Below are 50,141 nucleotides of genomic sequence, written 5' to 3' on the forward strand. Positions count from 1 at the left end.
CGTACTGGGCAGAGAAGCGGGAGACCACGACAGCGGGGGAGGAAGTGAGCCCACATGACCCGGGCGTCAGGGCTCGTTCGGTCGCTCTCGAGCTGATTCGCTGTGAGCCGTAACCTAGATCGATCAGTTGCTGCCATGGCTGCAGCCGTGGCAACGACGACGAGATGGGTCTTACGACTCTGTGGTGGCGCGCGTTAGACGAGTTCGGCTTGGCGTTGACGCAGTATTCTGGGCTCGAGCAGGTCTCTCCGTATGTGTTGAACCCGCGGCTGGTCGGCAATAAGCGCGGCAGGCATGGTCACTGCGGTATGCCTGCTGTGACCGTCCCAGGCGGTCGGGCGGCCTACTGAATCGTTCAAGGAGGAGCGTTGGGGCGGCGATGACCGTTATGGCTCGCGAGCACGTATTACGTCGCGGAGCTGCACTTGCGGCTCGCCCGGGTAGGCGACCCTCTCCCTGCGGGGGCAGTCGCGGTACGCCGGTGTCCGATTGAGCTCGCTGTGATGCGAGTACTCGATCCGACGCTCGCTCGGAACCAGGCCCTAGATCGCTGGTTGTAGCTGATGCGGTCTTCCTTGTGTGAGGCGTGTAGATAGTGAGCAAGATCGTCCTCGGACACACGCACTATCTACACCCGGGCTGGTCGTCGCATAGACGGCCAGCTCTTTTGGTTCGTAGCGTAGCTCCAGGTTCAGCTGCAGCGGCCCTTTGGTGAGACCGAACTCGCTGCCGTCCTGCCGTGGCCGGTAGCCGTCGACGAAGTCTTCGTAGGAGTAGGTCGGGTGGAACTGCACCAGCCGTACCCGGTCAGCGGATTTCGCGATCCACTCCGCCAGCTTCCGGGCGATGTAGGTCTTGCCGGTGCCCGGCGAGCCTTGGAAGATCACCTGCTTCTTCTCGTCGAGCAGTTGGATCACGCGCTCGAGGAACGGCTCGTCCAGATAGAGCTCGTCGGCGAGGTCGCTGAGGGACCGGTCGTCGGTCTCGGGCGGCCGGGCTGGCCGTCGTGTTTTTGGGAATCTCTGTTGGCGGCTGTACGGGCAGTGCTCCGCTGCCGCGGCGCCAGCCTCGGAGGGCGTCGGCTTCGGTCTCGGGCCACTCAGTGGGCGGATCGTAGGTCATGAGTGCCCAGAGCAGCGACTGCGCGTCGAGGCGATCGGCCAGGGGCTTGCCGTGCCGGCGGAAGGCGTCGATGACCTGGTCGAGGAAGACCAGGAAGACTTCGTAGCGTTCGCCCTCGGTCGCGGACGGCTCTGGCTTGGTGTGGCCGGTCAGCCGGTACGCGAGCTCGACGGGGTTTGCCCGCCACGGCGGGTAGGCGAACACGTCGACGGCACCGAGTAACACGGAGGCGCGACTGAGACCTGCGCAGAAACGTAGTCCGGCCATTACGGTGAGACACGAGAGCCTCCGATTGGCGTGGGTCCTAGACAAGCCACACCTCAACCGGAGGCTCTCCCCACGTCAACCACGACCTGCCGCCACCAACGTCCTGGCCAAGTACACCTAGGACGTCCTCTGGCTCTGCAGCTCCGGCGCGGTTTCGTCGTCGGCGTGGCCCTGCCGGTCGACGGCGGCTATTTCGCCCGCCGAGGTGGCCAGGCGACGACGAATTCGCCCGTCAGGCGAGCACGCCGGATGTAACCGGCCGACGACCACGACGCCCGGCGAGCAGGATATGCCGGTTAGCCCGGCGGCCGCCTTCAATAGCGAAGCTGTGACGAACGCGCGAAGCCCCTTACCTGGTGGCAGGGGCCAGTTCGCGGTCGCCCGCCGCCTGTCCGCGCCGGGAAGCGGCGGGAATGAACGCCGCGATCGCGAGCGCGGCCAGCGCCATGACGCTGCCCGTGCCGAGAATCAGGCGGAAGCCGCCCTGGGAAGGGACGGTCGCCGAGCCGAGCGAGACGGTCAATTGGGCCAGGATTACCCCGGCGACGGCGCTGGAAATCGACGTGCCGATCGAGCGCATCAGCGTGTTGAGGCTGTTGGCGGCCGCGGTCTCGGACACCGGAACCGCGCCCATGATTAGCGCGGGCATGGCGCCGTAGGCGAGGCCGATGCCGGCGCTGATCGTCGCGGAAACGAGCACCAGTTGCCACACGCTTGCCATGAGTACGACCCCGAGGCCGTAGCCCGCGGCGACCACGAGGGCGCCGGTCATTAGCGTCACCTTGGGTCCTCTGGTCGCCGTGATCCGCGCGGACACCGGTGCCGTCGCCATCATCAGCAGCCCGGACGGCATGAGCACCAGGCCGGTGACGAGCATGGTCTGGCCGAGGCCGTAGCCGGTGGCTGTGGGCAACTGCAGGATCTGGGGCAGCACCAGCGACATCGCGAACATGGCGAACGCGAACACCAGCGACGAGAGGTTCGTGAGCAGTACCTGCGGCCGCGCAGTGGTGCGCAGGTCGACCAGGGGCTGTCCGGCGCACAGTTCCCACCAGCCCCACACCAGCAGAAGGACCGCCGCCGCGCCGAACAGTCCCAGCGTCGTGCCGCTGCCCCAGCCCCACGCTGCGCCCTTGGAGATCGCGAGCAGCAGGCAGACCAGCGCGGCTGAGAGGCCGGCCGCGCCGACGACGTCGAAGCGCCCGCCGGTGCGCACGCTCGACTCCGGGACGCAGGCCAGCACGAGCGCGGTGACGATGACACCGAGGCCGGCCGAGGTCCAGAACAGCACGTGCCAGTCGGTGTTTTCGGCGAGGAAGGCCGCCGCGGGCAGGCCGAGGGCACCACCGACGCCGAGGGACGCGCTCATCATCGCGGTCGCCGAACCGAGGCGTTCGGCGGGCAGTTCGTCGCGCATGATGCTGATCCCCAGTGGGATGACGCCGGCGGCGAGGCCCTGCAGCGCGCGGGCCACGACCATCGGCACGAGTGTGTCGCTGAGGGCGGCGACGACCGAGCCCGCGACGAGCAGGCCCAGGCTGAGCAGCAGCATGCGCCGCTTGCCGTACATGTCGCCCAGCCGGCCCACCACCGGCGTCGCGACGGCGGCAGCGAGCAGCGTCGCCGTGATCACCCAGGCGGTGTCGGCCGGTGCGGCGCCCAGGAGCCCGGGGAGCTTCGGGAGCAGCGGGGTGACCAGGGTCTGCATCAGCGAGACCACGATGCCGCCGAACGCGAGCACCGGCACGACGAGGCTGGGGCGGGCGTGCGCCGGTGACGGCGGGGTGGACTGGGACATGAAGGGGCCTCCGGTCTCGGGAGAGCGGTCTGCCCGCAAATTAATTCAATCAGTTGACTTAAAGCAAGTCCTTGGTCATGCTGTGCGGCAGGAAACATTCACCGACGAGGAGTCGTTGATGACACCAAGCAACGCCACGCGGGAGCTGCCTCGCTTCCCGTTCGTCTCGGACGCTCCGCTCGAGCCGCCCACCAAGTGGGCCGAATACCGGGCGAAGTGCCCGGTCGCGCACGTGCAGCTGGCCAGCGGGGACGAGGCGGTCCTGATCACCCGCTACGACGACGTCCGGAGCGTGCTGTCCGATCCGCGGTTCACGCGGCCGAAGCCGGGGGACGGCGGGGCCAGGGTGGCGGACACCGAGTCGGGCGGCGTGTTCAACAGCGAGATGGCCGAGGTCATCCCGCAGCACGGCGAGGGCCACCTGAAGTGGCGCCGCATGATCGGCAAGTGGTTCACCGCCAAGCGGATGAACGCGCTGCGGCCCGGGATGGCGGCGATGGCCGAGCAGCTCGTCGACGAGATGGTGGCGAAGGGGACGCCCGGTGATCTCAAGGCCGGGGTCGCCTTTCCGCTGCCGGTGTGGGTGATCTGTGACATGCTCGGCGTGCCGGACACCGACCGGGACCGGTTCGCGCACTGGTCGGACGTCATGCTCAGCATGACCCGGTACACCCAGGCCGAGTTCGACGCCGCCCAGCGGGAATTCGGGCAGTACATGGGCGGGCACATCGCGCGCAAGCGGGCCGAGCCGGGCGAGGACATCCTCAGCGCCCTGATCGCCGACGCGGACGCCGAGGGCGAGGTCTGGTCCGACAAGCTGCTCATCGCCACCGGCATCGGCCTGCTCATCGCCGGGCACGAGACCACCGCGAACATGATCGCCAAGATGGTGGCGATGCTGCTCGCCGACCGCGGCCGGTGGGAGGCGCTGCTGGCCGACCCGGCGCTGGTGCGCACCGCGGTGGAGGAGTCGCTGCGGCTGGACGCCAACGCCGGCATCGGCATGCTGCGCTACCTCAGCGAGGATTTCGAGGTCGCCGGCACCGTGCTGCCCGCCGGGACGAGCGCGATGTGCAGCATGGCCTCGGCCAACCGTGACGAGAGCGCGTTCGAAAACGCGTCCGACATGGACCTGAGCCGCAGCCCGAACCCGCACCTGGCCTTCGGCGCCGGCGCGCACGCGTGCCTCGGGCAGCCGCTGGCCCGCACCGAGCTGCAGGTGGTCCTGGAAGTGCTGCTGCGCAAGCTGCCGTCGCTCGAACTGGCCGTACCGGCCGGCGAGCTGCGCCGCGTCGAAGGGCTCGCCGTCGGCGGCCTGCGAGAACTCCCCGTGCGCTGGTGACACCGTGATGACGAACAGGGCCGAGGGCAAGGCAGAACGGGCGCACGCGACGCGGGAGCTGATCTTGACCGTCGCGGAACGGCTCTTCGCCGAGCACGGCGTGCTGGCGGTGTCCAACCGGCAGATCAGCGAAGCCGCCGGGCAGGGCAACAACGCCGCCGTCGGTTACCACTTCGGCACCAAGGCCGATCTGGTGCGGGCGATCGCCCGCCGGCGTTCAGCGCAGGTCGAGGAGGTGCGCCAGCGCATGCTGGCCAGGCTCGGTGATGACGCGGACCTGCGGGACTGGATCGGGTGTCTGGTGCACCCGTCCGCCGAACACCTGGCCGCACTGGGCAGCCCCACGTGGTTCGCCCGGTTCATCGCGCAGGTGATGACCGAGCCGTCGCTGCGCGAGGTCGTCGCCGAGGAGACCCTGTCGTCGCCGTCGCTGATGCGGACCGTGGAAGGGCTCCTCCGCTGCCTGCCCGACCTGCCCGCCGAGGTCCGCGCCGAACGCAATGCCATGACCCGCCAGCTGGTGCTCCACACGATGGCCGAGCGTGAACGCGCGCTCGCCGAGGACGGCTTCACCCCGCGGGCCAGCTGGCAGGACGCCGCTTCCGGCCTCACCGACGCGCTCGTCGGGCTCTGGCTGGCGCCCGTCACGACACCGCAGAACGAAGGAAAGGCAGAACGATGAAGATCACCGTGGACGAGGACAAGTGTTGCGGCGCCGGCACCTGCGTGCTGATCGCGCCGGACGTGTTCGACCAGCGCGACGAGGACGGGATCGTGGTGCTGCTCGACGAAAGCCCCGGCGCGGAGCTCCACGCGATCGTCCGGGAAGCGGCCAGCGTGTGCCCGGGTGTCGCGATCGCGGTAAGCGAGGATGCGTGAACGCTCCTGGCGGCGTCTTGGTCGTCGGGGCGTCGGCCGCGGGGCTGGCGACCGTGGAAGCTCTGCGTCGCAAGGGGTATGAGGGTCGGGTGACCGTGCTGGGTGCCGAGGCGCACCTGCCGTACGACCGGCCGCCGCTGTCCAAGCAGGTCCTCGCCGGGAGCTGGGCGCCGGAGCAGGCGCAGTTGCGCACGCCGGAGGCACTGTCCGCGTTGGCCGCCGAGTTCCTGCTCGGCGACCCGGCGGCCGGGCTGGACGCGGCGGCCCGGACCGTCCACACCGCGGCGGGCCGGGAACTGACCGCGGAGGCGATCGTGCTGGCCACCGGCCTGCGGCCACGCACCCTGCCGGGGCAGGACACGCTCACGGGCGTGCACGTCGTGCGGACCCTCGACGACACCCTCGCCCTGCGCGCGGACCTGGCCCCGGGCAAGCGGACCGTGGTCGTCGGCGACGGCGTCCTCGGTGCGGAGATTGCGGCCACGCTTTGCGGCATGGGCGTGCCGGTCACCCTGGCCGGCCCGCAACCCGCTCCTCTGGCCTGCCAGTTCGGTCCGCTGGCCGCGGAACTGCTCGCCAAGCTGCATGCCGGCCGAGGTGTCCAGTTGCGGCTCGGCGCCGCCGTCACCGGCCTGGCCGACGAGGCGGGGCGGGTCGCGGGGGTGTGCCTGGACTCGGGCGAGGTGCTGCCGGCCGACGTGGTCGTTGTCGCGTTCGGCGCCGCGCCGGTGACGGAATGGCTCTCGGGCAGCGGGGTGCTGTGCGACAACGGCGTCGTGTGCGACTCCCGGTGCCGTGCCGCGGACGGGATCTACGCCGCGGGCGATGTCGCCCGCTGGCACCACGAAGGTCTCGACGTGTTGCTGCGCCTGGAGAACCGGACCAACGCGACCGAGCAGGCGGTCGCCGTCGCCGGGAACATCCTCGGCGAGGACCGGCCGTACACGCCCGTGCCGTACTTCTGGACCAACCAGTTCGACGCCCGGATCCATGTCCACGGCACGCTTGCCGCGGACGCCGAGGTGTCCGTTGTAGACGGTGATGTGTCCGCTGGCCGGTTCGTCGCGCAGTACCGCCGGGACGGCGAAGTCACCGGCGTGCTCGGCTGGAACATGCCCAAGCAGGCGCGTCATCGCCGCCAGGAAATCACCGGGATGCCGGCACTCGCGGGAGGAAAGCCGTGACCACCACCGAAACACCGATGTTCCCCGGGACCCGGGCGGCGTGCTGTCCGTTCGACCCTCCGCCCGCGATCCAGGCGCTGCAGGAACAGACCCCGCTGGCTCGGGTCCGGCTGCCGAACGGCATGACCCCGTGGCTGGTGACCCGGTACGCCGACCAGAAGGCGCTGCTGGCCGATCCTCGCGTCAGCTCCGACCCCCGCCGGCCGGGCTTTCCGAGCCCGCTGCCGAGCGGTCACCCGCGCGGAGAGGGCACCCCGATCAGCTTCATCCTCATGGATGACCCCGAGCACGCGCGGCTGCGGCGGATGGTGACCGCGCCGTTCACCATCAAGCGGGTTGAGGCCATGCGGGCGGGCGTGCAGCAGGTCGTCGACGAGCTGATCGACGCGATGCTGGCCGGGCCGAACCCGGTCGACCTGGTGACCGCGTTCGCGCTGCCGGTGCCGTCGCTGGTGATCTGCCGGCTGCTGGGCGTGCCGTACGACGACCACGGCTTCTTCCAGGACAACAGCAACGTTCTCATCAACCGCGAGACGACCCCGGAGGAGAAGGCGGCGGCGAGCAAGGCGCTGTTCGGCTACCTCGACGACCTGATCGGGGAGAAGCTCGTCCATCCGGGCGACGACCTGCTCTCCGGTCTGGTCGGGCGGATCGAGGCCGGCGAGCTGAGCCGGCACGACGCGGCCCAAATGGGCGTGCTCATGCTCATCGCCGGACACGAGACGACCGCGAACATGATCGCGCTCGGCACCCTCGCCCTGCTGGAGCACCCGGACCAGCTCGCTCTCCTGCGCGAGTCGGACGATCCGGCGCTGGTGGCGTCCGCGGTCGAGGAACTGCTGCGGTACCTGCACATCACCCACAACGGCCGCCGCCGCACCGCGCTGGAGGACATCGAGGTCGCCGGCCAGCTTATCCGCGCGGGCGAAGGCATCATCATGCCCAACGACATCGCGAACCGGGACCCCTCGGTGTTCTCCGACCCGGACACCCTAGCCCTCGCGCGCGACGACCGTCGGCACCTCGCGTTCGGCTTCGGCGTGCACCAGTGCCTCGGCCAGCCGCTGGCCCGGATGGAACTGCAGGTCGTCTACGGCACGCTCTACCGGCGCATCCCGACCCTGCGATTGGCGGCCGACCTGGCGGACATCCCGTTCAAGCACGACGGTTCCGTCTATGGGGTCTACGAACTGCCCGTCACCTGGTGACTCCTCGCCGCGGCTGGTCGTGAGTGAGAAGCAGCGTTCCAACACACGGGGTGGCGACGAGGGCGCCCTGAGCGTTGGGGATGCCGACGTGGTCGGACTGGCAGGTGCTCATGAACTCGCGGTACAGGCAGGAGGACTACCAGCCGTTGCGGCAGTTGGCGCAGGTGTTGTCCGAGGTGGCGAAGGAGCCGACGACGAACTGGCCGGGCTTGACGGCGGTCACCTCGCTGCTGATGCGGCGCAGTGCCTTGTGGTTGTTCATCAACGGTCTTTCCGGACCTGCACGGGCAGGGATGTCCAGGAGCGCAGGGTGTTGTTGGAATGGCGGTGTGGTTCGCCGACCGGCTCGATCCGTTCGACGCGGCCGGCCAGGGCGGTGAGCAGGGTCTCGGCTTCCAGGCCGGCCACGTGCTGGCCGACGCATCGGTGGATGCCCATGCCGAAGCCGACGTGGCCGGGGGGGGGGCGGGTGAGGTCGAAGCGGTCAGCGCCGTGCCAGCGGTCCGGGTCGCGGTTGGCCGCGGCGAGGAACATGAGGATCTTCGTGTCGGCCGGGATGGTGGTGCCGGCGATGGTGACGTCGGTGGTGGCGGTGCGGAAGAAGGTCTGCACCGGTGACTGCCAGCGGACGGCCTCGTCGAAGGCCGTCCGCGCCAATGCCGGGCTCTCCCGGAGGCGGTTCCAATCGCCGGGGTGGGCGGCGAAGGCGTACAGGCAGGCTGCCAGGCCGTGCACGGTGGTGTCGACGCCGGCGGTGAGCAGCGACCGCACCACCAGCGGGGCCTGTTCGCGGGTCAGCCGGTCAGTGTTGCTCCTCCATTGTGGGCGGAGGAGACCGCTGTTCGTCCTGTGCCTGGCGGTCCGCTGCCGGTGCGCACTCAAAAGTTGGAGCTCGACGCGCTGTTGCCCGATCCGGCGAGCGAGCCTGGCAGGCCGAGGGCGGGCGATGGAAGCAGCGCTGCCAGCGCCGATAGCTGGGAAACGGTTACTCGGAGCCTTGGAGCCGGCTGATCGCCTGCGGCGGACACCGAGATTTCTGAGTGGGGTAGAGATCAAAATTCTCGGTTCGGGACTGGATATGTGGCACGGCGAGCGTCGTCGCAGTGTCATCGGTGTGTATTCAGGGGTATCGGGTTGTCATCGACTCAAGATGCTCAGCCACTCACGCAGCAGTGCTGCTTCGGTGGTTCTGAATCCGGCGTCTACGACCGGGTCGGCGTCGCCGCCGTCGCCGATTGCGGCCAACAGCGCCACGGCCCGGTCGGCGATCATCGTTCGAGCATCGGCGGCCGGTTCAGTGCTGACGATCGAGTCAATGACGGTGTCACGCAGCGCGGTCAGCGGGGCCGGGTCGCGCTCGTCCTCGGGTAGCGCCAGCAGTTGCAGCACGGCGCCGGTCGTCGACGCTTCGATGGCACGCGCGGCTGTCTCGACCGGAATCCGCAGCCGGCCCTGCTCGCGGGCCCGCTCGAGCATGCGGCGCAGGATCACGCCGTTCTCCTGCACGGCGGCCGGACGACGGCCCGGGCGCAGGTTGCCGTACATGAGGGCGTAGAACGCGGGATTGCGCAGCCCGAACTCGACGTGGGTGATCCAGCCGCGTCGGACGTCCTCGATCGGGTCCTCGCTCGGTTCCAGTCCCCGTTTTTCGGCCAGGTAGCTCTCGAACCCGTAGCTGCCGAGGGCGTCGAGCAGGCCGTCCTTGTCTGCGAACAAGCGATACAGCGCCGGGGTCTGCACCCCGGCGGCGGTCGCGACCGCGCGCATCGAAATGGCGGCCGGACCGTGCTCAGTCAACAGTTCGGCCGCTGCCTTCAATATCGCCTGCTGCTGGTCGCGGCGTTCCCCACCTGCTTCGGGCGCGTCCCGGTCGCTGCGCATGTGTCAATGGTAACACCTAGTCGTTGACAGCGTCACTGACAGCGTTACTCTGTAACTGTTGACGCTGTCACTTCACCTCGGAACGGACTACGAACCATGTCCAGCATCACTGTCGGCATCGCCTACACCTCCGGCTACGGCCACACCCGCGAACTGGCAGACGCCGTCGCCCAGGGAGCCGCATCAGTACCCGGCACGCTCGTCGAGATGATCGACGTCGCCGCCGTCACCGACGACGACTGGCACACCCTCGACCGGTGCGACGCGATCATCTTCGGCAGCCCGACCTACATGGGCAGCGCCTCCGCTGCCTTCCACGCCTTCGCCGAAGCGACCTCCCACCGATGGATGACCCGCGCCTGGCAAGACAAGATCGCCGCCGGATTCACCAACTCCGGCTCGATGAGCGGCGACAAACTGCACACCCTGCAGTACTTCTCGATGCTCGCCGCCCAACACGGCATGCACTGGATCAGCCTCGGCCTCCTGCCCGGCTGGAACACCACCACCGCCAGCGAACACGACCACAACCGACTCGGGTTCTACCTCGGCGCCGGCGCCCAGACCTGGAACGACCAGGGCCCCGAGGCCGTCCACGGCGCCGACCTGTCCACCGCCCGCCACCTCGGCCGGCGAGTAGCCGCCCACACCAGCCGGTTCGCAGGTGCGCTCGACCTCAACGACCTCCCCGCCACCGCAGCCGGCTGAGGCCAGTCCAGGCGTATCACGGATTTCCGGCTGGCGTCGGCTGCGGCACGAGGGTCGAGCTTGGCGTAGATCTTTTGCAGGTGGAACTCGACGGTCTTGACCGAGAGCGTGAGCTGGGCGGCGAGCTGCTTGTTGGTCAGGCCCGTGGCGACCGGTTCGGCCACGCGCCGCTCCTGGGCAGTGAGCTGGGGTGACAACCTCGCGGAGCGGCGGCGGCCGCCGGCGACGGACAGTTCCGCGGGAGCCTGCTCGGCGAGGCGGCCGGCCTGGTGGGCTTCGGCGAGCCGCAGAGCCTCGGCCAGCGGCGCGCGAGCCGCCGCGGGCCGGCCGCGCCTGCGCAGGTGAGCGCCGCGGACGAGGAGCGTCTCCACCTTCTCCAGCGGCATGTCCAGCCCGTCGTGCAGGGCGAGTGCGGCGTCCAGGTGCCGGCCGGCTTGCTCGTGGTCGCCGCCGCGCTCGGTCAGCCAGGCGCGCCCGCTGGCCGCGGCGATGCGCGGCCAGCGGCAGGGCAGGGACGTCGCCGACCTGTCCAGCCAGCCGATCACCGCCTCCACTGCCTCGGCGCGGTCGGCCGCCAGATAGGCGGCGATCGCGTGCCGGGCCCACACCCCGGCGCAGCGGGTGGTACAGGCATCCGGGTCGGGGGGTGCGGTGGGATCACGCTGGACGGATGTCGCGGCCGTTGGGTCATGACGGCGGGTGCATCGGCATGCGGGACCGCTATCTCAAGACCGGCTTGGGCCCCAGCACACCGGACTGGGACTTCTCCCTCTACCAGGTCAGCGACGTGGTGATCAACCTCGGCACCAACGACAAGGGGCACAACGTGTCCGGCGCGCAGTTCCAGAGCGCGTATTTCACGCTGCTGCAGCGGATCCGCGCGAAGTATCCCAACGCGACCATCCACGCGATGGAGACGTTCAAGAGGTGGTATGTCACCGAGACGAAGTCGGCGGTGGCCGCCCGGAACACCGCCGGGGACAGCAAGGTGAAGTTCGTCGGCACCGAAGGCTGGCTCACCGCGGGTGACACCCCCGACGGCACCCACCCCAGCGACGCCGGGCACCGGAAGATCGCGGCCCGGCTCGCCGCGATCCTCGGCTGAACCGGGGCCGGCACCACAAACAGATTGACCATGCCTACGTTTGTCCACAAAGAGGGGGGCTGGTTGTGGACGCCGCGGTGTGGTTGGCCGGGCTCCGCGACCCGGTCAGCGGGGCGGACGAGCTTCCGGTGAGCCGACGCGGGATCATGCCTGGGCCCGCCAGGCGGGAGGGTGGCGGAGGCGGCGGCCGCGTGTCGCCTCCACCACCCGCCTGGTGCAGATCAGCTGACGTCGGACGCCGGGCTTCCCGCCTCACTGATCTCTTCCGCTGAACTGCTTTTGTAACGCAGGCCGTGTCCGAAGCGGAACAGGGGATCGGCCGTGTCGAACGGGACGTCGGTGCGGCTGGCTTCCACCGCGGCCATCGAGCGCGGCAGGTCCACCGGCAGTGATCCTTCCGGCCCGGCTTCGCCGAACAGGACTTCGACGAACGGGCGGTCGTCCGTGCCGAAGGAAGCGAAGACCGCGGCCGGCGCCAAGACGTCGGTGAGGACGGCGGGACGGTCGAGGTAGACGTCGAGGACGGTGGGGACCTGCCCGGCGATGGCCTGGATCCGCTGCTGGTCTTCCGGGCGGAATTCGAGGCTGCCCTTGTGCATGGACCCGATGAAGTGGCGGGCCGGGTCGGCGTAGTCGGGGGTGCGGGTACGCAGGACGGCGACGTCGGCCTCCGCGGGATCGGTCACCACCGTGGCGAAGCCCTCGAACACGCTCGGGTCGACGTCAGGAGCATAGACGCGGATTCCCCGCGACAACGGCAGCAGGGAAGCGTCGTTCTTCAGCAGCACCAGTGACTGCTGCTGGGCCCGCACGGCGAGCGTCTGATGGGCGGCGCTGCCGATGACAGTGTTCGCCCGCTCCGGGTCGGCCATCCGGGCGCCGTCGAACAGGCCGAGCCGGAACTTCTCCCGCAGCAGGCGTCGCACCGGCTGCTCGAGCTGCGCCTCGGTCAGCAACCCCGACGACAGCGCGTCGAGCAGGACGCTCACGTCCTTTTCGCCGCCGAACTGGTCCACACCCGAGTCGATCAGCCGGGCCGCGCGCTGTTCGTGGGTCAGGTGCTCGACACCCCACGCCTTCGCCGGGAACGTCTCGCCCATGCCGGTGATCACGCCGAAGTCGGTGCACACCACGCCGTCGAAGCCGAGGCGCTGCCGGAGCAGGCCGGTGATGATGCCCTTGTTGTAGGCGAAGCCGACTTCTTCCCACTCGGTCCCGACCGGCATCCCGTAGTAGGGCATGACCTGCGGCAGGCCGGCCTCGATGAGCGCGACGAAGGGGGCGAGGTGGTAGTCGAACCGGCCACCGGGGTAGATCTGCTCGCGGCCGTCGGAGAAGTGCGGGTCCAGGCCGTCCTTCTGCGGGCCGCCGCCGGGGAAGTGCTTGGCCATGGCGGCCACCGACTCGGCGCCGCCGTCTCCGTGCAGGCCTTGGCAGTAGGCGACGGCCACGCGGGTGGTGAGGTCGGCGTCTTCCCCGAAGGTCTGCGCGATGCGGGCCCAGCGGTATTCGGTCGAGAGGTCGACCTGCGGGTGCAGCGCGACGCGGATCCCGGCCGCCCGGTATTCGCGCCCCACCACCTCACCGAACTCGTAGGCGGTCTTCTCCGACCCGATCGCGGCGATCCCGAGCGCCTCGGGCCAGCGGGAAAAGGCACCGGCGGCCTGGGACGTAAGGGGGTTGTCGGTCGCGGAGTGCCGCGGGTCGCTGGCCAGCGTCACCGGGATGCGCAACGGGGACTCCAGCGCGATCTCCTGCAGGCGGTTGTGCCACTGGGCGATGTCGCGGCCGTCCCGGGGCGTGCCCTGGGCCAGGAAGTGGGTGATGCCGCGTTCCCGCAAGAGGGTGCCCGCGGCGGGCCGGCCCCAGCCGTCGGTGCCGTCCACGTGGCCGACCGAGATGTCGGCGTGGAAGATCAGCGCGGCCTTGTCCTTGCGGGTCATCCGGCCGAACAGGTCGTCGATCCGGTGCTCGACCGGGAGGCGCGGGTTTTCGTAGGGATAACGCGGTTCGATGTCCACGGGTTGCGTCTTTCGTGTCGCGGGTGGATGGCCTCAGTGGCTGCGCAGGTTCAGGCGCCAGCTCCAGGCGTAGGAGGTACCGGTCAGGCGGTGTTCGGGGCGGGTGTCTGGGCCCAGCAGGGCGGTGCCGACGCCGCGGTGGGCGATGTCCAGGTGCACGACGGTCCGGCCGCTGGGGGCGAGCTTCCACCAGTGATCCGCCTGTTCCAGCTCGTCGAGGCCGTAGCGGCTGACGTTGATGTGCAGGGGAGTGGTGTGGGTGGTCCGTACTGTTCCGGCTGGTCCGGTGAGGACAAGTTCGGTGGTGTCGCCGCGGGTGCCGTTCTCCTGGGGAACCAGGTAGGGGACGGCGAGGTCGTCGATGCTGCTCTTCCAGGCGCCGAGCAGGGCGCCGGTCCGCCGGTCGGGGTAGTTCTCCCACGGGCCGAGCCCGATCCAGCCCGCGTGGTCGAAGCCCTCGGCGAGTTCGAACTCGACGCCGACGCGCAGCCCGTCGGTGGTGCCCTCGGGGAGGGTGACTTCCTCGTCGATGGTCCAGTCGCCCTCACCGAGGACGGTGATGGTGCGACGATGCAAGACTTCGTCGCCGAACGCGGTCTCGTAGCGGACGATCGTGACGTCCTGTTCGGTCTTCGTCTCGGTGGGCGTGAGGCGGAAGAAGCCGGAGCGCACGAACCGCTGGTCGAGGGCGAAGGAGCTGTCGTTCTCGGTGAGCGCCCGCCACAGGCACAGCTTCGGCGGCACGCGCAGCAGCGGATGCCGCAGATCCCGGCTCCCGGTGCCCGCGGTGCGCGGCAACGCCGGGAGCCGCCGGGGAACGACGACCTGTTCGACGGCGACCTCGGTGCCCGCGGGCGCCCACACGGTGTCGTGCGCGGTCCGCACGGTGAGGGTCAGCGCCAGGGCCGTGCTGAGCGTTTCCCGCACGGCAGCGGGTATCTCGACGGTGGTCTCCTGGCCCGGCGGCAGCGAAGGGGTCGGGATCGGCACTTCCGAGAGCGGGCCGTCCGCCGTTTCCGCACGCAGGTGGAGGCGGAAGCCGCCGAGGTCGGCGAAGGTCTGCCGGTTGCGCAGCGTCAGGTGCCCCTCGGCGGCGGCGGCCGCGTCGGAGACGATCCGGACGGGGCTGAACACCGCGCGCGCTTCGAACAACGCCGGTTTGGGGGTGAGGTCGGCCAGGACGAGGCCGTTGAGCAAGGTCGCGCCGTCGTTGGGGTGGTCGCCGAAGTCGCCGCCGTAACGGAGCCGGCCGTCGCCGTCCGGGTCGAGAGCGTGGTCCTTGAACTCCCAGACGAAGCCGCCCTGCAGCCCCGGCAGCGTCTCGAACAAGCGCCAGTACTCGGCGAGCCCGCCGGTGGAGTTGCCTTGGGAGTACGCGTATTCGCAAGTGATCAGCGGACGGTCGGCGCGCGGGTCGGCGGAGTAGGCCTCCAGCGCGGCGAACGACGGATACATCGGGCACACGACGTCGCTGGCGGCGTGCCCGGCGTGCCAGTCGAGCGCGACCGCGCCCTCGTAGTGCACCGGGCGGGTCGGCTCGAAGCGGCGCAGCCAGGCGGCGGCCGCGTCGTGGTTGGCGCCGTAGCCGGTTTCGTTGCCCAGCGACCACATCAGCACGCACGCGTGGTTGCGGTCGCGCAGCACCATCCGGGACACCCGCTGCAGGAACTCGGGCAGGTAGCGGACGTCGTCGGCGAGGGTCGAGGCGAAGCCGTGGCCTTCGATGTCGGCTTCGTCGACGACGTAGAAGCCGATCTCGTCGCACAGGTCGAGGAAGACCGGGTCGTTCGGGTAGTGCGCGGTGCGGATGGCGTTGACGTTGCAGCGCTTGAGCAGCGACAGCTCGGCCAGCATCAGCTCGCGGGAGATCACCCGCCCGGTGCGGGGGTCGAAGTCGTGCCGGTTGACGCCCTGCACCAGGATGCGGCGGCCGTTGACCAGCAGGTCCCGGCCCTCGATCCGGACGCTGCGGAAGCCCACGCGCAGCGAGGTCGCGTCGGCGGCTGTCCCGTCCGGAGCCACGAGTTCGACGGTGAGGTCCTCCAGGTGCGGGGTCTCCGCGGACCAGGGCGGCACCGGGAGGTCGGTGAGGGTGAGCACGGCGGTGCCGGCGGGGGAGGCCGGGCCGCGCTGGCGGACGTCCAGGCCGGGGATGGCCCGGAACTCCGTCGGGATCGGCGCCTGGGCTGCGTTGATGCTGACCAGGTCCATGAAGTCCGCGGGCAGGCGTGGCTCGGGCCGCTGCGACCGATCGCCCCGAGACGGCGGCAGGGTGGGCGGGGTGACCCACGGCGAGACCGCGAGGGTGTGGTGCTGGCCGAGCACGTGGACGCGGATGGCCCAGTCGTTGCCGGTCAGGTGGTCGAGGCCGGTGGTGGCGACGGTGACCGTGAGGTTGCCGAGTTCCGTGCTGGGGTCGTAGCCGGCTACCGCGTGCACGTCGGCGAGCCGGATCTCGGGGACGGTGTAGAGGTACACCGACCGGCTGAGACCGGCGTGCCACCAGTGGTCCTGGTCCTCCAGGTAGCTCTCCGGCGACCACTTGGCCACGGTCAGCTGGATTGTGTTCGTACCGGGGGTCACGGCGTCGGTGATGTCGAACTCGGCGGCCAGGTGCGAGTCTGTGCTGGTGCCGATCGGCTGGCCGTTGACCTCGACGCTCAGCGCGCCTTCGGCGGCTCCGACGTGCAGCACGGTGCGACGGCCGGGTGCGGGCGAAAGCTCGACGGTGCGCCGGTAGACGCCCGTCGGATTGTGCGCGGGCACCTGCGGCGGCACCTCGTCGAACGGCATCACCACGTTGGTGTAGTGCGGCCGGTCGGCGTCCTCGCGCATGGTCCACAGTTCGGGGACCATGACCGTCTTCCACTTCGGGGACGGCAGTAGCCGGAACTGCCACTTGCCGTCCAGGGCGATCTCCGGGGCGCGGCGCAGCCCGTGCATGGGCAGCCTGTTCATGCCGGACGTCCTCCTGCTTCGCGACCTCACCCCGAACGCGGGCGAGTGCGGCCACCATAGCCCGGCCATCACCAAAATAGAATAGCGATTCGACATTAAGTTGCAAGCCGGGTTCGCTCTATGCTCGGTCCGTGACCAACCAGGCGAAGGCAGCGAACGGCGGCGGCCGCGGGCCCCGAGGGTCCTACGCGAAGTCCGCCGAGGTGCGGCAGAAGATCCTCGACGCCTGCGTCGAGGCGTTCGGCACCGGCGGGTTCCACGGGACCACCATGAAGGAGATCGCCCAGCGCGCCGGCATCAGCCAGACCGGCCTGCTGCACCACTTCTCCAGCAAGACGGAGCTGCTGACCGAGGTGCTCGCCACGCACGAACGGGAAACCGCCAAGATCGTCCGGGAGGCCGACGACCTGCACGCGCTGCAGGCCCAGCTGCGGGTGGTGCAGGCCAACGAGGCGCGGCCGGGGATGGTCCAGCTGCACAACATCCTCGCGAGCGAGGCCACGGCGAGCGACCATCCCGCCCACGAGACGTACCGGCTGCGCTACGACAACCTGCGCCTGCACCTGACCCGGATCTTCGCCGAGCTACGCGGCCGCGGCCGCCTGAAGGTGGACACGAAGCCGGAGATCCTCGCGAACCTGCTCGTCGCCGTCATCGACGGCCTGCAGATCCAGTGGCTGTACAACCCCGGGGCGGCCGACGTCTCGGCCGGCGTCGAAGCCTTCCTCGCCGGCGTGGTCGACGACGACGCCTGAGAAACTTCCCGTCTCGGTCTTCCCGGCGGCCGGAACCCCGTGTTAGCGTCCGCCCAATCTCGAAACCAGATTTGAGTTTCGAGATTGGGCCGGACAGGTTTCGCCGGCCGTCCGGTCAAAGGAGACCTCTCATGACTCTCTCTCAACCCCCCGCTGGGAACCCCGCTGCCACGGCCGATCCGGCCGCCGGCCTCCCGCCGTCGCGGCCCGCGGGCGCCGGCCGCAAGTACGTCTGGCTGATGGTGCTGGGTATCTTCGGCTCCTACGTCGCCCTGGTGACGCCGATCGCCATCTCGCTCGCCATCCGCGTCCAGCAGCTGGCACCCGGCCGCGAAGAGATCCTCGGCTACATCCTCGGCGCCGGAGCGGCGGCATCCGCGCTGGCCTCGCCGTTCATCGGGATGCTGAGCGACCGCACCCGGTCGAGGCTGGGACGTCGTCGCCCGTACATCATCGGCTGTACCGTGCTGGGGACCTTCGCCCTGGTCGTCCTGGCCGCGGCACCGAACGTGTGGGTCCTCGCCCTCGGCTGGATCCTCGTGCAGCTGGGCTGGGGCAACGTCGGCGTCGTCCTCGTCTACACCCAGGCCGACCGGCTGTCGGCCGAGCAGCGCGGCCGCGTCGCGGGACTCGCGGGCTCGACCCAGATGATCGCGCCGATCGTCGGCTCGTTGATCGCTTCGGCCCTGGTGTGGAACAACTTCCTGCTCTTCCTGGTCCCCGGAGCCGTCGGCGTGGTCTTCGCCGCGCTGTACGTCATCCGGGTCAACGACGACGACAGCCGGAACCTGCCCGCCGGCGACCGGCTCAGCGTGGGCGCCGTCCTGCGCAACCTGGTGTTCTCCCCGCGCCGCTATCCGTCCTTTGCCTGGAACTGGCTCGGCCGCCTGCTGTTCAACACCGGCGTCACCTTCGCCACGACCTTCACCACTTTCTTCTTCGCCGCGCGGCTCGGCAAGAAGGTCGAGGAGATCGCCGGGTTCGTCGCCATCCTGTCCGCGGCCGGAGTCCTGGCCGCGGCCCTCGGCGCGCTGGGCGGCGGCTGGCTGTCCGACCGGCTTCGCCGGCGCCGCCAGTTCGTCCTCGTCGCCGGCGTGCTGTTCGGCGCCGGCACGCTCACCCAGGCCTTCGGGCCGAGCCTGGCCGTCCTGTTCGCCGGCTCGCTGATGACTTCGGTCGGGATCGGTGCCTTCTCCGCCGTCGACCAGGCCCTGGTCCTGGACGTCCTGCCCGAACGAGACACCGACGCCGGCCGTTTCCTCGGCATCAACGGCTACTCGACGGCCATCCCGCAGGCTATCGCGCCGCTGCTGGCCTCGCCGATCCTGCTCATCGGCACTACCGGCACGGACAAGAACTACCTGCTGCTGTTCGTGATCGCCGCCGCTTGTGCGGTGCTCGGCGGGCTCATCGTCATCACCAAGGTGCGGGTAGTGCCCTCCCCGTCCGCGACCCCGGAAGCCACGGCATGACCATCGAAACACCCCTCGACATCCCCCGGACGCCGCAGGACCTGAGCTTGACGCAGAAGGCCGCGCTGGGCAGTGGACAGTCCTTCTGGATCACCAAGTCCGTCGCCGGGCTGCCGCAGGTGCTCCTGACCGACGGCCCGCACGGGGTGCGCAGGCAAACCGGCGCCGCCGACCACCTCGGCATCGCGCCCGCCGAACCGGCCACCTGCTTCCCGCCGGCCGTCGCCCTGGCCCAGAGCTGGGACACCGACCTGGTCGAGCAGGTCGGTGCCGCACTCGGCGCCGAAGCTCGCGCGCTCGGCGTGGACGTCCTGCTCGGGCCCGGTGTCAACATCAAGCGGGATCCGCGTTGTGGCCGCAACTTCGAGTACTTCTCCGAAGACCCGCTGCTGTCGGGAGAGCTGGGGGCCGCCTGGGTCCGTGGCCTGCAGAGCCGCGGGGTCGGTGCCTCGGTCAAGCACTTCGCGGCCAACAACCAGGAACACGAGCGGATGCGGGTGAGCGCCGACATCGACGAGCGCCAGCTGCGGGAGATCTACCTGCGCGCCTTCCAGCGCGTCGTCACCCGGGCCCATCCCTGGACCGTGATGGCGGCCTACAACCGGCTGAACGGGATCCCCGCCACCGAGCATCGGTGGCTGCTCACCGAGGTGCTGCGCGAGCAGTGGGGATTCGACGGCGTGGTGGTCAGCGACTGGGGTGCCGTCGGCGACCGGGTCGCCGCCCTCGCCGCCGGACTCGACCTGCAGATGCCCGGCGGAGACGGCGAACCCGACGAGCAGCTCGCCGAAGCGGTCCTAAGTGGACAGATCGACGAGCAGCTTGTCGACGTCATGGCCGCCCGCGTGATCGATCTCGCGCGCAAAGCGGAAGCCGGGCGGTTCGTGCCGAACGAGTTCGATGCCGACGCGCACCACGCGCTCGCCCGCGAGGTCGCCCGGCGCTGCATCGTGCTGCTGAAGAACGACGGCGATCTGCTGCCGCTGGCGCCGTCCGGGCGGGTCGCGGTCGTGGGCCACTTCGCCGCCGACGCCCGGTACCAGGGCGGCGGCAGCTCCCGGATCAACCCCACCCGCGTCGATGTCCCTCTCGACGAGATCCGTCGGCTTGCCGCGGACGTCACCTTCGCTCCCGGCTTCTCGCTCACCCCGGACGCCGATCAGGTGGCGCTGCGGGAAGAAGCCGTCCGTGCCGCCGCGAACGCCGACGTCGCCGTGCTCTTCCTCGGCCTGGCGGTTGCGCAGGAAGCCGAAGGTGCCGACCGGCCGGACATCGAACTTCCCGCCGACCAGCTCGACCTGCTCCGTGCGGTGGCCGCCGCCCAGCCGGCCACGGTCGTCGTGCTGTCCCACGGCGGAGTGCTGCGGCTGGCGCCGGTCGCCGACGTGGCCCCGGCCATCGTGGACGCCGCGTTACTCGGCCAGGCCGGCGGCGGCGCCGTCGCTGATGTCCTGTTCGGCGTGGCCAATCCCAGCGGGCGGCTCGCCGAGACCGTCCCGGTCCGGCTGCCGGACGCCCCGTCCTACCTCAACTACCCCGGCGAGAACCTGCACGTCCGCTACGGGGAAGGCATCTTCGTCGGCTACCGCGGTTACGACGCCCGGGACCTGGACGTCACCTTCCCCTTCGGTCACGGCCTGTCCTACACCACCTTCGACTACACGGATCTGCGGGTCGCGGCCGCACCCGACGGCGTCACGGCCACCGTCACCGTGACCAACACCGGCCCAGTCGCCGGTCGTGAGATCGTGCAGTTCTACGTCAGCGTCAACGGCAAGGTCCTCCGCCCGCCGCGCGAGCTCAAGGCGTTCGGCACGATCGACCTGCAGCCCGGCGAGTCCGGCCGCGTCGAGGCGTTCATCGCCCGCGAGGACCTCGCCTACTGGGAGACCCGCACCCACACCTGGACCATCGAGGGCGGCGACTACGAGATCGCCGCGGCCGCCTCCAGCCGCGACATCCGCCTCACCGCCCGGATCACGCTCGCAGGCGACGAGGTCCGGGTCCCGCTCACCGCCGACTCCAGCATCGCCGAACTGATGGCCAACCCGGTCACCGCCGCCGCGCTCGGCCCGATGATGCGGCGCGGCCAAGGCCAGCAGAGCGACGCGGCAGCCGAGGAACTCGGCATCGACACCGCCGCCACCATCTCCGGCATCCCCGTCGGCAAGCTCCGCTCCCTCAGCGGTGGCCAGGGCTTGACCCGCACCCAGCTCGACGCCCTGCTCGCCCGAGCCAACGAAGCCTGACCCGGAACGAAAGCGAAGGAGCGAGATGACCCGCGAGGTCCTGACCCACGGCTGGAGCGTCCGCCGGCGCGCGACGGCGTTCCAGGAACTGGGCAACGCCGGGGCCGACGACTGGGCCGAGGTGCTCGTCCCGCACGACGCCGTCGTCGGGCTCGAACGCGACCCGGACCTGGCCCGCGGGGAGACGACCGCGTACTTCCCCGGCGGCGCCTTCGAATACCGCCGGACACTGCCGGCGCCCGAGACGATGGCCGGACAGGTCGTGGAACTGGAGTTCGACGGCGTCTACCGGGACGCCATGGTCTACGTCAACGGCGCCCTGGCCGGGCAGCACGCCTACGGCTACTCGCGGTTCACCGTCCGGATCGACCCGTTCCTGCGGTTCGGTACCGACAACGAGATCCGGGTCGCCTGCCGCACGCACCAGGACAGCCGGTGGTACGCCGGGGCCGGGCTCCACCGCGACGTCACCCTCGTCGTGAAGGACCCGGTCCGCGTCGCCCGCGACGGCATCCGGATCACCACGTGCGACGTCGACACCGACCGGGCCGTCGTCGAGGTCGCCGTGACCGTCGAAAACGACTCTCTGTCGACGACGACGGTCGCGCTCGAGGCGGTGGTCGAGGACCCGCAGGGGCACGAGGCCGCCCGGGGCACAGCACCGGTCACGGTCCTGCCGGGAACCACGGCCACCGCTCGGCACCGGCTCGTCGTCGACTCACCCGCGCTGTGGGACGTGGACAGTCCCGCGCTGCACACCGCCCACCTCCGGCTGCGACACGGCGATCGGCTGCTCGACGAGGAGTCCACGACTTTCGGTATCCGCACCCTCCAGCTCGACGCGCGCCACGGCCTGCGGATCAACGGCCGGACGGTCAAGCTGCGCGGCACGTGCCTGCACGCCGACAACGGACCACTCGGTGCCGTTTCCCTGCCACGGGCCGAGGAACGTCGCATCGCCATGCTCAAAAAGGCAGGCTTCAACGCGATCCGCAGCTCGCACCACCCGGCCAGTGCCGCCCTGCTCGATGCCTGCGACCGGATCGGCATGCTCGTCATGGACGAGACCTTCGACATGTGGACCACCGGCAAGTCCGACTTCGACTACGCGTTCGAGTTCCCGCAGTGGTGGGAGCGCGACGTCGAGGCGCTCGTGGCGCGGGCGTTCAACCACCCCAGCGTCATCATGTACTCGATCGGCAACGAGATCCCCGAGACCGGCGACCGGTTCGGCGCCGTGTGGTCGCGCCGCCTGGCCGAAAAGGTCCGCTCGCTGGACTCCACCAGGTTCGTGACCAACGGCATCAACGGGTTCGTGGCGACGCTCGACACCGTCCTGCCGATGCTGCGAGCACAGCGCGGCGCGGCCGCGGAGCAGACGCCGGCCGAGGGCGGCGTCAACACGATGATGGACGCCTGGGGCGCGCTGCTGGCCCGGATCCAGAGCTCGCCCCAGACCACCGCGGCGACCGAGGAGTCGTTCGCCGTGCTCGACGTCGCCGGGATGAACTACGCCGAGGCCCGCTACGAGCTGGACCGCGAGCTCTTCCCCGACCGGGTCATCGTGGGGACCGAGACCTACCCGACCGTCATCGCCGCCAACTGGACCCTGGTCACCCGCAACGACCACGTCATCGGTGACTTCACCTGGACCGGCTGGGACTACCTGGGCGAGACCGGCATCGGCCGGGTCCACTACGCCGGCGCCGAAGCGGGGCGGTCCGGCTTCTCCGGTGGTTACCCCGAGCTCACCGCCTTCACCGGCGATTTCGACATCACGGGTCACCGCCGCCCCGCGTCGTACTACCGGGAGATCGTCTACGGCTTGCGGCAAGAGCCCTACATCGCGGTGCTCCGCCCCGAGTTCCACGGCCGGGAGGTGGCCGTGGCGACGCAGTGGGCGTGGAGCGACGCGATTTCCAGCTGGACCTGGGAGGGCTTCGAGGGCCGGCCGGTGGCGGTCGAGGTCTATGCCGACGCCGACGAGGTCGAGCTGCTGCTCGACGGCGTCGTCCTCGGCCGGGCCAAGGTGGGCACGAAGCGCGAGTACCGCGCTGACTTCGAAGTCACGTACCAGCCCGGCGTACTGATCGCCGTGGCGTACGCCGGCGGCGTCAAGACGGGCCGCACCTCGCTGACCACGGCCGGTGACGCCTTGGTTCTCGTGGCCGACGCCGACCGGACCGAGCTGGTGGCGGACGGCCGCGACCTGGCGTACCTCACCCTCCGGCTGACCGACGGCCGCGGAAACGTGCACCCGGGCCGCGACCGGCGCGTGGAGGTCACCGTCGACGGTCCGGCCGTCCTCGCCGGGATCGCCAGCGGCAACCCGTCCACCGACGAGCCGCTGACCGGGACCGGCTGCACCACGTTCGACGGCCGCGCGCTCGCGGTCGTGCGTCCCACCGGGCTCGGCGACATCACCGTCACCGCGCAGGCCGACGGGTGCGCCCGCGCGACCGTGCGCCTGCGCGCCATCGACTTCGAGACACCGACGACCAGGAGTTGTCCGCGATGACCGCATTCCGACCCGGATTCCTGTGGGGAGCCGCGACCTCGCCGCACCAGGTGGAGGGCAACAACGTCAACAGCGACTGGTGGGCCCGCGAAGGCGCCATGCCGGGCATGGAGCCGAGCGGCGATGCGGTGGACAGCTACCACCGTTACCGCGAAGACATGACCCTGCTCGCCGAGGCCGGGCTGACCGCCTACCGGTTCGGCATCGAGTGGGCCCGGGTCGAGCCGCGGCCCGGGCAGTTTTCCCGCGCCGAGCTCGCCCACTACCGGCGCATGATCGACACCGCGACGGAACTGGGCCTGACCCCGGTCGTCACCCTGCACCACTTCAGCAACCCCCGGTGGTTCGCCGAGGAAGGCGGGTGGACCGGCGACCGGGCGATCGAGCGGTTCAGGTCCTACGTCGAAGCGGCCGCGACCGTCCTCGACGGAGTCGAGTGGGTCGCGACCATCAACGAGCCGAACATGGCGGCGATGATGACGATGCTCGCGCACGCCATGGCAGCCGGGCAGGCCGGCGAGTGGCAGAGCCCCACCGTCGAAGGTGACGCCGATCGCGAGCGCATCGCCGCGAACCTGCCCGCACCCACCCGGGAGTTCTCCGAGCGGTTCGTCGAGGCCCACCACGCCGTGCGCGACCTGCTGCGCGAGCGGACCGGCGCGAAGGTCGGCTGGACGATCGCGAACCTCGCCCTGACCGCGGCGCCCGGCGGGGAACGGAAGCTGCCCGAGGTCCGCCACGCCTGGGAGGACCTTTTCCTGGAGGCGGCTCGCGGGGACGACTTCGTCGGGGTGCAGTCCTACAGCTCCCAGGCCGTCGACGAGAACGGCCTCGTGCCGCACCCGCCCCACCCCGACAACACCCTGGTGGGCACGGCCTACCGGCCCGACGCGCTCGGCATGGCCGTGCGCCACGCCTGGGAGGTCACCGGCGGGGTGCCGGTCCTGGTGACCGAGAACGGCATCGCGACCCGCGACGACGACCGCCGCCGGGCCTACACCGAGGAGGCGCTGCGCCACCTCGGCCAAGCGGCCGGGGACGGCGTCGACGTGCGCGGGTACCTGCACTGGAGCCTGCTGGACAACTACGAGTGGGGTCACTGGGGCCCGACGTTCGGGCTCGTCGCCGTCGACCGGGAAACCTTCGTGCGCACCCCCAAACCGAGCCTGGCCTGGCTCGGCGACGTGGCCCGGACCAATGGGGCGTCGCTGCTCCAGGCCGCGCCCTGACCAATCCGGCGCCGAGCTGTCCAGCCCCCCGCGGCGATCTGCGCCGCACCGACGTGCCGAGGAGCACTGTGACCACCCCCGCCTACCGTGACCCGTCGCTTCCGATCGAGGAGCGGGTCGAGGACCTGCTGACCCGTCTGACTCCGGAGGAAAAGGCCGGGCAGCTGACCCAGTTCTTCTACCTGGGCGACCTCGGCGAGGTGCCCGAGGATCTGGACGTCGACTCGCTGCCGCCCGAACACCGCGCCTACCTGGACCAGCCCCGGATGGTGGAGGCCGCTGTCCGCCGCGGCGCCGCCGGGTCGCTGCTGTTCGTGAAGGACCCCTCCACCGCCAACCGGCTGCAGCGCCTCGCCGTGGACGAGACGGCCCACGGCATTCCCCTGATCTTCGGGTTCGACGTGATCCACGGCCTGCGCACGATCTTCCCGGTGCCGATCGCGCTGGCCGCGAGCTGGTGCCCGGCGACGATCGAGCGGGTGCAGGCGGTCGCGGCCCGCGAAGCACGTGCCGCGGGTATCCACTGGACGTTCGCGCCGATGATCGACATCGCCCGCGATCCCCGCTGGGGACGCATCATCGAGGGCGCGGGCGAGGACCCCGTGCTCGGCGCGGCCGTCGCCGCGGCCCAGGTGCGTGGCTTCCAGGGCGACCTCGGTGCCGGCCGGGTCCTGGCCGGTCCCAAGCACTTGGCGGGGTACGGCGCGGCGCGCGGCGGTCGCGACTACGACGACGCCGAAATCTCCGACTCCGAGCTGTGGAACGTGTACCTGCCGCCGTTCCGCGCGGCCGTGGCAGCCGGAGCGGGCAACATCATGAGCGCCTACATGGACCTCAACGGCGTCCCCGCGTCCGGCAACCGCTGGCTGCTCACCGAGGTGCTGCGCGACGAGCTCGGCTTCGAAGGCTTCGTCGTCTCGGACGCCAACGCCGTGCGGAACCTCGAAACCCAGCACTTCGCGCAACACCAGACCGACTCCGCCGCTCGCGCGGTGACGGCCGGGTTGGACATGGAGATGACCATGTTCGACCCCGCCTTCGCCCACCTCCCGGAGGCGGTTGCCCAAGGGCGGCTGCTCGAAGAGCACCTCGACCAGGCCGTGCGCCGGGTGCTCACCGCCAAGTTCCGCCTGGGCCTGTTCGAGAACCCGTTCACCGACGAGGACCAGGCCGCCGAGACCCTCGCCGAACACCGCGAGGTCGCCCGGACCGCGGCCGAGCGCACGATGGTGCTGCTGAAAAACGCCGAGCGGACGCTGCCGCTCCAAGCCGGCGCGCTGACGTCCATCGCGGTCATCGGCGAGCTCGCCGACAGCAAGCGCGACACCCTCGGCCCGTGGGTCTTCGCCCACGACACCGCCGAGACCGTCACCATCCTCGAGGGGCTGCGTGCCCGGCTGGGCGATGCGGCGGTGCAGTACGCGCCAGGAGCGGGCATTCCCGCCCGCACTCACCCCTCCATGTTCGACCGGATGGACCCCACCGTCCTCGAAACTCCCGACGACCACGACGACGCTGCCGAGATCGCCCGCGCCGTCGAGCTGGCCGCGGCGTGCGACATCGCCGTCGTCGTGGTGGGGCAGCGGCAGAACCAGATCGGCGAGAACGCCTCGTCGGCTGGCCTGGACCTGCCTGGCCGGCAGCTCGAGCAACTCCGGCGGATCGTCGCCACCGGCACCCCGGTGGTCCTCGTGGTGATGTCCGGGCGGCCGCTGGACCTGCGCTGGGCCGACGAGCACGTGCCCGCGATCGTCCAGTCCTGGTACCCCGGCACCCGGGGCGGCGACGCCGTGGCGTCCGTCCTGCTCGGCGACGTCTCCCCGGCCGGCCGGCTGCCCTTCACCTGGCCGCGGCACGTCGGCCAGGTGCCGATGGTCTACGCCCACCACCGGACTTTCGCCCCGCAGGACCAGGACAAGCGGTACTGGGACGAGCAGGAGAGCACCCCGCTGTACCCGTTCGGGCACGGGCTGTCCTACGCCGACATCACCTACTCCGGCCTCCGGCTCGGCCGCGACACCATCACCGTCGGCGACACCACGACGGTGTCGGTGGACGTCACCAACGGCTCCGGCCGCGACGCCGAGGACGTCGTCCAGCTCTACGTGCACCAGCGGTACGGCACCTCGTCCCGGCCGGTCCGCGAACTCAAGGGCTTCGAGCGGGTGCCGGTGCCGGCGGGCGAAACGCGCACGGTGACCTTCGAGCTCGGGCCCGACCAGCTGCGCTACTGGAGCGCCGCGACGCGCGGCCCGGTGCAGGACGCGACCACAGTGGACGTCTGGGTCGGTGGCAGCTCGACGGCTGAGCTGTCCGCAGTCCTGGAGGTCAAGGCCTGAGCCGTCGGGCCACTACCGCCTGGCGAGCTCGCCGTCACGCGCCACGGGCTTCCGCCGATGGCACGGACTCCTGGCCTGTCAAGGCCGGTGTCGTCGCGTCCGGTCCCCAGCTGGTGAGCAGCCGCAGCGCCGTCGCGGACTCGGAGCCCGGCTCGGCGTGGTAGGTCACCAGCATCTGGTCGGGGTCGTCCGGCAGCGGGAACGTCTCGTACGCGAGCCGCAGTTCGCCCACCAAGGGGTGCCGCATCCGGATCGGACCGTGGCTCTTGCGGCGCACCTCGTGGGCGGCCCACAGCCGGCGGAACTCCTCGCTGCGCACCGAAAGCTCACCGATCAGCGTGGTCAGCCGCGGATCGCCGGGATGGCTGCCGGCGTGCACGCGCAGGATTCCGGCGACGGCGCTTGCCTTGGCTTCCCAGTCGATGAAGAGGTCTCGCGCGGCGGGGGACAGGAAGATCAGCCGCCCCCAGTTGCGTTCCTCGGGGCGCAGCTGGGCCCAGTTGCCGAACAGGGCCGCGGCCGGGCCGTTCCACCCCAGGATGTCCATGCGGAGACCGTTGACGTAAGCGGGCACGTCGGCCATCGAATCGAGCAGCTGCTGCACGGCCGGGCGCACCTGCTGAGCCTGCGGCGCGGACCGGGCCGCCCGCTGCCGGGTGGGCTTGACCAGCTGCGTGAGGTAGGCGTGCTCGGTGTCGGTCAGCCTCAGGGCGCGGCCGATGGCGTCCAGCACCTCCACCGACACGTTCGCGGAGTTGCCCTGTTCCAGGTGGGTGTAGTAGGAGACCGACACCCCGGCCACCTGGGCCAGCTCCTCGCGGCGCAGCCCGGGGACGCGCCGGCGGGTGCCGTAGTCGGGCAGGCCCACGTCGGCGGGTTTGAGCCGGTCCCGGCGGCTGCGCAGGAACTCGCTGAGCTCGGTACGCCGGTCAAGACCGGCGGCCGGCCGATCACCGGGGGCATCGGAGCTGGGCACGCCGTCCATTGTGCCTCGGCATCCGCCGGCGTTCCTGCCACTGCCAGAGGTAGGCATGGGGAAGGTAGCCGCGGCAGCGGCTCGCTGCGGCCGGCGCTGGACGGCAAGATCGGCAGCGTCCCGACCGGAACGGCAAGCGGCGTTGGTGAACGCGGCCGTCCGGTCTCAACGGGCCGTCTTCTTCGGCCGTAGTTGCGATCAGGAGATCTCTATGTCTCGTGTTTGGTTCATCACCGGAACGTCCCGCGGATTCGGCCGCGTCTGGGCCGAGGCGGCGCTCGGCCGGGGTGACCAGGTGGCCGCGACCGCCCGCAACACCGGCGCGCTCGCCGACCTCGTCGACCGCTACGGCGAGGACGTGCTGCCGATCGCGCTCGACGTCACCGACAAGTCCGCGGTCGAGCAGGCCGTGAAGACGGCACACGCCCACTTCGGGCGGCTCGACGTCGTCGTCAACAACGCCGGTTACGGTCTCTTCGCGATGACCGAAGAGGTCACCGAGCAGCAGGCGCGCGACCAGTTCGAGACCAACGTCTTCGGCGCTCTGTGGGTGACCCAGGCTGTGCTGCCGCACCTGCGGGAGCAGGGTTCGGGGCACATCGTCCAGGTGTCCTCGATCGGTGGCCTGCGCGCGTTCCCGAACCTCGGTGTCTACAACGCGTCGAAGTGGGCGTTGGAAGGGCTGGGAGAGGCCCTCGCCGCCGAGGTCGCCGGCTTCGGCATCAAGGTGACGCTCGTGGAGCCGGGCGGCTACGCCACGGACTGGGGTGGCAGCTCCGCCGTGCGCTCGGAGGGCCTGCCCGCCTATGACGGCGTGCGTGAGGCCGTGGCCGCGTTCTGGAGCGGGTCGGCGTACGGCGATCCGCAGGCGACCGCCCCGGCCATCCTCCGGATGGTCGATGCCGAGGAACCGCCGCTGCGGGTCTTCTTCGGTGCCGGACTGCTCGACCTGATGCGTGAAGAGTACGCGCGGCGCATCGAGGGCTGGGAAAAGTGGAACCAGGTCTCGGAAGCCGCCATGGGCTCCGGCTCCTGACCGCCACCCGCTGTTGTCACAGTCGCCGTGGCGGGGTCGCGAACATGCGCGACGCCGTCATCACCGGGCCGGATCTCGCGTGAGTTCGGGGAGTTCGGCTTGCTCGATCCGGTCGCGGAGGCGGAACTTCTGGATCTTCCCCGATCCGGTCAGCGGCAGTTCGGCGGTCGTGAACCAGCGTGCGGGTGTCTTGTGCGGGGCCAGTTTCGCGCGGCACAGGTCGTGCAGTTCGGCGACCGGCGGGATCTGGTCGGCATCGGCGGGCACGACCACCGCGGCGACGATCTCGCCCCAGGTCGGATCGGGCAGGCCGAGCACGGTCACGTCGCGGACGCCGGGATGGGTGAACAGCACCTGCTCGATCTCGGTGGCGTAGATGTTCTCCCCGCCGCGGATGATCATGTCCTTGAGCCGGCCGGTGACCGTGAGATAGCCGCGCTCATCGAGGACACCGAGGTCCCCGGTGTGCAACCACCCGTCCGCGTCGATGGTTTCCGCGGTGCGTTCGGGCATGCCGAAGTAGCCCAGCATGGTCTGGTAGCCGCGGGCGCAGATCTCGCCGGTCTGTCCCTTGTGGACGGTCCGGCCGGTCGCCGGATCCCGGACGGCGAGCTCCAGTTGCGGCAGGGGGCGCCCGGCGGTCGTGGCCTTGTCCTCCGGTGCGTCGTCGGGACTGGTCTGGGTGATCACCGGCGACAGTTCGGTCTGGCCGTACACGGCGGTGAACCGCACGCCGAACCGCTCCTCGACCCGGCGGACGAGCTCGGGCGGGACCGGGCTGCCACCGGAAAGCACCCGGGACAGCCGTGACAGGTCGAACCGGTCGAAGCCGGGATGGTTCAGCAGGGCGATGAGCATGGTGGGCACGCCGGCCAGCATGTCGGCGTGGTGCTGTGCGGCGGCGGTGAGCACGAGGGCCGGGTCGAACAGCTGGCATAGCACGTAGGCGGCACGCTGGTGGGCGCCGCCGAGCACGCCCATGGCGCAGCCGGCGGTGTGGAACAGCGGCATCGCGGACACCAGGACGCCCTGGTGCGGCAGCTGCGCCCGGTCGATCGAGAACCGGGCGTTGGTCACCAGGCCGCGATGGTGCAGCAGCGCGCCTTTGGGGAATCCGGTGGTGCCGGAGGTGTACTGGATCTGGGCGGCGTCGCCGGGCCGCACGGCCGGCAACGCACCGGTTTCCCGGTGCGAGCCCACAGCTTCCGGCCAGTCGCCGAAACATACGGTGGCGCGCACGTCCGGCAGGCCCGCGCTCGCCTCGCGGGCGATGGCGGTCATGTCACTGCCCCGGAACGTGGCGGTGTGGAACAAGCCGGCCGAACGGGACTGCTCCAGCACGTAGCGCAGTTCGGCCGCGCGCAGCGCGGGGTTCGCGGTCACCAGGACCAGACCGGCCAGCGCCGCGCCGTACTGCAGGATCGTCCATTCGGGAATGTTGGGGGCCCAGACGGTGATCCGTTCACCGGGGGAGAACCGGGTCAGCAGCCAGTGTGCGCACTGCTCTGCTTCGGCGAGCAGGCGGCCGTAGGTCCACTGGCGGTCGGTGCGGTCCGCGCCGGCCAGTGACGGCGCACCGGGCGGCGCGACCTCGATCAGCGCGATCTGCTCGCCCGCGTCGGCGGCGGCCTGGCGCAGGAGGTCGCCGGTGGTCAGCTCGAGCACCGGGTGGCTGGTGTTGGCGGGCCAGTACGCGAGATCGGCGGTGGCGGTCATCGGCGGTCACTCCCCGTTCAGTTCGGCCGAGGTCGGGATCGGGCCGCCGCCGTCGGGGATCGGCCGTCCGGCGTCCCGCCAGCGCACGGCGGCCGGAAAGCCGTGCTGGGCGGCGAACTCCTGGAACCAGCGGCCCTCGGGGGAGTGGCGGGTGATGCCGTCGAACAGGGTGGCCAGGATCTGGGTTCCGGACAGCCCCATGTTGTCGTAGGCCTGGTTGATCATCAGCTTCTGCATGGCGAGCTGGTTGATCGGGACTCCGGCGATGCGGTCGGCCAGCGCCTCCACGGCGTCGTCGAGTCCGGCGGCGGGGACCGCGTCCAGCACGAGTCCCCACGCGGCGGCGGTGGTCCCGTCGATGGTGTCGCCGGTCAGCAGCATCCGCTTGGCCCGTTCGGCGCCGAGCCGGTAGACCCACATCGCGGTGGTGGGGCACCCCCACACCCTGGCCGGCATGTAGCCGATGCGCGCGTCGTCGGCCATCACCACCAGGTCGCACGACAGCGCGATGTCACTGCCGCCGGCGACGGCGTACCCCTGGACCTTGGCGATGGTCGGCTTGAGCGAGCGCCACAGGGTGAAGAAGTCGTCGGTGTTGCGCTTCATGTGCCGGTAGTCCTGGATCGGGTCCCAGACCGGCGGCTGCGTGAGGTCACCGTGCTCGGCGTACTGCTTGAGGTCGTAGCCCGCGCTGAACGCCCGCCCGGCGCCCTGCACCACGATCACCCGGACCTCGGGGTCGTCGTTGGCCTGCTCGACCAGTTCGCGGAGCCGCCGCGCCAGCTCCGCCGTGATCGCGTTCAGCCGGTCGGGTCGGTTCAGCGTGAGATACGCCTTGCGGCCGTGCACTTCGTAGCCGATGAGATCACTCATGTGTCGCTCCGTTCTCGTCCAGCGGGCGGCCGGCCAGGATGGCCCGCGCGACCGACGCCCAGTCCTCGAGCAGCCGCTCGGTTGCGCCGCCTTCGCCGCGCAGCACGTCGGAGATCGCCAGGCCCCGCAGGAATTGCACGGTCAGCGACGCCACCATCGGGTAGCGGTCGCCGGTCACCAGGTCCGCGCCGAACACGTCGTCGACCACCCGGTACAGATCGCGGCGGGCCCGCTTTTCCTCGTCGCGCAGTACGTCCCGCAATTGGTGATCGGTGCGCGCGGCGGCCCACAGTTCCAGCTCGGCGACGAACGCGGGGCGCACCATCGACGCGCCCAGCACCCGGACCGCACGCGTCACCCGATCGAGTTCGGCCGGCAGGGCGGCCGCCGCCTCCCGCACCGCCAGTTCGTTGCGTTCCATCAGCGCCCGGATCGTGGCGCCCAGCATCGCTTCCCGGGTCGGGAAGTGATGCAGCAGCGCTCCGCGGCTGAACCCGCCGGTGCGTTGCACCTCGACGGTCGTGGTCGCGGCCAGCCCGCGGGTGACCAGCAGGTCCACCGCGACCGCGACGATGCGCTGACGCGTGGCTTCCCGCTGCGCGGCTCGGGTGCCGGGCGGTTTGGTGTCCGGAGGCATGCCGGCACCGTTTCACAGTCACATCTGACTGTCAATGCGGTGTCGAGGGGTGCTGTCCCGCAACACGACGGTGGTCGGCAGCCGCACGACCTCGCCCGGGTCGTTGCCGGCCAGGGCCAGCTCGATCGCGCGCAGGCCCATCGCGTGCATGGGCACGCCGACGGTGGTCAGGGCCGGGGTGACGTCGGTGGCGGCGCTGATGTCGTCGAAGCCGGCGATGGCGAGGTCGCGTCCGGGGACCAGGCCCGCGTCGCGCAGGGCGCGCATGGCGCCGATCGCCATGACGTCGTTGACCGCGAACACCAGCTCGAGGCCGTCCAGGCCGCGGTCGAGTAGCCGCGTCATGGCCGCGTGGCCGCCGTCCTCGGTGAACTCGGTTTCGATCCGGTCGGGCGCATCGAGTCCCGCACGGGCGAGGCCGGCGAGGAACCCGTCCGCGCGGTCGCGGGAGGTGCGTAGCGCGTCGGGTCCGCGCAGCACGGCGAACCGCCGGTATCCGTGGGCCACCAGGGCGGTGGCCAGCTCTTCGGCGCCGTGGTGGTTGTCGATGGTGACGGTGCCGTAGGGCAGGGCCGGCTGGCTCACCACGGCCACGCGTCCCCCCGCGGCTTCGTACGCCTGCAGTTCCCGGGCGAGTGCGGCGTGGTCGTCCCCGATGCGGCTGCCGCCGAGGATGATCGCGTGCGGGCGGTGGCCGCGCAGGGTCGAGACGATCTCCAGCTCGCGGTCCGGTGACCGGTCGGTGACCGCCATGGTCACCGTCAGCCCGGCGGCCTCGGCGCCTTCGATGGCGCCGGCGGCGATGGAGGAGAAGTACGGGTCGGCGAGGTCGTGGATGATCAGCGCGATCGTCTTCGTCGAGCCTCGGGCGGTGGCCTGCGCCGACAGGTTCGGCGCGTAGCCGAGTTTCGCGGCCGCCTGGAGCACGAGCGCGAGCTTCTCCGGACTGACGTTACGGGTGCTGCCGTTGAGTGCCCGCGACGCCGTGGCCGCGGAGACGCCGGCCTCCGTGGCGACGTCCCGCAGCGTGGGGGAGGAGCCGGTGGGTGCCTCGGTCATGGGGTGACGAACTCTTCCCTCGTTCTTGTGAAGCTCGACAATAGATGGTGGAATACGTTTTCCGGCAGTGGTCCCACGATGGCGTGAGGAGTACCACGTGTTCAGTATCTCCAGGCAAGCCGCTCCGGCGTTGCTCACGGCGGCATTGCTCGTCGCCTCGGCGCAGGTGATTCTCGCTGCCCCCAGCGCGTCGGCCGCCGGGGTGAGCTACTACGTCGACGCTGCGCAGGGCAACGACAGCGCGGCCGGGACGGACAGCGCGCACGCCTGGCGCAGCCTCACGAAGGTCAACCAGATGACCTTCCACGCGGGGGACCAACTCCTGCTGAAGGCAGGTGGGCGGTGGAGCGGGCAGCTGTGGCCGAAGGGCTCCGGCGCCTCGGGTGCGCCGGTCACGATCGACCGCTACGGCGACGGCGCGAACCCGCGGATCGACGGCGGCGGCGCGGTCGCCGACACCGTGCGCCTGGCCGACCAGGAGTTCTGGACGATTCGGCACCTCGAGGTGACCAACCAGGCGCCGTCGACGGGCACGCCGGGGGCGAACCTCCAAGACCTGCGGGGCATCCACGTCACCGGCACCGGCGGCCGGACACTGCACGGCTTCGTCATCGACGGTGTCAGCGTCCACGACGTCACCGGCGAGGTGAACTGGATCGGCGGCGACACGGCGGACAACGCTCCGGGGATCCACTTCAAGATGGGCTGGGACCGCTCCAAGAAGACCGGCGGCATCGTCTTCGACTCCACCGTGGCGAACATCGGGGCGCCACCGGCGGCGCCGACGGTGCTCGACGGCATCACGATCCAGAACTCGGTCGTCGCGAACACCTCGTTCGCGGGCATCGTGGTCAAGCAGTACTCCGGGGACGCCCCGGGTGCGGTGGCCATCGGCTGGGGCAGCCGCACGAGCGCGGGCGACACCAGGTTCACCCCGCACACGAACGTGGTCATCCGCGGGAACCACATCAGCCAGCCCAGTACCGCCTACGGCTGCAACGGCGTGTACCTGACCGGCGTCCGGCACGCGGTGGTCGAGCAGAACGTGGTGTACCGGGCCGGGACGTCGGGCATCGAGGCCTACTTCGCCGACGACGTGACCATCCAGTCCAACGAGGTCGCCGAGACGCAGCAGAAGGCCCACGGCGCGGACTCCAACGGCATCGACGCGGACAAGGCCACGACGAAGGTGGTCGTGCAGTACAACTGGTCGCACGGCAACGGCGACGGCATCTTGCTGTGCCAGTTCGTCTTCGGGGACGTCGTGGTGCGCTACAACGTGCTCGCCGGCAACACCCGGTACCCGCTCTACCTGCACTCGGACAAGGCGTCGAAGGCGAAGGTGTACGGCAACACGCTCTACAACGACCGCGGCAAGTACCTGGTCTACGGCTACGGGACCTCGCTGACCTCGTCGTATGACCTCACGGACAACATCCTGTACTCGAAGGTGGCGGGCGCGTCGCTGACCACCGGTTCGACGATCCGCTACGACAGCAACCTGTACGGCGGCGCGAGCCTGCCGGTGCCCTCGGGTGACGTCCACGCCGTCCGCGCGGATCCGCAGTTCACCGGGGCGCCGGACTACACGGCAGGGACACCGGCGTCCGGGCCGCGGCTCACCGCGGCGTACGGTCTGCGGGTCCGGTCCGGCTCGCCCGCCGTCAACCGGGGTGTGGTGATCAGCGGCAACGGTGGCCGGGACTACGCGGGCACCCCGCTGTATGCCGGCAAACCAGACATCGGCGCGTTCGAAGTGGGGTAGAGGATGCCGCACCCGGCACGGGACACCGTGACGCTGCACGACGTCGCCGCGGTCGCGGGTGTCTCGCTCGCGACCGCGTCCCGGGTACTCGGGAGCAGCTCCCGGACCGTCGCGCCGGAGCTGCGCGAGCGGGTGCTGGCCGCGGCCGAGCGGCTGCACTACACCGCGGACGCCTCCGCGCGGGCGATGAGGCGGGTCAGCGACTCCCTCGCGCTGGTCGCCGACGACGTCACCACCCCGTCGATGGCCATCGTGGTCTCGGCGATGGAACGCGCGGCCAGCACGACCGGGGCCTTCGTCACCGTCTCCGCGACCCACGGCGACCCCGAACGCCAGCTGGAGACCATCCGCCGGGTCAGGGCCCTGCGGCCGCGGGCGCTGGTGCTGACCTCCGGCCGCGTCGACGCCGGCGCGCTGTCCGGACGGCTGCTCGCGGAACTGCGCGCGTACGAGCACGACGGCGGCCGTGTGGTGATCGTGGGGGACACGGACCTGCCGTTCCATTCCGTCGGGTTCGACAACCGCGGCGCGGCATCCCGCCTCGGCCGGTACGTGGCCGAGACGGGGCACCGCCGCATCGTGATCATCGCCGGCGCCCAGGGGGAGGCCGCCCCGGAAGCCCGGACCGCGGGGCTGGTCGACGGCCTCCGGGCGGGGGGCGTCGCCGAGTCCGCCGTGCGGATCGTGCACTGCCCGGTCAGCCGGGAGGGCGGGTACGAAGTGGCCCGCCACCTGGCCGCCGAAGGGATGGCTGGGATCGACGCGGTCCTGGCGGTCAACGATCTGATCGCGGTCGGCGCGCTCCGGGCCTTGCGCGAGGCCGGCGTCGCCGTGCCGGACGACGTGTCGCTGACCGGGTTCGACGACATCGGGCCCGCGGTCAACGTGACGCCCAGGCTGACCACCATGGCGCTGCCGCTCGCCTACGCCGGAACCGAGGCGATCCGGCTCGCCCTCGGCGAACCCGGCGCGGTCACCCACGTGACCGTCGAAGGCCGGCTGGTGCTCCGGGACAGCACCGGGGACCGGGCCACGACCGCAGGCTGATGCGCTCTTGACGTCCGCTGTGCTCCCGGCCACACTGCTGGAATGCGTTTTCCGAGTCTCGGCGAAGAGACGACGGTATGAGCACCCTCGACGAGCTTCGCGGACTGCGTCGGCGCGGCGCGCGGTCCTCCCGGCGTGACAACAAGGCCGCGTTCGGGTTCCTGCTGCCGTGGTTCGCCGGGCTGGTGTTCATCACCGCCGGGCCGATCGCGGCGTCGCTCGGGCTGGGGTTCACCAAGTACAACCTGATCCAGCCGCCGAAGTTCATCGGGCTGGGCAACTTCGCCCGGGTCTTCACCGACGAGCGGCTGCACAACGCGCTGCGGGTGACGTTCACTTACGTCCTGGTATCGGTTCCGCTGCAGCTGGCGTGCGCGCTGGGGATCGCCATGCTCCTGGATCGGGGCATGCGGGGCCTGGCCTTCTACCGCTCGGCGTTCTACCTGCCGTCGCTGCTGGGGTCGAGCGTGGCGATCGCGGTGCTGTGGCGGCAGATCTTCGGCACCGAGGGGCTGGTGAACCGGGTGCTCGGCCTGGTCGGCATCAGCGGGCACGGGTGGATCTCCGACCCGGATTCGGCGCTGTCGACGCTGATCGTGCTCAACGTGTGGACGTTCGGGGCGCCGATGATCATCTTCCTGGCCGGGCTGCGGCAGATCCCGGTGGCGTACTACGAAGCCGCGGCCATCGACGGCGCGGGCCGGTGGACGCGGTTCCGGCGGATCACCCTGCCGTTGCTGTCGCCGATCGTCTTCTTCAACCTGGTGCTGCAGATCATCCACGCCTTCCAGTCGTTCACCCAGGCGTTCGTGGTGTCCGGTGGCACCGGGGGGCCGGCGGACTCCACCATGCTGTACACGCTTTACCTGTACCAGCAGGGTTTCGCGCGCTTCGACATGGGTTATGCCTCGGCGCTGGCGTGGTCGCTGCTGCTGATCATCGCCGGGATCACCGGCCTCAACTTCTGGGCGTCGAGGTTCTGGGTGTTCTATGACGACTGAAATCGCGACCGGGCCGGCCGCTACCGTCCCGCCTTGGAAGCCGGGGCGGGCGTCCCGGCCGACCGGCCGGAGTGTCCTGCGGGCCACCGCCAAGCACCTCGGCCTGGTGCTGCTCGCCGTGGTCATGCTCTACCCGGTGCTGTGGATGGTCGTCAGCTCGCTGCGGCCGAACGACGAGATCTTCCGCAGCCCCGGCTTGGTGCTGGATCACCTGCGGGTGCAGAACTACGCCGACGGTTGGACCGCGCTGGCCTCGCCGTTCGGCCACTACCTGGTCAACTCGGCGATCGTGGTGCTGGGCTGCATCCTCGGGAACCTCATGTCGTGCTCCATGGCCGCGTATGCGTTCGCGCGCCTGGAGTTCACCGGCAAGCGGTGGTGGTTCGCGGTCATGCTCGGCACGATCATGCTGCCGGTGCACGTGATCATCGTGCCGCAGTACATCCTGTTCTCCCAGCTGGGCTGGGTGAACACGGTCCTGCCGCTGATCGTGCCGAAGGTGCTGGCCACCGACGCGTTCTTCGTGTTCCTGATGGTGCAGTTCATCCGGAGGCTGCCGCGGGAGCTGGACGAGGCGGCGCGCATCGACGGCTGCGGGCACCCCCGGATCTTCCTGCGGATCGTCCTGCCGCTGATGAAACCGGCGCTGGCCACCACGACGATCTTCACGTTCATCTGGACTTGGAACGATTTCTTCAGCCAGCTCATCTACCTGACCGACCCGCAGATGTACACCGTCCCGGTTGCCCTGCGCTCGTTCGTCGACGCCACGTCGACCACTTCGTGGGGATCGCTGTTCGCGATGAGCGTCCTCTCCATCCTCCCCATCTTCCTGGCGTTCCTCTTCGGACAGCGCTACCTCGTCCGGGGAATCGCCACAACCGGGGGCAAGTAGCCCCGGAAAGGACTCCAGTCCATGCGCTCGAGACTCCTCCGCCGCGCCGTGTGGGCGGTGCTGCTGACGATGACGGCGTCCTTGCCGGTCGCCTGCTCGTCCTCCTCCGGCGGAGGCGACGAGCTGTCCGCCGGACCGGTGTCGCTGCGGTTCACCTGGTGGGGCGCCGACGACCGGCACAAGCGGACCCAGCAGGTGATCGAGCTGTTCCAGAAGAAGCACCCGAACATCACCGTGCGCGGGGAGTTCAAGGACTGGAACAGCTACTGGGACAGCCTGGCCACGACCGTCGCGGCCAACGACGCGCCGGACGTCATCCAGATGGACGAGCTCTACCTCGCGTCCTACGCCCAGCGCGGCGCGCTGCTGGACCTCAACACCGAGAAGACGCACCTGAACACCGCCGACTTCGACCCCAAGGCCCTGGCCACCGGCGCGATCGACGGGCAGCAGTACGGGCTGCCGGTCGGCCTCGGGTCGTACGCCATGGTGGCCAACACCGACCTGCTGGCCAAGTACGGGATCCCGCTCCCGGACGACACCACGTGGTCCTGGGATGACCTGAAGAAGGTGGCGGAGCAGGTCTCGAGGGCCGGCGGCGGCTCGGTGTGGGGCGTGCAGTCCCCGGGCTTCAGCGACGCCGGCGGCCTCCAGATCTGGGCCCGGCAGGCGGGCGGCTCGCTGTTCGACGACAAGGGCAAGGTCGCCATCCCGCCCGAGGTCCTCACCCGCTACTTCGCCTACCTGCTCGACCTGGCCCACGGCGGTGCCGCGCCGCCGCCCTCGGTCACCATCGAGAAGGCAGGCGGCACGCTCAGCCAGACGGCCGTGGCCACCAACGCCACCGCGTTCGGCTTCTGCTGGAACACCCAGCTGACCACCTTGAGCGCGGCGAGCGGCCAGAAGCTGAAACTGCTGAAGCTGCCCGGTGAGACCCAGGCGCACGCCGAGTACTACAAGCCGTCGATGTTCTGGTCGGTCTCGGCCCGGTCCCAGCACCCGGCGGAAGCGGCACTGCTGCTGGACTTCCTGGCCAACGACCAGGACGCGGCGAAGGTCATGCTGACCGACCGCGGGGTCCCGGCCAACACGAAGATCCGCGCGGCCATCGACGGCAGCCTGAAGCCCACCGACAAGGCCGCGGCCGACTACCTGAACCAGATCAAGGTCAGTGACCCGCCCCGCGTCACCCCGAACGGCGGCAGCACGGTCGAGACAATCCTCAAGCGGCACACCGAGGACGTCCTGTTCGGCCGGGCCGCCCCCGACAAGGCCGCCACGGCGTTCATCGCCGAGCTGCAGGCCGACATCGACGCCGCCAGGTAGGTGCTCATCGGAGGAGAAAGGAGCGCCATGCCGGCGCGGACCCACCTCAGCGCGATCGTCGGAACCGGAGCGATCGCGAACGCCCACGCCTCGGCGCTGCGTGCCGCAGGCGACCGGGCGCGCCTGGTCGCGGTCGTCGACATCGAGCACGACCGTGCCCGCGCGTTCGCCGACGAGCACGGTGTGCCCAGGGTGTATCCCAGTCTCGCCGCATTGCTGGCGCGCGAGGCCGTGGATCTGGTTCACCTGTGCACCCCGCCGCGGCAGCACACGCCCCTGGCGATCGAGTGCCTGGACGCGGGGGTCACGGTGCTCGTCGAAAAACCGCCGGCCCTGTCCCTCGCCGAGATGGACGAACTGGTCGCGGCGGAGCGGCGGTCGAGCGCCCACGTCGCCACCGTCTTCCAGCACCGATTCGGGGCTCCCGCGGTCCGGCTGCGGAGGCTGGCCGCGGCGGCCCGGCTGGGGAGGCCGCTGCTGGCCACCTGCGCCACTCTGTGGTATCGCGACGACGGCTACTTCGCGGTGCCCTGGTGGGGCTCGTGGGACAGCGAGGGCGGCGGGCCGACGATGGGGCACGGCATTCACCAGTTCGACCTCCTGCTGTCCGTGCTCGGCCCGTGGCGGGAGGTTCGCGCGCTGGCTGCGCGACGGGCTCGCGCCGTGCACACCGAAGACGTGTCGATGGCGTTGGTGACCTTCGAGAGCGGAGCGGTGGCCACGGTCGTCAACTCCCTGGTCTCGCCCCGGCAGACTTCCGCGTTGAGGTTCGACTTCGAGCGCGCCACGGTGGAGGTGGAGCATCTGTACGGGTACACGGAGACGGACTGGACGATGACCCCCGCACCGGGCCACGAAGATGTCCTGTCCTGGTGGGCCGACGCCGGGCCGAGCTCACCCAGCAGCCACGAAGGTCAGGTCACGGCGGTGCTCGACGCGCTGGACCGCGGCGACCCACCCCCGGTGACGGGGGCGGACGCCCGGAACACCATGGAGTTCATCGCCGCCCTTTACGCATCCGCCTTCACCGGCCTTCCGGTCCGCTGTGGACAGATCGCGCCGGGCGATCCGTTCTACCGGCGGATGGACGGGACGGGCGCGCCGTGGGCGGCGGTGGCGGCTCCGTGAACCCCGAAATCGTCCGGACCGGGGACGCCTTGGCGGTTCATGCCGGGGACGTCGAGCTCTTCCGCTACGTCGTGCAACCCGCGGCTTCGGCCTTCGAGGGGCCGAAGCCGTACCTGCACCCGGTGCGGACGCTCGCGGGTGACGTCGTGACGGCCTATCGGCCGCACGACCACCGGTGGCACAAGGGCATCCAGATGACCGCCACGGACCTGTCCGGGCAGAACTTCTGGGGCGGAGTGACCTACGTGCGCGACGAAGGTTACGTCGAGCTGCCGAACGTTGGCACCATGCGGCACGAGGACTTTGTCATCGCCGGTGCGGGGTTCACCGAACGGCTGACCTGGCACACCCAGGCCGGCGAGCACTGGGTGGACGAGGTGCGGGAGTGCACCGTCGTCGACGTCGACGACGAGTCGTGGACGCTGGGGTTCGCGACGGAGCTGACGAACGTGCGCGGCGAGCCGCTCGTCTTCGGCAGCCCGACGACCAGCGGGCGGGATCTGGCCGGGTACACCGGCCTGTTCTGGCGCGGGCCGAGGGAGTTCACCGGTGGGGAGATCATCGCCGCAGGTGGGCGGGGTGGTCCGGAGCTGATGGGCCAGGAAGCGCCGTGGCTGGCGTATGTCGGGCACCACGACGAAGTGGACCGGTCGTCCACCCTGCTGTTCCTCGACCACCCCGAAAACGCAGTCACGCGCTGGTTCGTGCGCAACACCCCCTTCCCGGCGGTAAACCCGTCGTTCGCCTTCTTCGACAAGCTGGGCCTCGCGCCGGGGGAAACCCTGCGGCTGCGGTACCGCGTCGTCGTCGGATGCGGCGCGTGGGACCGCGGCCACATCGAATCCTATGTGGAAGGTCACTCATGGTGAGAACCGTTGTCCGGACCGGGATCGTGGCCGCCGCGATGGTGCTGTTCGCACCGCTTGTCGTGGCGGCGGGGACTGGCGAGGCGTCGTCCGGACCGGGGTGCACGGCTGGCGCCGCGAGCGCGAAGGTGGCGGCCGCCGGGATCAAGGTGTGGATGGCGGGCGACTCGACGATGAGCGATCCCAAGTCGACCTGCCCGGTCGGCTGGGGGAGCCGGTTCGGCCGGCTGTTCACCGGCGACGTCACGGTCGTCAACATGGCGGTGGCCGGACGCAGCGTCCAGACCTGGCTGTACGAATCCAACGTCACCAGCCGCAAGGATTCCGCCGGTGAATGCGTCGTCAGTCCGAAGACGTACGCCCAGCGGTGGCTTGACATGCTCGACCCGGCCAAGGGCATGCACGCGGGCGACTACCTGGTCATCCAGTTCGGCATCAACGACAGCGACGCGAACTGCCCCAGGCACGTGGGCCGGGCCCGGTACCAGAGCCTGCTCACCGCCATGGCCCAGGCGGCGAAGGACCGGGGCGCCCACCCGATCCTGCTGACACCGGTCGCGGCGATCACGTGCAGCGGCAGCACCGCCGTCGGCAACCGCGGTTTCCTCACCGAGACGGCGGCCGCGGGCACCGCGAGCAGCAGCCCGGTCATCGACCTGCACAAGCTGAGCTACACGCTCTACAACACGCTGAAGCTGTGCCCGAACAACGGCGACTACACCAAGGGCGCCGTCGGGGCGTTCTTCTGCAACGACCACACGCACTTCGAGGCCGCCGGCGCCGACAAGATCGCCGGGATCGTGGCGAAGGCCTTGCGGGACCAGAAGATCCCCTTGGCGAGCTATCTCAAGTAGTCGGCGACTCCCAGTTCGACGCCACGGCAAGGACGAAGGGAAACGGCACCATGCGGCAAACCGTACGGCGGCTGGCCGGTGCAGCGCTGGTCATGGTCGTCGCGGCGGCCACGGCCGGCTTCGCGGCCGGTGGCTCGCCGCCCGCCACCGCGGCACCGGCCGGTGACCGGCTCGGCGACTACCTGTCGACCCAGCCGGACCCGGGCAGTTTCCCGCTGGTCGCGGCGGGGCAGGCGGCGCCGCTGGTGATCGACGCCGCGGACCACCTCGGTGTGGTCCGGGCCGTGGGCGATCTGCAGGGTGACGTCGGCCGGGTGACGGGCACGACGCCCAAGGTCCTGACGGGTGCCGTGCCGGCCGGGGCCCGCCAGGCGGTGCTGATCGGTACGATCGGGCACAGCGCGCTGATCGACGGCCTCGTCACGGCGGGGAAACTCGACGCGGGTGGGATCGCCGGAAAGTGGGAGACCACGCTGGAGCAGGTGGTTTCCCAGCCCATGCCCGGTGTGGACAGTGCGTTCGTCATCGCCGGCAGCGACCAGCGCGGCACCATCTACGGCGCCTACGACGTGTCCCGCGCGATGGGGGTGTCGCCGTGGAACTGGTGGGACGACGTTCCCGCCCGCCATCACGACGCGGTGTACGTGCTGCCGGGCCGGCACACGCAAGGCACACCGGCGGTGAAGTACCGGGGCTTCTTCGTCAACGACGAGAACCCGCAGACCGGCACGTGGGCGCCGAACGTGTTCGGGAAGGGAACGGCGCCGGGCCAACCGTCCGGGCTCAACCACCGGTACTACGAGAAGGTCTTCGAACTGGCGTTGCGGCTGAAGGCGAACTACGTGTGGCCGGCCGTGTGGGGCCGGGCGTTCGCCGAGGACGACCCGGAAAACCAGGCGACGGCCACCCGGTACGGGATCGTCATGGGCACGTCCCACGAGGCACCGATGACGTGCGGCATCGAGGAGTGGAACCGCCACGTCGTCAAGAACGCCAAGGGTGATCCGGTCGGTGACCCCTACGGTGGCAACGGTCAGTGGAGCTACCGGCAGAACCAGGCCGCCGTCACGGCGTACTGGACGAAGTGCTTCACCCGCATGTTCCAGCAGAAGTCCGACATGGTGGTGACGCTGGGCATGCGCGGCAACGGCGACACCGCGCTGCCCGACGGCTCCGGCATCGACCTGATGAAGAGCATCATCGCCAAGCAGCGGCAGATCATCGCCCAGGTGACCGGCCAGGACCCGAGCACGGTGCCGCAGGTGTGGACGTTGTACAAGGAGGTACAGAAGTACTGGGACGAGGGGCTGCGGGCGCCGGACGACGTGACGGTGGTGTTCACCGACGACAACTGGGGCAACATCCGCAAGTTCCCGGACCAGGCGCTGCCCGCGCGCGGTGGGGGGTACGGGCTCTACTACCACTTCGACTACGTCGGGGCCAGCCGCAGCTACAAGTGGGTCGACACGGTCAACCTGGCCGGCACGTGGGAACAACTGCACGCCGCCCACAGCTACGGCGACGACCGGCTGTGGGTGACCAACGTCGGCGACCTCAAGAACGAAGAACGGCCGCTGCAGTTCTTCCTCGACTACGCGTGGAACCCGGCCGCGATCCCGGCGAGCAGGCTCGGGGACTGGGAGCGTGGCTTCGCGGCGCAGAACTTCGGGCCGGACGCGGCGGCCGGGGTGGCCGACGTGCTGCACCAGTACGGGCACCTGCAGGCGATCCGCAAGCCGGAGTCGACCAACCGGCGGTTCACCCGGACCATGACCGGCTCGATCACCACCGATGACACGATGACCCCGTTCAGCATCGAGAACTACGACGAGCTGGCGCGGGTCACCGACGCTTGGCAACGTCTGGCGCAGCAGGCCCGCCAGGTCGGCCGGCGGCTCCCGGCCGCCGACCAGGACGCGTACTACGAACTCGTGCTCTACGAGGTGCAGGCGACGGCCAACCTGTACGCGCTGCGGCAGGCGCAGTTCCTCAACCGCCAGTACGCCGGCCAGGGCCGGGCGGCCACCAACGCCTACGCCGACCTCGCCAACGCGCGGCTGGCCGACGACACGGCGATGTCGAACTACTACAACACCACCCTGGCCAAGGGAAAGTGGAAGGGCTGGCAGACCCAGACCAAGATCGGGTACGGCGACAAGGCCCGCTACGGAAACAACGCCAGCTGGTCCGACCCACCGCAGCCGGACCAGATCTACCCGGCTCTGCAACGCATCACCGTGCCCCGCACCGCCGAAATGGGCGTGGCCGTCGCCGGCTCGACCAGCTGGTGGCCCAACGCCACGAGCCCGGCCGTGCTGCCCGCCCTCAGCCCGTACGGGACCGCGCCTGCTCCGTACCTCGAGGTGTTCAACCGCGGTACGACCGCGTTCCCGTACCGGATCACCGCCGCCGTCCCCTGGCTCACGGTCACCCCGGCGAGCGGAACGGTGAGCGACCAGATCCGGGCCACGGTCGGCGTCGACTGGTCCCGTGCCCCGCGCGGCACGACCCGGGTGCCGCTGACCGTCACCGGGGCCGGCCGCACCGTGCAGGTCCAGGCCGTGGTGGACAACCCGGCGGCCCCGGCGGCGTCCGGATTCGTCGAGGCGGGCGGATACGTGTCGATGCAGGCCGACCACTACACCAACGCGGTCGGCGAGAACGGGGTGTCGTGGCTGCGCATCCCCGACATCGGCCGGGACGGCTCGGGCATGCAAGCGACCCCGGTCACCGCCGCCGCCCGGACCCCGGGTGGAAGCGGGCCGCGGCTGGAGTACCGGATGAACCTCACGACCACCGGCTCGGTCACCGTCTGGACCTACCTGGCCCCACGCAACGCGACGCTGCCGGGTGGCACCGGGATGCGGTACGCGGTGTCCATCGACGACCAGCCGGCCCAGACCGTCGACGCCGTCGCCGCCACGGGCGCCAATGACCTCACCATGAACGCGTCGTGGGGGATGAACGCCGCCGACGCCGCCAACCGCACCGCCACCAAGTTCACCGTGACCGCCCCCGGCGCGCACACGCTGAAGTTCTGGCTGGTCGACCCGACCGTCGTGGTGCAGAAGCTGGTCGTCGACACCGGCGGTCTCGCGATCAGCTATCTCGGCCCGCCGGAGAGCCTGCGGAGCAACGGAGGGGGCCGGTGACGCGGCCGCGGTCCCGATCGGCGGTCCACTTGCCCATTCGGAGGAAGTCATGAAGCTCAGTCGTCGGTCCTGGTTCGCAGCGGTCGCCGCCCTCACCCTCGGCGCGGCCGGAGCCGTCCCCGCCACCACGGCGTACGCCGGTACTTCGGCCGGTGACCACTGGGTGGCGACCTGGACGTCCATGCCGCAGCTGACCGAGGCGTCCAACATGCCGCCCGCCCCGTACACGCAGGGCAGCCAGGTCATGGCCGACACCACGCTGCGGCAGACCCTGCACGTCTCGGTCGGCGGTTCCCGGTTCCGGCTGCACCTGAACAACGTCTTCGGGGGCGCGGTCCTGCCGATCACCGCCGCGTCCGTGGCGGTGCCGGCCGGTGGCGCCGCCGGCGTGAGCGGGATCCAGGCCGGCAGCGCCAAGGCGGTCACCTTCGGCGGCCAGAAGTCGGTGACGGTCGCCACCGGTAGGGAAGCGCTTTCCGACCCGCTGGACATCACCGTGGCGAGCGGAGCCAACCTCACGGTGACGCTCTACCTCGCCAAAGGACAGGCATCGAGCCGCATCACCTCGCACCCCGGTTCGCGCACCACCTCGTACCTGATGAAGGGCAACCACCTCACCGACACCACCCTGGCCGGCACGACCCGGGTCGACCACTGGTACTTCCTCAGCGGCCTGGACGTGTGGGCGCCGGAGCGCGCCGGTGCGGTGGTGCTGCTCGGTGACTCGCTGACCGACGGCCGCGGCTCCACCACCAACGGCAACGACCGCTGGCCGGACGCCCTGTTCACCCGGCTCCAGAAGCAGGGTGCCACCGCGAACGTCGCCGTCGTGAATGAGGCCGCGGGCGGCAATGCGGTGCTCAGCGGCGGGCTCGGCCCCACTGCGGTCTCCCGCTTCGACCGTGACGTCCTGAGCCAGAGCGGCGTCAAGTGGCTGGTCGTCTTCGAGGGCGTCAACGACCTCGGTGGCAACGGCTCACCCCAGACCGCCGCCAGCCTCATCGCCGCGTACCGGCAGTTCATCACCAAGGCCCACGCCGCGGGCATCAAGGTGTCCGGCGCGACGATCACGCCGTTCGGCGGCAACAGCTACGACAACGCGGCCAGAACCCACGAAGCGGCCCGTCAGACGGTCAACTCGTGGATCCGCACGAGCAACGAGTTCGACGCGGTGGCCGACTTCGACCAGGCCGTCCGTGATCCGGCCAATCCCCGCCGCCTCCGATCGGCCTACGACAGCGGTGATCACCTGCACCTCAACCCGGCCGGGTATCTGGCCCTCGCCGACGCCGTACCGACCACTCTGGTCACCCGGTAAGGCGTCGACGTCGTCTCGCTCACCCGAAGGGAACCCACATGCTTGCCCCCCTCCGCCGAACTCGCCGGCTCCTTCCGGCCGTAGCTGCAATCCTCCTCGTCGCTCCCGCGGTCGAGGCCGCCGCGGCGGCACCCGGCGTTCTCATCGACGAGACGTTCAGCGCACAGACCACCCCGGCGAACTTCGGCTTCCCGGCGGGAGCCGCCGTAACGGGTGGGGTCCTGGACGTCACCAAGGGAATGGGCAAGCACACCACCTCGGTCAAGGCGTTCGACGCGGCCGTGGCCGGGCAGCGAACCCTCGAGCTGGCGTTCGACTGGAAGACGGCCATCACGAGCAGCTCGAACAAGACCGGCATCGAGCTGCGGGACGACCACGGCGATCTGGTGTTCGCGATCGCCGCCACCGCCACCGAACTGCGGTACGGCTTGACGGGCCCGGTGTCCGACTCGGCGTCCGCGCCGGACTCGCTCGATCCGGCCTGGGTCAAGACCACCTTCGACCGCACCAAGTGGTACACCGTCCGCCTGCACCTGGACTTCACGCTGCAGACCGTGCAGTACACGATCGCCACTCGGGAAGCCGCCGCGACGGTCCTCGCCTCCGGCACGGCGAAGGTGACCGGCAAGAACCTCGCGAAGCTCGTCGCCTGCGACTACTACGGAACCGGCGTGCAGTCCATCGACAACTTCCGCCTCACGGTTCCGGCGGTCGCGGCGAACGGCCGGTTGAAGGGCAAGACGGTGTACGCGTTCGGCGACAGCATCGTCTACGGCCACAAGTACCCCCGCGGCTTCGTGAACTTCACGGCCGAACGCGAACTCATAAACCTGACCAAGTACGCCAGGAACGGCGCCACGATCGGCCCGGCCGGCGCCTCGGGCGGCCAGGTCGTCACGCAGGTGAACGCCGCCGCCTCGACCTCACCCGACTACGTCGTGTTCGACGGCGGCACCAACGACGCCGAGGTGATCCACGACGGCAACCGGTACCCGATCGGCGCGATGGCCGACGGCTTCGACCCGGCCAAGTTCGCCAAGTCGACCTACGCGGGCTCACTCGAAACCGCCCTGTCCGCGATGCGGGCCAAGTGGCCGGCCGCCCGGATTGTGTACGTAGCGGTGCACAAGCTCGGCTCCCGCGACTGGAACACGCAACTGGCCCTGCGGGCGGTGACCCTGCAGATCTGCCAGAAGTGGGGCGTGACGGTCGCGGACGTCTTCAAAGACACGTCCCTCGACACGCGCGTCGACAGCCAGCGGGTGGCGTACACCTTCAGCAACCTCGCCAACGGCTATCCCGGAACCGACGGCACCGGCACCCATCCGAACATCGCCGCGATCACCGCCTTCTACGCCCCGGTGCTCACCGCGGCATTGGTCCGGTCCTGACCATTCACCCGGCAACGACTTCCGAAGGAGGATTCTCATGAGAATCAGGCAGCTTGCGAAGGTGGTAGCAATCTTACTCCTCGTCATCGGTAGCGGGATCGGGACAAATGCCCTGGTGGCGCCGGCATCCGGCGCCACTACTTCGACCGGGCACAGCGCGGCCGGTCAGGCAGCAGGCGGCTGCGTTGCCGATCCCGCCCTGCGCGGCGCGACAGCAAGCCCCCTCTACACCGTCGCAGCGGACGGCGCGCCGCTGTTCGTCGAGAAGATGACCAAATTCGCCCCCGAGATGCAGGTGCACTACGCGCACTGTTCCCTGGCGGGACCGGGCACGGCGAAGTTCTCGGTCACCGTCGCCCAGAGCTTCGGCTCCTACACCGTCAGCCCCAAGAGCCGGAACCTGGCGGTCACCAAGAGCGGCAACACGATCACCTTCGACAGCGGCCCGAACTACCTGATCGTCCAGTTCGACGCCAAGGAGCTGCTGTTCATCCTGATCGACGCGCCCGAGTCGAACCAGCCCCGGGTGGGTGACGCCAATGTCAAGAACCTGGCCGATTACGGGGTCGACAACACGGGAGCGACGCTGGTCACGGCCAAGATCCAAAGCGCCGTCAACGCCGCCTCCGGAGCGACCCGGAACATCCTCTACGTTCCGCCCGGCCGGTACCAGGTCGGTGAGCTGTGGATGAAGAGCAACATGACCCTGTACCTCGCTGCGGGCGCGGTCCTCTACGGCTCGAACAAGCCGGGAGACTTCAACACGGGCAGCGGCGGCGTGAACATCGAGGGCGCCCAGCACGCGACCATCCGGATGTTCAAGGTGAGCAACGCGAAGCTGCTGGGCCGCGGTGTCATCGACGGGAACGGGAAGTCGCTGCGAGCGCAGGGCACCAAGCTGAACCTGCTGAAAATCGAGCAGAGCTCCGACATCCTGGTCGACGGCCTCACCGTCCGAGACCCCGGTTACTGGAACACGCTCGTCTACCGCAGCGACAAGGTGACCATCAAGAACTACAAGGTGATCAACTGCCGCCCCACCACGACGACGTACAACAACACCGACGGCGTGGATTTCGACGAGGCGACGAACGGCCTGTTGTCCAACGCGTTCCTCTACACCGGCGACGACAACATTGCCACGAAGAACGAGGACGCCACCGCCGGCGCCATCAACACCAAGAACATCGTCCACGAGCACGTCGTCTGCTACAGCAACTCGGCCTGCGCGAAGATCGGCACCAAGAACCAGGGAACGTCGATGGACGGCATCACGTTCCGAGACATCGACGTGGTGAAGGCGGCCCGCGCGATGGTGATCGACGCGTACGACACGGCCGTCATCTCGAACACCCGGTGGGCGAACGTCAGAGTGGAGAAGACCGACAGCCTGATCGACTTGAACGAAGACCGGCCACCGTCCTGGCGACCGGCGAAGAACACCGCGACGATCCGCGACGCCTATTTCACGAACGTCGCCTCGGACGTCAAGAATGTCGTCAACCTCCACGGACGTTCGTCATCGGTGAACATCAGCGGCGTGCACTTCAGCAACTTCACGGTCCAGGGGAACCCGATCACCAGCCGGACCGATGCGGACGCGAGCTGGAACATCAACGCCTACGTCTCGGGCATCACCTTCGGCTCCTGAGCTGCGTTGAATCGACCGCGTCAGGTGGTCTGGCCCGCGACGACGCGAAGCAGCGGTGCGCTGGCCGCGGCCCGTGGGATGCCGGTGTGGGTGAGTGCGGAGAGCAGTTCGGCGATGACTTCGTCGACCATCACCGGCATGTCGACGGCGATCGTGGTGAGCCGTGGAGCCCACAGCTGGCCGACGTCGGTGGCGTCGACTCCCGCGACCGCCAGCTCGTCGGGCACCGACCGGCCGAGCTCGGCGGCCGCGGCGAGGACGGCGAGGGCGACCTGGTCGTTGTAGGCCGCGACGCCGAGTGCGATATCACCGAGGTGACCGGCCGGTGGATCACCGGTCCGGCCGGGTGGGGACGCGGTAGCCGCGCACCGGGGACGGCACGGCGCGTGAGACGCGGACCAGGACGATCAGCCAC

39 protein-coding genes and 1 pseudogene are annotated in these 50,141 nt (G+C 70.1%); 26 read left to right on the plus strand and 14 right to left on the minus strand.

Annotation, left to right across the window (positions count from 1 at the left end):
- Positions 1-542: 542 nt before the first annotated feature.
- Together IE317_RS17580 and IE317_RS17585 are read right to left on the minus strand one after the other, a co-directional pair.
- Positions 543-1,112: an AAA family ATPase gene (locus tag IE317_RS17580; RefSeq protein ID WP_373309067.1), complete on the minus strand. Its 570-nt coding sequence runs from the start codon at positions 1,110-1,112 to the stop codon at positions 543-545.
- 626 nt (positions 1,113-1,738) lie between these two features.
- Complete coding sequence (locus tag IE317_RS17585; RefSeq protein ID WP_191311304.1) at positions 1,739-3,187, minus strand: MFS transporter; 1,449 nt, start codon at positions 3,185-3,187, stop codon at positions 1,739-1,741.
- 118 nt (positions 3,188-3,305) lie between these two features.
- Between IE317_RS17585 and IE317_RS17590 the strand changes: the two genes are divergently transcribed.
- From IE317_RS17590 to IE317_RS17610, 5 genes are read left to right on the plus strand one after another with little or no spacing between them, the layout of a single operon-like run.
- The gene (locus IE317_RS17590; protein ID WP_191311306.1) at positions 3,306-4,529 is read left to right on the plus strand and encodes a cytochrome P450; all 1,224 of its coding nucleotides are present in this window, start codon (positions 3,306-3,308) and stop codon (positions 4,527-4,529) included.
- 7 nt (positions 4,530-4,536) lie between these two features.
- Entirely contained in the window at positions 4,537-5,211 is a 675-nt protein-coding gene (locus IE317_RS17595) for a TetR/AcrR family transcriptional regulator (RefSeq protein ID WP_191311308.1), read from the plus strand.
- Positions 5,208-5,408, plus strand: coding sequence for a ferredoxin (locus IE317_RS17600; protein ID WP_191311310.1), 201 nt, complete (start codon positions 5,208-5,210; stop codon positions 5,406-5,408). The genes IE317_RS17595 and IE317_RS17600 overlap by 4 nt, the downstream gene beginning before the upstream one ends.
- Positions 5,405-6,592: an NAD(P)/FAD-dependent oxidoreductase gene (locus IE317_RS17605; protein WP_191311312.1), complete on the plus strand. Its 1,188-nt coding sequence runs from the start codon at positions 5,405-5,407 to the stop codon at positions 6,590-6,592. Before IE317_RS17600 ends, IE317_RS17605 begins: the two co-directional genes overlap by 4 nt.
- 17 nt (positions 6,593-6,609) lie before the next feature.
- A complete protein-coding gene (locus IE317_RS17610; RefSeq protein ID WP_191311387.1) occupies positions 6,610-7,800 on the plus strand; it encodes a cytochrome P450 in 1,191 nt (396 codons plus the stop codon).
- A 136-nt stretch (positions 7,801-7,936) separates the two neighbouring features.
- Here IE317_RS17610 and IE317_RS45135 read toward each other — a convergent pair whose 3' ends face one another.
- Genes IE317_RS45135 through IE317_RS17625 form a run of 3 tightly spaced genes read right to left on the minus strand, consistent with a single transcriptional unit; the run spans position 7,937 to position 9,681 of the window.
- Positions 7,937-8,062, minus strand: coding sequence for a hypothetical protein (locus tag IE317_RS45135; RefSeq protein WP_268246881.1), 126 nt, complete (start codon positions 8,060-8,062; stop codon positions 7,937-7,939).
- Entirely contained in the window at positions 8,062-8,910 is an 849-nt protein-coding gene (locus IE317_RS45140) for a cytochrome P450 (RefSeq protein ID WP_268246882.1), read from the minus strand. The genes IE317_RS45135 and IE317_RS45140 overlap by 1 nt, the downstream gene beginning before the upstream one ends.
- 27 nt (positions 8,911-8,937) lie before the next feature.
- Positions 8,938-9,681: a TetR/AcrR family transcriptional regulator gene (locus IE317_RS17625; protein ID WP_191311314.1), complete on the minus strand. Its 744-nt coding sequence runs from the start codon at positions 9,679-9,681 to the stop codon at positions 8,938-8,940.
- A gap of 96 nt (positions 9,682-9,777) precedes the next feature.
- On the opposite strand from IE317_RS17625, the gene IE317_RS17630 reads away from it, so the two are divergent.
- Positions 9,778-10,389: a flavodoxin family protein gene (locus tag IE317_RS17630; RefSeq protein WP_191311316.1), complete on the plus strand. Its 612-nt coding sequence runs from the start codon at positions 9,778-9,780 to the stop codon at positions 10,387-10,389.
- A gap of 65 nt (positions 10,390-10,454) precedes the next feature.
- Here IE317_RS17630 and IE317_RS44610 read toward each other — a convergent pair.
- Positions 10,455-10,775, minus strand: a pseudogene (locus IE317_RS44610) (LuxR C-terminal-related transcriptional regulator); the annotation flags it as partial.
- 323 nt (positions 10,776-11,098) lie between these two features.
- Between IE317_RS44610 and IE317_RS17635 the strand changes: the two are divergent.
- Positions 11,099-11,494 carry a GDSL-type esterase/lipase family protein gene (locus tag IE317_RS17635; RefSeq protein ID WP_229902766.1) on the plus strand — a complete coding sequence of 132 codons (396 nt, stop codon included), beginning with the start codon at positions 11,099-11,101 and terminating at the stop codon, positions 11,492-11,494.
- A 221-nt stretch (positions 11,495-11,715) separates the two neighbouring features.
- Here the strand turns inward: IE317_RS17635 and IE317_RS17640 are convergent, their stop codons facing one another.
- Together IE317_RS17640 and IE317_RS17645 are read right to left on the minus strand one after the other, a co-directional pair.
- Positions 11,716-13,515, minus strand: coding sequence for a glycoside hydrolase family 3 protein (locus tag IE317_RS17640; RefSeq protein WP_229902767.1), 1,800 nt, complete (start codon positions 13,513-13,515; stop codon positions 11,716-11,718).
- Positions 13,516-13,548: 33 nt separating this feature from the next.
- Positions 13,549-16,473: a glycoside hydrolase family 2 TIM barrel-domain containing protein gene (locus IE317_RS17645; protein ID WP_229902768.1), complete on the minus strand. Its 2,925-nt coding sequence runs from the start codon at positions 16,471-16,473 to the stop codon at positions 13,549-13,551.
- A 131-nt stretch (positions 16,474-16,604) separates the two neighbouring features.
- On the opposite strand from IE317_RS17645, the gene IE317_RS17650 reads away from it, so the two are divergent.
- From IE317_RS17650 to IE317_RS17675, 6 genes are all read left to right on the plus strand, one after another.
- Entirely contained in the window at positions 16,605-17,228 is a 624-nt protein-coding gene (locus tag IE317_RS17650; RefSeq protein WP_191311319.1) for a TetR/AcrR family transcriptional regulator, read from the plus strand.
- Between the two features lie 131 nt (positions 17,229-17,359).
- On the plus strand, positions 17,360-18,700 hold the full coding sequence (locus IE317_RS17655) for an MFS transporter (RefSeq protein ID WP_229902769.1): 1,341 nt from the start codon (positions 17,360-17,362) through the stop codon (positions 18,698-18,700).
- Positions 18,697-20,949 carry a glycoside hydrolase family 3 C-terminal domain-containing protein gene (locus IE317_RS17660; protein WP_191311322.1) on the plus strand — a complete coding sequence of 751 codons (2,253 nt, stop codon included), beginning with the start codon at positions 18,697-18,699 and terminating at the stop codon, positions 20,947-20,949. Before IE317_RS17655 ends, IE317_RS17660 begins: the two co-directional genes overlap by 4 nt.
- 25 nt (positions 20,950-20,974) lie before the next feature.
- Positions 20,975-23,467: a glycoside hydrolase family 2 TIM barrel-domain containing protein gene (locus tag IE317_RS17665; protein ID WP_191311323.1), complete on the plus strand. Its 2,493-nt coding sequence runs from the start codon at positions 20,975-20,977 to the stop codon at positions 23,465-23,467.
- On the plus strand, positions 23,464-24,696 hold the full coding sequence (locus IE317_RS17670; RefSeq protein ID WP_191311325.1) for a family 1 glycosylhydrolase: 1,233 nt from the start codon (positions 23,464-23,466) through the stop codon (positions 24,694-24,696). Before IE317_RS17665 ends, IE317_RS17670 begins: the two co-directional genes overlap by 4 nt.
- A 68-nt stretch (positions 24,697-24,764) precedes the next feature.
- Positions 24,765-27,035: a glycoside hydrolase family 3 N-terminal domain-containing protein gene (locus tag IE317_RS17675; RefSeq protein ID WP_191311327.1), complete on the plus strand. Its 2,271-nt coding sequence runs from the start codon at positions 24,765-24,767 to the stop codon at positions 27,033-27,035.
- Between the two features lie 34 nt (positions 27,036-27,069).
- Here IE317_RS17675 and IE317_RS17680 read toward each other — a convergent pair whose 3' ends face one another.
- A complete protein-coding gene (locus tag IE317_RS17680; protein WP_229902770.1) occupies positions 27,070-28,011 on the minus strand; it encodes a helix-turn-helix domain-containing protein in 942 nt (313 codons plus the stop codon).
- A gap of 211 nt (positions 28,012-28,222) precedes the next feature.
- Here IE317_RS17680 and IE317_RS17685 point away from each other — a divergent pair, with 211 nt between their 5' ends.
- Positions 28,223-29,047, plus strand: a complete 825-nt coding sequence (locus IE317_RS17685; RefSeq protein ID WP_191311331.1) for an SDR family oxidoreductase — start codon at positions 28,223-28,225, stop codon at positions 29,045-29,047.
- Positions 29,048-29,107: 60 nt separating this feature from the next.
- Here the strand turns inward: IE317_RS17685 and IE317_RS17690 are convergent, their stop codons facing one another.
- Genes IE317_RS17690 through IE317_RS17705 form a run of 4 tightly spaced genes read right to left on the minus strand, consistent with a single transcriptional unit; the run spans position 29,108 to position 33,332 of the window.
- Positions 29,108-30,763 carry an AMP-binding protein gene (locus IE317_RS17690; RefSeq protein ID WP_191311333.1) on the minus strand — a complete coding sequence of 552 codons (1,656 nt, stop codon included), beginning with the start codon at positions 30,761-30,763 and terminating at the stop codon, positions 29,108-29,110.
- A gap of 6 nt (positions 30,764-30,769) precedes the next feature.
- Positions 30,770-31,636, minus strand: a complete 867-nt coding sequence (locus IE317_RS17695) for a crotonase/enoyl-CoA hydratase family protein (RefSeq protein ID WP_191311335.1) — start codon at positions 31,634-31,636, stop codon at positions 30,770-30,772.
- Entirely contained in the window at positions 31,629-32,273 is a 645-nt protein-coding gene (locus tag IE317_RS17700) for a TetR/AcrR family transcriptional regulator (RefSeq protein ID WP_191311337.1), read from the minus strand. The genes IE317_RS17695 and IE317_RS17700 overlap by 8 nt, the downstream gene beginning before the upstream one ends.
- 18 nt (positions 32,274-32,291) lie before the next feature.
- A complete protein-coding gene (locus IE317_RS17705; protein WP_191311339.1) occupies positions 32,292-33,332 on the minus strand; it encodes a LacI family DNA-binding transcriptional regulator in 1,041 nt (346 codons plus the stop codon).
- 97 nt (positions 33,333-33,429) lie between these two features.
- On the opposite strand from IE317_RS17705, the gene IE317_RS17710 reads away from it, so the two are divergent.
- The 12 genes from IE317_RS17710 to IE317_RS17765 all read left to right on the plus strand — a co-directional run bounded on the left by IE317_RS17710 (position 33,430) and on the right by IE317_RS17765 (position 49,726).
- Entirely contained in the window at positions 33,430-35,097 is a 1,668-nt protein-coding gene (locus IE317_RS17710; RefSeq protein WP_229902771.1) for a right-handed parallel beta-helix repeat-containing protein, read from the plus strand.
- A 3-nt stretch (positions 35,098-35,100) separates the two neighbouring features.
- Positions 35,101-36,144, plus strand: a complete 1,044-nt coding sequence (locus IE317_RS17715) for a LacI family DNA-binding transcriptional regulator (protein WP_191311341.1) — start codon at positions 35,101-35,103, stop codon at positions 36,142-36,144.
- A gap of 77 nt (positions 36,145-36,221) precedes the next feature.
- Positions 36,222-37,145, plus strand: a complete 924-nt coding sequence (locus IE317_RS17720) for a carbohydrate ABC transporter permease (protein ID WP_191311343.1) — start codon at positions 36,222-36,224, stop codon at positions 37,143-37,145.
- Positions 37,135-38,040 (plus strand): carbohydrate ABC transporter permease, encoded by a 906-nt coding sequence (locus IE317_RS17725; protein ID WP_191311345.1) that lies wholly within the window; start codon positions 37,135-37,137, stop codon positions 38,038-38,040. The genes IE317_RS17720 and IE317_RS17725 overlap by 11 nt, the downstream gene beginning before the upstream one ends.
- Positions 38,041-38,061: 21 nt before the next feature.
- On the plus strand, positions 38,062-39,366 hold the full coding sequence (locus IE317_RS17730; RefSeq protein WP_229902772.1) for an ABC transporter substrate-binding protein: 1,305 nt from the start codon (positions 38,062-38,064) through the stop codon (positions 39,364-39,366).
- Positions 39,367-39,393: 27 nt separating this feature from the next.
- Complete coding sequence (locus IE317_RS17735) at positions 39,394-40,494, plus strand: Gfo/Idh/MocA family protein (RefSeq protein ID WP_191311346.1); 1,101 nt, start codon at positions 39,394-39,396, stop codon at positions 40,492-40,494.
- Positions 40,491-41,363 carry a PmoA family protein gene (locus tag IE317_RS17740; protein ID WP_191311349.1) on the plus strand — a complete coding sequence of 291 codons (873 nt, stop codon included), beginning with the start codon at positions 40,491-40,493 and terminating at the stop codon, positions 41,361-41,363. Before IE317_RS17735 ends, IE317_RS17740 begins: the two co-directional genes overlap by 4 nt.
- Positions 41,357-42,214, plus strand: coding sequence for an SGNH/GDSL hydrolase family protein (locus IE317_RS44615; protein WP_229902773.1), 858 nt, complete (start codon positions 41,357-41,359; stop codon positions 42,212-42,214). The genes IE317_RS17740 and IE317_RS44615 overlap by 7 nt, the downstream gene beginning before the upstream one ends.
- Positions 42,215-42,264: 50 nt before the next feature.
- Entirely contained in the window at positions 42,265-45,366 is a 3,102-nt protein-coding gene (locus IE317_RS17750; RefSeq protein WP_191311351.1) for a glycosyl hydrolase 115 family protein, read from the plus strand.
- Positions 45,367-45,415: 49 nt separating this feature from the next.
- On the plus strand, positions 45,416-46,684 hold the full coding sequence (locus IE317_RS17755; protein ID WP_191311353.1) for an SGNH/GDSL hydrolase family protein: 1,269 nt from the start codon (positions 45,416-45,418) through the stop codon (positions 46,682-46,684).
- A gap of 38 nt (positions 46,685-46,722) precedes the next feature.
- On the plus strand, positions 46,723-48,075 hold the full coding sequence (locus tag IE317_RS17760; protein ID WP_191311355.1) for an SGNH/GDSL hydrolase family protein: 1,353 nt from the start codon (positions 46,723-46,725) through the stop codon (positions 48,073-48,075).
- 115 nt (positions 48,076-48,190) lie between these two features.
- Entirely contained in the window at positions 48,191-49,726 is a 1,536-nt protein-coding gene (locus IE317_RS17765; RefSeq protein WP_191311357.1) for a glycosyl hydrolase family 28 protein, read from the plus strand.
- A 20-nt stretch (positions 49,727-49,746) separates the two neighbouring features.
- Here IE317_RS17765 and IE317_RS17770 read toward each other — a convergent pair whose 3' ends face one another.
- Positions 49,747-50,031, minus strand: coding sequence for a substrate-binding domain-containing protein (locus IE317_RS17770; RefSeq protein WP_191311400.1), 285 nt, complete (start codon positions 50,029-50,031; stop codon positions 49,747-49,749).
- Positions 50,032-50,141 lie beyond the last annotated feature (110 nt).

The organism is Amycolatopsis bullii, assembly GCF_014654205.1.
In the GTDB taxonomy this organism is placed as follows: domain Bacteria; phylum Actinomycetota; class Actinomycetes; order Mycobacteriales; family Pseudonocardiaceae; genus Amycolatopsis; species Amycolatopsis plumensis.

Coding starts and splice junctions, on each gene's coding strand:
- IE317_RS17585 (WP_191311304.1), bottom strand. CDS start 3,187: ATGTCCCAGTCCACCCCGCCGTCACCGGCGCACGCCCGCCCCAGCCTC.
- IE317_RS17590 (WP_191311306.1), top strand. CDS start 3,306: ATGACACCAAGCAACGCCACGCGGGAGCTGCCTCGCTTCCCGTTCGTC.
- IE317_RS17595 (WP_191311308.1), top strand. CDS start 4,537: ATGACGAACAGGGCCGAGGGCAAGGCAGAACGGGCGCACGCGACGCGG.
- IE317_RS17600 (WP_191311310.1), top strand. CDS start 5,208: ATGAAGATCACCGTGGACGAGGACAAGTGTTGCGGCGCCGGCACCTGC.
- IE317_RS17610 (WP_191311387.1), top strand. CDS start 6,610: ATGTTCCCCGGGACCCGGGCGGCGTGCTGTCCGTTCGACCCTCCGCCC.
- IE317_RS45135 (WP_268246881.1), bottom strand. CDS start 8,062: ATGAACAACCACAAGGCACTGCGCCGCATCAGCAGCGAGGTGACCGCC.
- IE317_RS45140 (WP_268246882.1), bottom strand. CDS start 8,910: ATGACACTGCGACGACGCTCGCCGTGCCACATATCCAGTCCCGAACCG.
- IE317_RS17625 (WP_191311314.1), bottom strand. CDS start 9,681: ATGCGCAGCGACCGGGACGCGCCCGAAGCAGGTGGGGAACGCCGCGAC.
- IE317_RS17630 (WP_191311316.1), top strand. CDS start 9,778: ATGTCCAGCATCACTGTCGGCATCGCCTACACCTCCGGCTACGGCCAC.
- IE317_RS17635 (WP_229902766.1), top strand. CDS start 11,099: ATGCGGGACCGCTATCTCAAGACCGGCTTGGGCCCCAGCACACCGGAC.
- IE317_RS17645 (WP_229902768.1), bottom strand. CDS start 16,473: ATGAACAGGCTGCCCATGCACGGGCTGCGCCGCGCCCCGGAGATCGCC.
- IE317_RS17655 (WP_229902769.1), top strand. CDS start 17,360: ATGACTCTCTCTCAACCCCCCGCTGGGAACCCCGCTGCCACGGCCGAT.
- IE317_RS17660 (WP_191311322.1), top strand. CDS start 18,697: ATGACCATCGAAACACCCCTCGACATCCCCCGGACGCCGCAGGACCTG.
- IE317_RS17665 (WP_191311323.1), top strand. CDS start 20,975: ATGACCCGCGAGGTCCTGACCCACGGCTGGAGCGTCCGCCGGCGCGCG.
- IE317_RS17670 (WP_191311325.1), top strand. CDS start 23,464: ATGACCGCATTCCGACCCGGATTCCTGTGGGGAGCCGCGACCTCGCCG.
- IE317_RS17685 (WP_191311331.1), top strand. CDS start 28,223: ATGTCTCGTGTTTGGTTCATCACCGGAACGTCCCGCGGATTCGGCCGC.
- IE317_RS17690 (WP_191311333.1), bottom strand. CDS start 30,763: ATGACCGCCACCGCCGATCTCGCGTACTGGCCCGCCAACACCAGCCAC.
- IE317_RS17695 (WP_191311335.1), bottom strand. CDS start 31,636: ATGAGTGATCTCATCGGCTACGAAGTGCACGGCCGCAAGGCGTATCTC.
- IE317_RS17700 (WP_191311337.1), bottom strand. CDS start 32,273: ATGCCTCCGGACACCAAACCGCCCGGCACCCGAGCCGCGCAGCGGGAA.
- IE317_RS17705 (WP_191311339.1), bottom strand. CDS start 33,332: ATGACCGAGGCACCCACCGGCTCCTCCCCCACGCTGCGGGACGTCGCC.
- IE317_RS17715 (WP_191311341.1), top strand. CDS start 35,101: ATGCCGCACCCGGCACGGGACACCGTGACGCTGCACGACGTCGCCGCG.
- IE317_RS17720 (WP_191311343.1), top strand. CDS start 36,222: ATGAGCACCCTCGACGAGCTTCGCGGACTGCGTCGGCGCGGCGCGCGG.
- IE317_RS17725 (WP_191311345.1), top strand. CDS start 37,135: ATGACGACTGAAATCGCGACCGGGCCGGCCGCTACCGTCCCGCCTTGG.
- IE317_RS17730 (WP_229902772.1), top strand. CDS start 38,062: ATGCGCTCGAGACTCCTCCGCCGCGCCGTGTGGGCGGTGCTGCTGACG.
- IE317_RS17735 (WP_191311346.1), top strand. CDS start 39,394: ATGCCGGCGCGGACCCACCTCAGCGCGATCGTCGGAACCGGAGCGATC.
- IE317_RS44615 (WP_229902773.1), top strand. CDS start 41,357: ATGGTGAGAACCGTTGTCCGGACCGGGATCGTGGCCGCCGCGATGGTG.
- IE317_RS17750 (WP_191311351.1), top strand. CDS start 42,265: ATGCGGCAAACCGTACGGCGGCTGGCCGGTGCAGCGCTGGTCATGGTC.
- IE317_RS17755 (WP_191311353.1), top strand. CDS start 45,416: ATGAAGCTCAGTCGTCGGTCCTGGTTCGCAGCGGTCGCCGCCCTCACC.
- IE317_RS17760 (WP_191311355.1), top strand. CDS start 46,723: ATGCTTGCCCCCCTCCGCCGAACTCGCCGGCTCCTTCCGGCCGTAGCT.